Source organism: Gracilimonas sp., assembly GCF_040218225.1.
GTDB lineage: Bacteria > Bacteroidota > Rhodothermia > Balneolales > Balneolaceae > Gracilimonas.
In genome coordinates this window covers 173014-230684 of sequence record NZ_JAVJQO010000008.1, presented here as the reverse complement: position 1 = coordinate 230684, position 57671 = coordinate 173014, and the positions used below count along the sequence as shown (strand labels likewise).

Annotated in this window: 55 protein-coding genes and 1 tRNA gene (2 of these 56 only partly in view); 28 read left to right on the top strand and 28 right to left on the bottom strand. The window is 40.2% G+C overall.

Going from position 1 to position 57671, the window contains the following annotated elements; translation table 11 throughout:
• Window positions 1–1108, top strand: the 3' portion of a protein-coding gene (locus tag RIB15_RS12290; RefSeq protein ID WP_350202457.1) for a PAS domain-containing sensor histidine kinase. The gene continues 398 nt to the left of window position 1, outside the view; the window shows 1108 of its 1506 coding nt (coding positions 399–1506); the start codon falls outside the window, past its left edge; it ends in the stop codon at window positions 1106–1108.
• 9 nt (window positions 1109–1117) lie between these two features.
• Here RIB15_RS12290 and RIB15_RS12285 read toward each other — a convergent pair whose 3' ends face one another.
• Both RIB15_RS12285 and RIB15_RS12280 read right to left on the bottom strand, forming a co-directional pair.
• Window positions 1118–2290 carry an alkaline phosphatase gene (locus tag RIB15_RS12285; RefSeq protein WP_350202456.1) on the bottom strand — a complete coding sequence of 391 codons (1173 nt, stop codon included), beginning with the start codon at window positions 2288–2290 and terminating at the stop codon, window positions 1118–1120.
• A 77-nt stretch (window positions 2291–2367) separates the two neighbouring features.
• Window positions 2368–3891 (bottom strand): DEAD/DEAH box helicase, encoded by a 1524-nt coding sequence (locus RIB15_RS12280; protein ID WP_350202455.1) that lies wholly within the window; start codon window positions 3889–3891, stop codon window positions 2368–2370.
• Between the two features lie 142 nt (window positions 3892–4033).
• Between RIB15_RS12280 and RIB15_RS12275 the strand changes: the two genes are divergently transcribed.
• Window positions 4034–4753 carry an FKBP-type peptidyl-prolyl cis-trans isomerase gene (locus RIB15_RS12275; RefSeq protein WP_350202454.1) on the top strand — a complete coding sequence of 240 codons (720 nt, stop codon included), beginning with the start codon at window positions 4034–4036 and terminating at the stop codon, window positions 4751–4753.
• A gap of 76 nt (window positions 4754–4829) precedes the next feature.
• On the opposite strand, the gene RIB15_RS12270 is transcribed toward RIB15_RS12275, so the two are convergent.
• The 6 genes from RIB15_RS12270 to RIB15_RS12245 form a co-directional block, all read right to left on the bottom strand.
• Window positions 4830–6131, bottom strand: coding sequence for a hypothetical protein (locus RIB15_RS12270; RefSeq protein ID WP_350202453.1), 1302 nt, complete (start codon window positions 6129–6131; stop codon window positions 4830–4832).
• Between the two features lie 326 nt (window positions 6132–6457).
• On the bottom strand, window positions 6458–8257 hold the full coding sequence (gene recD, locus RIB15_RS12265; protein WP_350202452.1) for an exodeoxyribonuclease V subunit alpha: 1800 nt from the start codon (window positions 8255–8257) through the stop codon (window positions 6458–6460).
• Window positions 8254–11766 (bottom strand): exodeoxyribonuclease V subunit beta, encoded by a 3513-nt coding sequence (recB, locus tag RIB15_RS12260; protein ID WP_350202451.1) that lies wholly within the window; start codon window positions 11764–11766, stop codon window positions 8254–8256. Before recB ends, recD begins: the two co-directional genes overlap by 4 nt.
• On the bottom strand, window positions 11739–14819 hold the full coding sequence (locus tag RIB15_RS12255) for an exodeoxyribonuclease V subunit gamma (protein WP_350202450.1): 3081 nt from the start codon (window positions 14817–14819) through the stop codon (window positions 11739–11741). The genes recB and RIB15_RS12255 overlap by 28 nt, the downstream gene beginning before the upstream one ends.
• A 56-nt stretch (window positions 14820–14875) precedes the next feature.
• On the bottom strand, window positions 14876–15163 hold the full coding sequence (locus RIB15_RS12250) for a hypothetical protein (protein ID WP_350202449.1): 288 nt from the start codon (window positions 15161–15163) through the stop codon (window positions 14876–14878).
• 3 nt (window positions 15164–15166) lie between these two features.
• Entirely contained in the window at window positions 15167–15925 is a 759-nt protein-coding gene (locus tag RIB15_RS12245) for a ParA family protein (protein ID WP_350202448.1), read from the bottom strand.
• Window positions 15926–16108: 183 nt separating this feature from the next.
• Between RIB15_RS12245 and RIB15_RS12240 the strand changes: the two genes are divergently transcribed.
• From RIB15_RS12240 to RIB15_RS12175, 14 genes are all read left to right on the top strand, one after another.
• Window positions 16109–16480 (top strand): acyl-CoA thioesterase, encoded by a 372-nt coding sequence (locus RIB15_RS12240; protein ID WP_350202447.1) that lies wholly within the window; start codon window positions 16109–16111, stop codon window positions 16478–16480.
• An 8-nt stretch (window positions 16481–16488) separates the two neighbouring features.
• A complete protein-coding gene (locus tag RIB15_RS12235) occupies window positions 16489–16836 on the top strand; it encodes a taurine dioxygenase (RefSeq protein WP_350202446.1) in 348 nt (115 codons plus the stop codon).
• Window positions 16837–16846: 10 nt separating this feature from the next.
• Window positions 16847–17857 (top strand): UDP-glucose 4-epimerase GalE, encoded by a 1011-nt coding sequence (galE, locus tag RIB15_RS12230; protein WP_350202445.1) that lies wholly within the window; start codon window positions 16847–16849, stop codon window positions 17855–17857.
• Between the two features lie 60 nt (window positions 17858–17917).
• Window positions 17918–17999, top strand: a tRNA-Leu gene (locus RIB15_RS12225).
• A 287-nt stretch (window positions 18000–18286) separates the two neighbouring features.
• Window positions 18287–18871, top strand: coding sequence for a hypothetical protein (locus RIB15_RS12220; RefSeq protein ID WP_350202444.1), 585 nt, complete (start codon window positions 18287–18289; stop codon window positions 18869–18871).
• Window positions 18872–18981: 110 nt separating this feature from the next.
• Window positions 18982–19215, top strand: a complete 234-nt coding sequence (locus RIB15_RS12215; RefSeq protein WP_350202443.1) for a cold-shock protein — start codon at window positions 18982–18984, stop codon at window positions 19213–19215.
• 6 nt (window positions 19216–19221) lie between these two features.
• Window positions 19222–19548 (top strand): hypothetical protein, encoded by a 327-nt coding sequence (locus RIB15_RS12210; protein ID WP_350202442.1) that lies wholly within the window; start codon window positions 19222–19224, stop codon window positions 19546–19548.
• Window positions 19549–19599: 51 nt separating this feature from the next.
• Window positions 19600–20172: an acyloxyacyl hydrolase gene (locus tag RIB15_RS12205; RefSeq protein WP_350202441.1), complete on the top strand. Its 573-nt coding sequence runs from the start codon at window positions 19600–19602 to the stop codon at window positions 20170–20172.
• A 4-nt stretch (window positions 20173–20176) separates the two neighbouring features.
• Window positions 20177–20707 (top strand): peptidylprolyl isomerase, encoded by a 531-nt coding sequence (locus RIB15_RS12200; protein WP_350202440.1) that lies wholly within the window; start codon window positions 20177–20179, stop codon window positions 20705–20707.
• Window positions 20708–20780: 73 nt separating this feature from the next.
• The gene (locus RIB15_RS12195) at window positions 20781–22262 is read left to right on the top strand and encodes a hypothetical protein (RefSeq protein WP_350202439.1); all 1482 of its coding nucleotides are present in this window, start codon (window positions 20781–20783) and stop codon (window positions 22260–22262) included.
• 127 nt (window positions 22263–22389) lie between these two features.
• Window positions 22390–22956 (top strand): peptide-methionine (R)-S-oxide reductase MsrB, encoded by a 567-nt coding sequence (gene msrB, locus RIB15_RS12190; RefSeq protein WP_350202438.1) that lies wholly within the window; start codon window positions 22390–22392, stop codon window positions 22954–22956.
• 98 nt (window positions 22957–23054) lie between these two features.
• Window positions 23055–23588, top strand: a complete 534-nt coding sequence (locus RIB15_RS12185; protein ID WP_350202437.1) for a PH domain-containing protein — start codon at window positions 23055–23057, stop codon at window positions 23586–23588.
• A gap of 24 nt (window positions 23589–23612) precedes the next feature.
• Window positions 23613–24002 carry a VOC family protein gene (locus RIB15_RS12180; RefSeq protein WP_350202436.1) on the top strand — a complete coding sequence of 130 codons (390 nt, stop codon included), beginning with the start codon at window positions 23613–23615 and terminating at the stop codon, window positions 24000–24002.
• A 15-nt stretch (window positions 24003–24017) separates the two neighbouring features.
• Complete coding sequence (locus RIB15_RS12175) at window positions 24018–25490, top strand: phytoene desaturase family protein (RefSeq protein ID WP_350202435.1); 1473 nt, start codon at window positions 24018–24020, stop codon at window positions 25488–25490.
• Window positions 25491–25505: 15 nt separating this feature from the next.
• Here RIB15_RS12175 and RIB15_RS12170 read toward each other — a convergent pair whose 3' ends face one another.
• Window positions 25506–26018 carry a metallophosphoesterase family protein gene (locus tag RIB15_RS12170; RefSeq protein WP_350202434.1) on the bottom strand — a complete coding sequence of 171 codons (513 nt, stop codon included), beginning with the start codon at window positions 26016–26018 and terminating at the stop codon, window positions 25506–25508.
• 103 nt (window positions 26019–26121) lie between these two features.
• On the opposite strand from RIB15_RS12170, the gene RIB15_RS12165 reads away from it, so the two are divergent.
• Entirely contained in the window at window positions 26122–27138 is a 1017-nt protein-coding gene (locus RIB15_RS12165) for a glycosyltransferase family 2 protein (protein WP_350202433.1), read from the top strand.
• A 259-nt stretch (window positions 27139–27397) separates the two neighbouring features.
• Here RIB15_RS12165 and RIB15_RS12160 read toward each other — a convergent pair whose 3' ends face one another.
• Window positions 27398–29359: an aconitate hydratase gene (locus RIB15_RS12160; protein WP_350202432.1), complete on the bottom strand. Its 1962-nt coding sequence runs from the start codon at window positions 29357–29359 to the stop codon at window positions 27398–27400.
• Window positions 29360–29435: 76 nt separating this feature from the next.
• On the opposite strand from RIB15_RS12160, the gene RIB15_RS12155 reads away from it, so the two are divergent.
• Window positions 29436–30053 carry a hypothetical protein gene (locus tag RIB15_RS12155; RefSeq protein ID WP_350202431.1) on the top strand — a complete coding sequence of 206 codons (618 nt, stop codon included), beginning with the start codon at window positions 29436–29438 and terminating at the stop codon, window positions 30051–30053.
• Window positions 30054–30215: 162 nt separating this feature from the next.
• The gene (locus RIB15_RS12150; RefSeq protein ID WP_350202430.1) at window positions 30216–31091 is read left to right on the top strand and encodes a DUF58 domain-containing protein; all 876 of its coding nucleotides are present in this window, start codon (window positions 30216–30218) and stop codon (window positions 31089–31091) included.
• A gap of 2 nt (window positions 31092–31093) precedes the next feature.
• On the opposite strand, the gene RIB15_RS12145 is transcribed toward RIB15_RS12150, so the two are convergent.
• On the bottom strand, window positions 31094–32383 hold the full coding sequence (locus RIB15_RS12145) for a peptidoglycan DD-metalloendopeptidase family protein (RefSeq protein ID WP_502881357.1): 1290 nt from the start codon (window positions 32381–32383) through the stop codon (window positions 31094–31096).
• Between the two features lie 156 nt (window positions 32384–32539).
• Here RIB15_RS12145 and RIB15_RS12140 point away from each other — a divergent pair, with 156 nt between their 5' ends.
• From RIB15_RS12140 to RIB15_RS12125, 4 genes are all read left to right on the top strand, one after another.
• Window positions 32540–33538, top strand: coding sequence for a hypothetical protein (locus tag RIB15_RS12140; protein WP_350202428.1), 999 nt, complete (start codon window positions 32540–32542; stop codon window positions 33536–33538).
• Window positions 33538–34533: a vWA domain-containing protein gene (locus RIB15_RS12135; protein ID WP_350202427.1), complete on the top strand. Its 996-nt coding sequence runs from the start codon at window positions 33538–33540 to the stop codon at window positions 34531–34533. Before RIB15_RS12140 ends, RIB15_RS12135 begins: the two co-directional genes overlap by 1 nt.
• Before the next feature lie 111 nt (window positions 34534–34644).
• Complete coding sequence (gene mfd, locus RIB15_RS12130) at window positions 34645–37989, top strand: transcription-repair coupling factor (RefSeq protein WP_350202426.1); 3345 nt, start codon at window positions 34645–34647, stop codon at window positions 37987–37989.
• The gene (locus RIB15_RS12125) at window positions 37982–38932 is read left to right on the top strand and encodes an L-threonylcarbamoyladenylate synthase (protein WP_350202425.1); all 951 of its coding nucleotides are present in this window, start codon (window positions 37982–37984) and stop codon (window positions 38930–38932) included. Before mfd ends, RIB15_RS12125 begins: the two co-directional genes overlap by 8 nt.
• Here RIB15_RS12125 and RIB15_RS12120 read toward each other — a convergent pair.
• Window positions 38905–39987, bottom strand: a complete 1083-nt coding sequence (locus RIB15_RS12120; RefSeq protein WP_350202424.1) for a M42 family metallopeptidase — start codon at window positions 39985–39987, stop codon at window positions 38905–38907. The genes RIB15_RS12125 and RIB15_RS12120 overlap by 28 nt on opposite strands.
• A 123-nt stretch (window positions 39988–40110) precedes the next feature.
• On the opposite strand from RIB15_RS12120, the gene RIB15_RS12115 reads away from it, so the two are divergent.
• Together RIB15_RS12115 and RIB15_RS12110 are read left to right on the top strand one after the other, a co-directional pair.
• Window positions 40111–40545 carry an acyl-CoA thioesterase gene (locus RIB15_RS12115; protein ID WP_350202423.1) on the top strand — a complete coding sequence of 145 codons (435 nt, stop codon included), beginning with the start codon at window positions 40111–40113 and terminating at the stop codon, window positions 40543–40545.
• A 107-nt stretch (window positions 40546–40652) separates the two neighbouring features.
• The gene (locus RIB15_RS12110; protein ID WP_350202422.1) at window positions 40653–41903 is read left to right on the top strand and encodes an HD domain-containing protein; all 1251 of its coding nucleotides are present in this window, start codon (window positions 40653–40655) and stop codon (window positions 41901–41903) included.
• On the opposite strand, the gene RIB15_RS12105 is transcribed toward RIB15_RS12110, so the two are convergent.
• From RIB15_RS12105 to pfkA, 16 genes are all read right to left on the bottom strand, one after another.
• Window positions 41900–42328, bottom strand: coding sequence for a response regulator (locus tag RIB15_RS12105; protein ID WP_350202421.1), 429 nt, complete (start codon window positions 42326–42328; stop codon window positions 41900–41902). The two genes, RIB15_RS12110 and RIB15_RS12105, sit on opposite strands and share 4 nt — an antisense overlap.
• A 111-nt stretch (window positions 42329–42439) precedes the next feature.
• Window positions 42440–42907 (bottom strand): dihydrofolate reductase, encoded by a 468-nt coding sequence (locus RIB15_RS12100; protein ID WP_350202420.1) that lies wholly within the window; start codon window positions 42905–42907, stop codon window positions 42440–42442.
• Window positions 42904–43752 (bottom strand): thymidylate synthase, encoded by an 849-nt coding sequence (locus tag RIB15_RS12095; RefSeq protein WP_350202419.1) that lies wholly within the window; start codon window positions 43750–43752, stop codon window positions 42904–42906. The genes RIB15_RS12100 and RIB15_RS12095 overlap by 4 nt, the downstream gene beginning before the upstream one ends.
• A 16-nt stretch (window positions 43753–43768) precedes the next feature.
• Entirely contained in the window at window positions 43769–45151 is a 1383-nt protein-coding gene (gene mgtE / locus RIB15_RS12090) for a magnesium transporter (protein ID WP_350202418.1), read from the bottom strand.
• 112 nt (window positions 45152–45263) lie between these two features.
• The gene (rnc, locus tag RIB15_RS12085; RefSeq protein ID WP_350202417.1) at window positions 45264–46010 is read right to left on the bottom strand and encodes a ribonuclease III; all 747 of its coding nucleotides are present in this window, start codon (window positions 46008–46010) and stop codon (window positions 45264–45266) included.
• 6 nt (window positions 46011–46016) lie between these two features.
• Window positions 46017–47261, bottom strand: coding sequence for a beta-ketoacyl-ACP synthase II (gene fabF, locus RIB15_RS12080; protein ID WP_350202416.1), 1245 nt, complete (start codon window positions 47259–47261; stop codon window positions 46017–46019).
• Window positions 47262–47296: 35 nt separating this feature from the next.
• On the bottom strand, window positions 47297–47536 hold the full coding sequence (locus tag RIB15_RS12075; RefSeq protein ID WP_350202415.1) for an acyl carrier protein: 240 nt from the start codon (window positions 47534–47536) through the stop codon (window positions 47297–47299).
• 100 nt (window positions 47537–47636) lie between these two features.
• Window positions 47637–48386, bottom strand: a complete 750-nt coding sequence (gene fabG, locus RIB15_RS12070; RefSeq protein ID WP_350202414.1) for a 3-oxoacyl-[acyl-carrier-protein] reductase — start codon at window positions 48384–48386, stop codon at window positions 47637–47639.
• Between the two features lie 7 nt (window positions 48387–48393).
• Window positions 48394–49281 (bottom strand): ACP S-malonyltransferase, encoded by an 888-nt coding sequence (fabD, locus tag RIB15_RS12065; protein ID WP_350202413.1) that lies wholly within the window; start codon window positions 49279–49281, stop codon window positions 48394–48396.
• Window position 49282: 1 nt separating this feature from the next.
• A complete protein-coding gene (locus tag RIB15_RS12060; RefSeq protein WP_350202412.1) occupies window positions 49283–50275 on the bottom strand; it encodes a beta-ketoacyl-ACP synthase III in 993 nt (330 codons plus the stop codon).
• A gap of 13 nt (window positions 50276–50288) precedes the next feature.
• A complete protein-coding gene (gene plsX, locus RIB15_RS12055) occupies window positions 50289–51272 on the bottom strand; it encodes a phosphate acyltransferase PlsX (RefSeq protein WP_350202411.1) in 984 nt (327 codons plus the stop codon).
• Window positions 51273–51283: 11 nt separating this feature from the next.
• A complete protein-coding gene (rpmF, locus tag RIB15_RS12050) occupies window positions 51284–51463 on the bottom strand; it encodes a 50S ribosomal protein L32 (RefSeq protein ID WP_350202410.1) in 180 nt (59 codons plus the stop codon).
• Between the two features lie 18 nt (window positions 51464–51481).
• Entirely contained in the window at window positions 51482–51985 is a 504-nt protein-coding gene (locus RIB15_RS12045; protein WP_350202409.1) for a YceD family protein, read from the bottom strand.
• Window positions 51986–52038: 53 nt separating this feature from the next.
• Window positions 52039–52674: a deoxynucleoside kinase gene (locus RIB15_RS12040; RefSeq protein ID WP_255135787.1), complete on the bottom strand. Its 636-nt coding sequence runs from the start codon at window positions 52672–52674 to the stop codon at window positions 52039–52041.
• A gap of 12 nt (window positions 52675–52686) precedes the next feature.
• Window positions 52687–53973 carry a glucose-6-phosphate isomerase gene (locus RIB15_RS12035; RefSeq protein WP_350202408.1) on the bottom strand — a complete coding sequence of 429 codons (1287 nt, stop codon included), beginning with the start codon at window positions 53971–53973 and terminating at the stop codon, window positions 52687–52689.
• Window positions 53974–53975: 2 nt separating this feature from the next.
• Window positions 53976–54965: a 6-phosphofructokinase gene (gene pfkA / locus RIB15_RS12030; RefSeq protein WP_350202407.1), complete on the bottom strand. Its 990-nt coding sequence runs from the start codon at window positions 54963–54965 to the stop codon at window positions 53976–53978.
• A 98-nt stretch (window positions 54966–55063) separates the two neighbouring features.
• On the opposite strand from pfkA, the gene RIB15_RS12025 reads away from it, so the two are divergent.
• The 3 genes in view from RIB15_RS12025 to RIB15_RS12015 are tightly spaced (at most 5 nt apart) and all read left to right on the top strand, a layout consistent with a single transcriptional unit that may run on beyond the window.
• On the top strand, window positions 55064–56083 hold the full coding sequence (locus RIB15_RS12025) for a polyprenyl synthetase family protein (RefSeq protein ID WP_350202406.1): 1020 nt from the start codon (window positions 55064–55066) through the stop codon (window positions 56081–56083).
• 5 nt (window positions 56084–56088) lie between these two features.
• Window positions 56089–56859, top strand: a complete 771-nt coding sequence (locus tag RIB15_RS12020) for a UDP-2,3-diacylglucosamine diphosphatase (protein ID WP_350202405.1) — start codon at window positions 56089–56091, stop codon at window positions 56857–56859.
• Window positions 56860–56864: 5 nt separating this feature from the next.
• Window positions 56865–57671: the 5' portion of a penicillin-binding protein 1A gene (locus RIB15_RS12015; protein WP_350202404.1), read on the top strand. 1515 nt of this gene lie beyond the right edge of the window; 807 of the gene's 2322 nt are visible here — the first part of the coding sequence; the start codon lies at window positions 56865–56867; its stop codon lies off the right edge, out of view.

The following is a 57671-nucleotide window of genomic DNA, read 5'->3' as shown; positions in this document are numbered from 1 at the left end:
GGAACAGGCTCTTCAAAAAAGTGAAGAAAAGTATCGCAGTTTCGTACAAAACAGTACAGAGGGTATCTATCTTTTTGAGTTTACTCAACCCTTCGATATTCACCTTCCTGTTGATCAGCAAATTAAAAAATTCTATGAACATGGATATGTTTCTGCCTGCAACGATGCACTGGCAAAAATGTACGGTTTTTCTAGTTCGAATGATCTTATTGGGAAAAAGCTAATTGATTTCCATGGTTCTGATAAGGATCCAAGGAATTTAAATTTTCTTACCAAGTTGATCCAGTCTGGGTATAATATTAAAGATGAGATTTCAGTTGAAAAGGATAAAAATGGAGATACAAAATACTTCCTTGAAAACATTAATGGTGTTGTTCAGGATGGAGTTTTAGTGAGAATTTGGGCAAGTCAACGGGATGTTACAGAGCAAAAGATATCCGAACAAAAGCTTAAAACTTCATTGTCTGAAAAAAAGATTCTGCTTTCCGAAATTCATCATCGTGTGAAAAATAATCTGGCCGTAGTTTCCGGCATGATGCAGCTTCAGGCCTTTGATGAGAAAGATGAAACCTTGAGAAATAAACTATACGATAGTGTGGTCAGGATAAAAACCATGGCTACGGTTCATGAACTTCTATATCAATCTCAAAGTTTTTCGAACCTTGAATTTTCAGATACTTTGAAAAATTTAGTACAGAATGTTTCTGAAACCTTACAAACCAGTTCAAATATTTGTGTAGAGATCGATTGTGAACCAATTCGATTAAATATCAACCAGGCTATTCCTGCTTCACTTATTGTCAATGAAGTTTTGACAAATGCTTATAAACACGCCTTTCCGGATGCCATGAGTGGCACCATTATGTTTACCCTATCGGAAAAGAATAATTGGATCAGCATAGAAATTACTGATGATGGAGTTGGCTTCAATCCTGATTTAACATTGGATGAACTTAAGTCACTCGGTACCCACCTGATTAAAGTTCTAAGCGAACAAATCAATGCTACCTACAAATATGAAAATCGCAAAGATAGCAAAGGGACTTGTTTTCATCTTAGCTTTGAAAGAACCGACACCCCTGGAATCGGAAGTGCTAAAATTCAGTAACTAAGAAACTCATTGGTGAAGTTGTGGAAGTGTCCCAACTCCCAATAATTCTGAAAGCTTCTGTCCAACATATGTGTTATCTCTCCATCCCATAAATTCGGTGGCTTGTGGACCATAAGCCATTAGAGGTACCGGTATTCCGGTATGATAACCGGTAGTCCAGTAAATTTCTAAGGAATCGCCATCAGCTTTCTGACGCTGTAAAGTCATTCCTCCCGTTTCATGATCAGCAGTGAGTATTACTAATGTTTCACCGCCTTTTTGGGCAAACTCAAGAGCTGTTTTCACAGCATTATCAAAATCTTCAACCTCCCGAATCACATATCCTGAATTATTTCCATGTCCTCCCCAATCAATCTGACTTCCCTCTATCATTAGAAAAAAACCATCCTCGTCTTTACTTAATACTTCCAGCGCTTTTGAGGTCATTTCTGATGTGGAAGGCTCACTTTCTACTCTTTCAAGCCCATCATCCGCAAATAGACCTAACAGTTTTTGGGCAGAGCTATTATTTAATTCATCACTAGTGCGAAGCAATTCATAACCAGCTTGTTCAGCTTTTGAGATAAGGTCTGCAGAATCACTTCGATATCCTGATGAAAAATACTCAAAACCGCCACCCAACATAACATCTGCTCCAGAGTTTAAAAGCTGAACAGCAATTTCATCTTCCATATTTCTGCTTTCTACATGCGAAGCAAAACTTGCGGGAGTTGCGTGTGTAATTGAAGATGTTGCCACCAGACCTGTACTTAATCCTTTTTCTATAGCTAGCTCCAGAATGGTTTTACAAGGAGTTTTATCCGGATTAACACCTATAGCCCCATTGTATGTTTTAAGGCCACAGGAATAGGCTGTAGCACCTGAAGCCGAATCTGTTATTAAATTGTCAGAGGAGTGTGTTTTGACAATTCCCGTAACTGGCATGGTTTGCATATGCAGTAAACCGTCGGGACCAACCAAAGCATATTGTCCCGAAGTTATTTGAGCAAGTCCGGTACCGTCACCAATCATCAAAATTACATTTTTCACTGTCTTGCCATCAACCAAAGGCAAGTGTCCTGCTTTTTCTGAGCCTGAATTCACAACCGGAATAACTTCAGTGTTATCCTCTCTGTCTTCAGAATTCTGACAAGATGTAGAAATGAATAAAAGAACGGATAGAAATAGTAATTTTTTCATAAGATAATTTTTTACAGAAAGTAATAGTAATTATTAAGCTTTGAATTAAGGGATTGTAAAGAATAATAATGGCTAAATCAGGAGAACAAAGCTTTTATCAAGCCCCAAAGTCCTTTGGCCGGCTTCGGTGAATTCTGGTTTCTTTTGGTTGCCTTAGTAATTCGTTCAGCTGGTATAACCGGTTCCTGCTTACCATTATCAGAGCGTTTTGGTTTTTCAGGTTTCGTTTTCTCAGACTTCTTATTTGAATTATCTTTAGAACTACCTTTTAACACAACATCTACTGAACCAAGATTTTGAACTTTTTTGTTGGCTTCAGCTATCTCTTTCTTTGTCATCTTTTTAGCTGGCTTCTTTTCCTGCTTGGGCTTACTGGTATTTTTCTTGTCGTTGCTATCGGATTTTTTCTTTTTAGTTGATTCCTGAGGTTTCTGACTTCTCTTTTCGTCTTGCTTGCCAGATTGTTTTTTATCCTGAGGCTCTGTTTTTTTTGCAGATGGCAGGTCAAGAATCTCAAGCTGATCCCCTACTTTATCCTGAATGGCTTTGAATGCGCGTTTGTCCTTTTTGTTTACGAAGGTAACGGCTACTCCTGTTTTGTCATACCGTCCAGTCCTTCCAATGCGATGAACGTAATCATCTACTGCTCTTGGTACATCATAGTTTATGATCAGGGACACATCGGCAATATCAATACCTCGAGCCAAAACATCAGTAGCAACAATAACCGGGACTTGTCCGCTCTTGAACTCATGCAGCGACTTATTCCTTTCGTCCTGATCACGGTCTCCATGAATACTACCCGCCTTAATTCCCTTTTTAATAAGGAGCCGTTCGAGTTCATCAGTTCCTCTTTTCGTAGCACAGAAAATGATACAGGAATCCCATTTCAAACCGTCAAGTACAGACTGAATAAGGCTCAATTTCTGTTTCTGATCTACAAAATAGGCCTGCTGTTTAATACTTCCTGAAGGCTTTTCAATGGCTAGCTCAACTTTCTCCGGATTATTCATAAACTGATTTGCCAAATCTGTAATTTCTTTTGGCATAGTTGCGGAGAATAACAGTGTTTGTCGCTCTTTAGGAAGCTTTTTAATGATCTTTGTTACATCAGGCAGAAAACCCATATCGAGCATTCGGTCTGCTTCATCCAATACCAAAAATTTAATATGGCTAAAATCAATATCCAGTACTTTAGTCTGATCTATAAGTCTTCCCGGAGTAGCCACAATAATATCGACCCCTGATCGAATGGCTTTAGCTTGTTGGGAAAAATCTTCTCCCCCAATAATATTAGCGGAAGAAATTCCGGTATGATATCCAAGTGCAAAAATTTGTTCATCTATTTGCTGTGCCAGCTCCCTTGTCGGAGATAGAATCAGAGCTTGTGTGTGCTCGGATGGATTCTCTAAAATTTGCTGAAGTATGGGAATTACAAATGCTCCGGTTTTTCCTGTACCTGTTTGGGCTGCGCCTATTATATCCTTTTTCTGAAGGATGATAGGTATTGTTTGTTCTTGAATGGGAGTAGGTTCAGTGTAGCCAATATCTCTTAAGCCTGCTTTCAGCTCGTCTTTGAAATCAAATTCGTTAAATGTCAATGGATTCGTCTGTTATGAAATTTCTTATGATGCTTTAATATACACAGATGATGGATTATTTATTCCACTTTGCTGTGATTTGCCCTATTTTATAATGATTAAAGAAATAGAACTTTATAATTCTAATCATCAAAACCTAACTATGAGATTTAATAAACTATTTTTCAGTTCTCTTTTGAGCGCCATGCTGTTCGTTTCAGCTTGTAACCAGTCAAAAATGGGGTCAGGATCTTCCGAAGCTGACCTGAGCACTAAACTTGACAGTGTCAGTTACGCACTCGGTTATCAGAATGGGATGTTTTTAAGCCGCGAAGGTATCGACGAACTGGAAATGAATAATTACAATGCCGGTATCAATGCCGGACTTTCATCAGAAGACGGACTGCTGACTCAGGAACAAATTCGTTCCGTTACGAACAGCTACCTTCAAGAACTTACTGAAATGAGAAGCCAGGAAAACCTGGAAGCTGGAAAAGCATATCTTGAAGAAAACCTTACCAAAGAAGGTGTTCAAGAAACCGAGTCAGGGCTGCAGTATAAAGTACTTGAAGAAGGTGATGGAGACTCTCCTACAGCACAAAGCACCGTTCGGGTTCATTATGAAGGGAAGTTACTGGATGGAGAAGTGTTTGACAGTTCTTATGACAGAGGTCAGCCTGCTGAGTTCCCGCTTAATCGTGTAATCCCTGGCTGGACCGAAGGTGTCCAACTCATGAAAGAAGGTGCTACCTATGAGTTTTGCATCCCTGCAGAACTCGCCTATGGAAACAGGCCACCTCAGGGAAGTCCAATAGGACCAAACGAAACTTTGTTATTCAAGGTAGAACTGCTTGAAGTTAAACAACCGGCCAACTCTAATTAACGCACAACCTTTTTAAAAAAAGAAAAACCCGACACACTTCTGTGCCGGGTTTTTTTATTAAGCGAATTAGTTAAAATTATGAAGCTAGATTAATAAGAATCATAATTCGAGTTACAGCTTCTATTTCGGAATCGCTGCTTCCTTCCAGGTTACTTTCTACGGTTCCCTGAATATTAGTGAAGAATGTTTCATACACATCAAATACTGCACTTGCATTTAGAATACCAGAAATGGAACTGCTAAATGTTGATTTGGCGCCATTGTTAGAATTGATTTCGCCATCAATATCTATTATGACTGTAGCTTCAAATGCTGTATCGCTCTCCATGGTATTTCTCACATCGTCACGATAAGCTTCAAAAGCAGCTTCTATTTCACTTGCTACTCCCGTACTTGCTTCAATGTCAGACCTCAGTTCAACACCGGCATCTATAATTGCCTGCCTGGAATTTTGTGACATTTCAGTTGCTTCAGCTTCTGCCTGAACTGCTAAATCAATAGCTGTTGCAACAAGCAAAGAAGCTTGTGCTCTAACATCATTTTCGATCTCAGAAGAAACCGTAGTCATGCTGTTTACAGTAATACGACCCCACATTTCCAGAGCTTCAGCAGTAGCTGATGCATCTAATCCTGCATCTAAATAGGCATTTATAGATGATTCTATGAATACATCATATGCTTCTGAACGAGCTTCCTCACTTGAAGAAGAAGCTAACTCAGATTCTAACCGGAATTGAGCCTCTGCTAAAAGATTATAAGTCTGTTCGAGTGATTCTTCGGAGCTCTCCTGTAGCATCTCGCTGTAAAATTCTACACGAGCTTTAGCTGAGTTTGAAAGAGCTGCAGCTATTTGTGTTGAAGAAGTAAGTCCGGACTCAATCTCTGAGGCCACATTACTGGTTATAACAGCTTCGATATCTGACTTCTGAACGATTTCAGCATTACCAGATGATACCACTTCAGCAAAAACTGAAGATTCTGCTGTAGATTCCATATTAATAGGTTTCAAAGTAAAGGAACTTCCGTTTTCGACATGACTGGAAAGAAAACCCCTCCATTCATTTCCCTCTTTCTCTGCTACTATTATGATATTTTCAGCAGATTCTACATCTACCTCCAACATAAAATTACCTGAAGCATTAGTCTCAGTTTCGGTACCATCAATAGTTTCTATTGAACCCTCTGATGTTACCCGTGCAGCAGTTACTACTGCGCCTTCTACTAAAGTATTAGATGCTTTCTGTTTTGCAGATTCAGCTTCGACTGAACCTTCGATAGTGGCACTTTGGTTATTTGATGAGTTGGTAGAACAACCCAAAGCCACTAGTGCTGTAGTTAATATTATTAATGATAGTTTTATCGACTTTGTCGTAAACATTTTAAATTCTCTTGATTAACGTTCACAATCTTAAATACATAGCTGAATACATTGTTCCATTAATTAATTCTAAACACCTGAAAGGGTTAATAAATCGTAGGTACGTCAATATTAAGAATTCTTTAATCCCGATTAAGAATCTCTAAGGGTATTTAAACAAATCTATTCAGATATTGAGGAAAGAAATAAGGGGAAACGGCTATCAACCGCTCCCCCCTGATACGTTGGCTTTTTGGGGTACAAAACATTGAAGGCTACTATGCTTAATTGCATTGTAGCTTTTTTACTGTGGATATGTTCCGAGATTTAACGAAGTAAATTTAAGGCTAACCCCAAATTTTTTGTTTTATACCACTTTTTCTTGAAACGGAACGTCCTATTATCTTTCTAAGAATGTTTTCTTTAACAATGATAAGAGTGCTCAGCCTTGCTCTTGTTACAGCTGTATAAAGAATCTCTTTCGAAAGTATTGTATTTATTTGATTTGGAAATATTATTGCCACTTCATTGAACTCAGAACCCTGGCTTTTATGAATAGTTATAGCATAAGCGGGTTCATAATCTTTCAGTCGGGCTTTAGATACTTCAGCCGTTTGCTCCCCTTCAAATTGCACAATCTCTTTTTTATCTTGGTAGATACCAATCTCACCATTCCTGATTTTTAGTATTGAATCGTTTTTTGTAGCCATCACAATTCGCCCTTCATACCATTCCTGAGATCCCAATATACCCTGATCTCTCCGTATTAAAAGCTCAGCTCTCTCATTAACATATTCTACTCCAAAAGGCCCTCTCCTGAGCGCACAGAGGATTTTTTTCTTGTTTGATGCATCTAATCTTTTTTGCTCTGACTGCTTACTATATTCCTGGTAATGCAGCAGAGCGTAATTTTTTAGTACCTCTTCAATTCTTTCACTGTCCGGTTCAACCCAATAAAGTCCTTTTAGCTCCGGATTCTTCAGAACTGATATTGCCTTATCAGCATTTGACTCATTTACAGCTTCAGCGAACTTCTGAATACCACTATTACTCCCGAAACGAAAACTTTTGGTTAAAAATATTATACAGTCGTTAATCAGTGGCAGGGAATCACTAACAGGGATATCTACCCCCTGTATCTTTTGAATGGATTTTGCGACAGAACCAGAAAAGGAATTATCACCACCGCATACATCTCCAAGAATTGACCCCGCTTCAACTGAAGCAAGCTGATCTTTATCTCCGAGAACTATCAATTTTGTTTTTGGCCCTATAGCTCTTGTCAGCCTTACCCACATATTGATATCCAGCATTGAAGCTTCATCTACTACTATCAAGTCATAAGGAAGGTGGTTTTCTTCATTAAATTTAAAAGTACTTCCTCTGAAATCAGAACCGAGTAATTTGTGAACAGTCATAGCTGTATCGGGGATATCGATATCCGAAAGAACCTCTTGACTTAGATTTTTCTTTCCACTTTCTATCGATTCGGCCAACCTGCGAGCAGCCTTCCCAGTCGGGGCTGAAAGTGCTATCCGAAGTTCTTGCTTTGAATGGACCTTTACATGAGCTAAAATAATATTCAAAACAGTGAATGTCTTACCTGTCCCCGGCCCACCGGAAATGACAATCAAATCTTTTAAGAAACTGAGTTGAACCGCAACGTGCTGCCAGTTTATCTCGAAAAGATCTTTAGCGGGTGGTAACACCGATTGAATAGCCTCAACCTGATCTTCTTTAAGTTCGTAACTTGGTGATGACTTCTGCTTAAGCCAGTTGCATAACTCTTCCTCATACTTCCAAAAGCGGTGCAGATATAGCCTATCACCTTCCAATACCAGTGGCTGTAACTCTTCCCCTGGACTTACCAAACTGCTTTTTTCTAACTCTTTTCGCCATGTATCTTTTAAAGAGTCTGTTAATTGAATCTCTGATTTTGAGTCTCCAAACAAATACTCGTCATTCCATTCACTAAAGTCTAAACACACATGCCCGTTTTGCTGAGCAAAAATACAGGCCGCTGCCGCCAGAAGTACCTGATCATTTTCTTCACTGCTTATGTTTTTTAAAAAGCGAACGAATTCTAATTCCAGGATCGATATGATCTCTTCTGATAAAAGCTTTTCTAGGTAATCAAGTACATTCATGGCCGACCACCTCCCTGATTAAAATAGTCATCCAGCTGGTTTATCAACCCAAAGTCTGGTTTATCAAAGAAAACTCCGCTTCCTGGTTTATTCTGTTCAACTCCTCGTAAAAAGAGATATAGAACTCCTCCGAAGTTTTCATTGTACTCGTAACCCTTTATCCTTTTTTGCAGAAACCGGTGAAGAGCCACTGTATAAATATGATACTGGAGATCGTAGCCAGCATCCTTCATAGCCTGATCAAGTTTATCTGGTGAATAATCAGCCTGAGTATCTCCGAGATAGTTTGATTTATAATCCAGAATAAAATATTGATCCCCAACGCGAAAAATCAGATCTATAAATCCCTTCAGAAATCCTGAGGCCTGTTCAATATTAGAAGTTTCTATTCCTTCACCTCTGATTAGCTTCCATAATTCCTCAGGCTTAAGATTATCTACAGGAAAAAAGAATTCCATCTCTTTAAGAACATCAGAATCCTTAATAGATGACAGACTGAGGCGGGGTTTTCCTAAATCCATATTAAGGGTGTCTCTGATCCACTTTTGAACAGGCTTATTCCACAATTCTTCAAATCCATAATAATCCAGATTTTCATCTACTGCCTGCTCCAGGTTTTGAGGAGACTCGAATGAGATATCTTCAAAAATATTATGTAAACAGGTTCCTGCATTTGCTCCCCGTGGAAACCCATACTTATCGATAGTAAGTGGCGCTTTATTCTCAGCATTGTATATCTCGTCATAATCATGGGCTGTACCTGGATGCTTTCCTCCCTCTGCAAGTGATGAGTAACTCAACATTCTTGGGAACTGAAATATGTCTTTTCTTTGAAAATCAGCAGCTTTAAGATTTGACATATTTCCTGATTCAGTATCTCTTTTACTGCTACGAGCTCCAACTGACGGCCTGACTTCTATTTGATTGCACTTTTCCAGAATAGACTTCATAGTGATAAAATCAGCTGAATTACCTCCCAAGCCTTGCAATATGGAAGATAAAGGTGATGTCTCAATCTTATTATAATTGGGCACAAATACGAAGCTGGCTGCTACAGCACGAGTTAAAGCTACATAGGTAAGCCTGACTTCTTCAGCCATTTCTTGTTTTCTGGTCAACTGTTCATAGTCTTCCCGATCAGGGTGAGGAATTGCCTGGCTAATATCTATGTAATTAATCCCGTTCTGATGAAACTTCAGAATGTCACTTTTTTTAATATCAGCTCCGGAATCCCACAAAAAAGGACAGATAACGATTGGATATTGAAGTCCTTTTGAAGCATGTATTGTTGAAATCTGAATTAAATCTTCATCACTCTCCAGCCGTAATTGTTCAGCATCAGAATCGGCGGTGTCATCCTGTTGTTTTTGGTAATACCATTTGAGTAAAGACTTTCCTTGTACGTGTTGATCTCTTTGAGCATTACCCAATAACTCCGACAGGTGAACCAGGTTTGTAATTCTTCTTTCTGCATCGGTATAAGCCGAAAGTCTTTCTTGTATATCAAACATACGGAAAAGCTTTTCAATAGCAGGTTCAATGCCCTGATTTTCCCAAAGTTCTCTCAGGTTTACAAATTTTTGGATAATAACTGACCAGGATTGTTCATCATCCAGCAGTTCTTGAATATCCACTGCTGTAAAGCCTAAGAGTTCTGTTGCTAAAGCAGCCCTGACTCCCGCTTCATTACTTACCTTTTGTATCGATTTGAGTACGAGGAATAGTTCATCCGCTTCACGGGTTGAAAAAACACTGCTACGAGACTTTAACACGCTCTTTAGTCCCTTTTCACGTAATTTTTGCTGTATTTCTTCTCCCTGATATCCCTTCCTGATAAGAATGGCTATATCCCTTTCCTGAACCTTCCCACCATCAATAGTATAGTCGCCCGACAATAATTCGATAACTTCATTACAAACTGAAGCATATATATCGTCACTAAGCTTATTCTTGGAAGTATATTCCTCATTATCTAAAACGATTGCCTGAAGTGGTGTTCTGACTTCACCATTTTTTATCCTCAAATAAGATTTGTCTTCTTTTTCGGAAGGAAACTGAGCTGATTGAAACGAGAGGCCTTCAATTAGAAAAGGAGAAGATGATTGTTCAAATAACTCATTAACACCCTTTATCATCAAGCTGTTAGAACGATAATTTTCGCTTAACGTGTATGATTGTGATTCATCGGAATCATCTTTCGCTGTCAGATAAGTAAATATATCAGCCCCCCGAAAGCCATAGATTGCCTGCTTGGGATCTCCAATCATAAACAGAGCTGTATTTTGTCTCCCATGATAAATCTGACGGAAGATTCCATACTGAGTAGGGTCCGTATCCTGGAACTCATCTACCAAAGCAAGCGGATACTTTTGACTCAGTCGTTCTGCTATTTTACCCGATGCATCATTCCTAAGACCTTCTTCCACTGATTCCAGTAAATCATTGTATGATAGTAGATTATCTTTTTCTTTTTGGAATTTTAACTTTTGTCTTATTTGATCTATTGATTCCTGTACAAATACAATTTTAAGTCTCTTCAGTTCATCGGCAAGAGACATATACTCATCAATAGCCTGTAATATGTTTAATTCCTGGATTTCGGGTGCTGACTTCTTCCCAGATTTACTCAGTTTTGTACCAAACTTTTCAAGACGATCAGAATACCAGATCTTTGCTTTATCATTATTTAGCCAATCCTGAAAAATAGCCCAGTCACTTTCTTCTGAACTCTTCCTATAAACACCCCTGTTTAAGTCATCACCCCTATAAATTGCTTCAAGCTCTTCTCCTTCCTGCTCCCAATATCCAAGCACGTCCTCGAATTTAGATTGAAATTGATCAAGAAGCTTATATAACCTTTTTTGATCATAATTGTCAGGTATAACCTTTGATCCAGGGTGGCTAAGTATTTCATTTACAACAGACTTTAACTCATCCGGACCAAAACCTTCATCTGTAAGATAATCCAGCAAAAGGTGATTGTATTCATCCGAATCTGCAGACCTTATAAAAGAACGCCAGTACTCATCTACACAATCCTGCAGTAATTCTGATTGATCGGTAAGCAGTTCAAAATTGGGAGAAACACCAAACTGAAGGCTGTATTCGGAGAGCATGCGACTACAAAAACCATGAATTGTAAATACCGCTGCTTCATCAAAATGATCTATTGCAGCTTTTAACTTATCCGCTGCATTGTCATAATTCTGATTTATAAGCGTTTGGAGGAAGTTATCATCCGCTTTATCCGTGTTAATTATTGCCTGTAAGGATTCCTTAAGCCTGTTCCGCAACCTAAACTTCAATTCTGCTGTCGCAGCTTCCGTATAAGTCATAACCAAGATCTGAGACGGATCAAGCCCTTTTTCCAAGATGGCCCGCACATATAATGAGGTAATGTTATATGTTTTACCTGTACCGGCACTGGCTTCTACCAGGCTAATACCACTCAAAGGAACTTCAAACACGTTCAAAGGCTGACTCATCCCTGATCCTTTTTTTGCGTCCATAGAAAGGGCTCCCAAAATCTCATGGCATTTTCTTTAAAAGCGGCGCTTTCAATAGGGTTACAGCCTCGCCAAACAAGAGCGTTATTATAGTCAGTTTCTTCAGCGAATGATTTATGTGGGGTTATTTCCCATTTTGAATTTGCTTTCTTTATAGCCTCTTCCACTTCTTTTCCTTCAAAAATAGCCTCTGCATATGCTTTTGAAGATTGAGGAAAGAAGGCCACTTTCTCCATTACTGAATTATCATCCAGGAACCAATTCATATATTTTGTAATAGTATCTTTAGGTATATCTGAAGATGAGATTTCAAATACATCTATTTCTGAACCCTCTTTTGAGAGATAAAGGCTTTTCTGGATATCATATCCGCTTTCTAACAATAAAAGATGCTTAAGCCAATGCCCAACCTCATGGTCAGCCCTTCGTCGCCCTACCCGATAAGTGACAAGCAAGTTATCATATAATCCATGAATAGTACCATATAATTGAATACCAGCTACTTCAATAGAAATCTCTTCACTATGCTCCTCTGCTTTTGTATAGGTTTTCAGTAACTCAACAAAAGCCGAAATACTTTCTTTCTCCTTGACAAAGGCTTTACTTCCTTGCAAGGATTCAGGTATCATTGCAGAAGCAGTCGCATATTTCATGACTTTATCAGCAGATTCTTCTTTTCGCAAGGCCTCAAAAAGCAAGTCGTCTAATTTATACCGATCTAAACTATCAAGCTTGAACGATTCCCGGTCAACAATCTCTTTAAAACTACTATAGTTTGAAATACTAAACCCATTCTGTAATATGTATTTAGATGGATGAGTGAAAAAATATATTAAGTCTGAAATATGTATCTGGTCAAGTTTTTCACTTTTAATGGATGTTAGTTTAGAATCAATAAATCCAGATTGTTTAGTACCTTTGCCACTTAGCATTCTTTCAGAAAGCTGGCTGTTTACACCAGAGTACGACCGAATATCATCATTTTTGAAATATCGCTTATTAAATGGGTGCAAGCTATGTTTAAGTATGCCCTTTTCGGGTGAATCATAAAACGCATCCAAAAGTTGCTGCACAAGAATAGATGGCAGGCGAATGGAATCAGAATGTTGGTCCTGCCCCCTGTAACTGATATGAAGATGATCCTTTGCTGCCTGAATAGTCTCCAGAAACAAGAACGTATCATCTTCTTTCATAATCCGGTCCCCGGGCTTGGGCTCAGCATAAATAAGATCAAATTCGGGTCTTATAGCTTTCCTTGGGAAAACACTCTCATTCATTCCCAACATGGCTATGAAACGGAAAGGAACCGACCGGTAAGGAATGTATGAACTGACGGTAATTCCTTGTCCGAATCGTCCGGATGATGAATCCTGAGCAGACAACTGTCCGATAAGCCACTCCTTTATTAATCCAAAAGAAACCTTTCTATCAGAAACTGTGAATGATATCTGTTCTCTAAGTTTTTTAAATAATATTCGGATTTTTCGAACCTGAGTATCATTGCTGTCTTCATTACCCAGAAAATCACTGATCAGTTGAACGGAAAATTCTATCCACTCTAAAGGTTTCTTTTCTTCTGAAATCTCTTCAGCAGCTGTTTTTAGAGTGTGTATGAAATGTGAAAACCGGGCAGTTAATAAAGCCTCCTCAGAAGATGAAATCCGGCCATAAGGCACTAAATCCTTGTAAAGATCCAGAGATTCTGGATCCAGGCTAAAACCTGACAGAATCTGATTTAAACCTTTCTGCCAACTATATTTTGTATTAAAATCATCCCCAATTCCCCTGTAAATTCGATTTTCGAGCACCCAATCTTCCAATAAGTCCAAATCGGAATCAGAAAAAGAAAACTTTGTCCTTATAGATTCATGATTCAGGAATTGCAGTACCGCACTTGTCTTAAAAGCGGATGACAGCAATTCGAGCAGCTCGGTCAATGTATGCTCAGCAGAGTGATAATTTTGTACTGAGGTCCGTGATACCGGTAATGAAGGCTCACCTTCCTCTTCGCTAAACGTGGTCTCTAAGATACCTGAATAAGCTTCTGCATCCGGAACCATAACCAAAATATCACTGGCCTTGCTTTCCGGGTTATGATCCAGATATCTGAGTATTTCATCCTTAAGCACCTGCACCTCGCGGCGAGGGTTATGGCAAGAGTGAACCTTGAAATCAGGAAATGCCTGTTCAGAATTTGGTTCGAGTTTCTGTAATTCGAAAGGAATTTCCTTTTGTTCTAAAGTTTCTCTCAAGAGCAAATCCTGATCTTTTCTAGGTTTACTCCAGTCCTCAATGAGCTTTGATAATCGTTCATTTACTCCAAAATCAGGCTTTTCAAGCGTGAATAAATGCACATTATTCCTCTCTCCAATAAGGCTTACAAGTTTTAAGAAAGGATCTGAGAGGTGAGATAAACCAAATACATACAGATTCTGAGGTATCTCAGACCAAATGGGGTGACTTGGGTCATTTACCCACCCTATAAGTTCAGAATAAGACTTAGACCGGCTTGGTAATTCTTTAGATATTTTATGTTTTACCCAATATTCATTCAGTTGATTCCAAATTAAAAGCTGCCAGCGTTCATTTGGATCTTTTGTAACAAATTTTCTTTGAAGCCAGCTTTCCATCATTTCTGGCCGGTAAACCTGGTATTGATCGAAGTTATCTGCTAGCTGACCACATAACTGAAATCTCTTTTTTGGATTATCGTTTTCAGGGCTATAGAAAGGGATTTGTTTAAGGAGCTCCGGATTAGATGAAAACACTTCGAAGAGTAACCAGTGCATGGAATTTAGGTCGCTGGGAAGCACCTGCGGTATCTCATCTTTAAACAGCCGATAAAGTGTCCATTGAAACTCAGATGGAAAAATAAACCTAAAGTTACCCGCTATTCCATGTTCTTCTGAAATCCGGAGAGATAACCACTCTTTGATTTCATTGTTCTGAACAATAATCCACGGTTTTACCAGAGGATCATCATTATCCGGTTTTAAAACCCTGGAAAAATGATTTGCCAGTTTTTGTAATGAATTTGACTGATAAGTATTAAACATAGTGCCTTATATCTGGGGCACATAATAAGAAAACCGAAGAGGATTTAAAGCTGAAATTATCTATTGATAAGATCTCTAATTGAACTTTTAAGAATAGCATTTACCACTGCTGAGTAAGAGGTCTCTTTTTCATCTGCTATCATCTTTACACTTTCTACTACAGGCTCTTCCAAGTAATAGCTGGCAGTAATTTTATTCACCCTGGAGGCTGAGGAATCCTCTCTTTGAGAAACTTCTTCCTTATCCTGTTCCTGAGGTTCAGAAGGAGTAATAAAGTCAAAAGAAGCATGCCTCCGCGTGCTGTAAGCAAGCGGATTGTGCCCAAGGCTCTTTTTCTTACTCATTGTTTAGTGGCCGTTTTTTATTTCTTTGGCTAATGCAAAGTAGTCTTGTGCCCCTGCACTATTACCATCGTATTCAAATATCGTTTTATGGTGACTTGGAGCTTCAGCAAGAGCAACATTATCTCTAATAATGGTCTTAAACACCTTCGGACCAAAATAGTCCTTAATATGCCCCACTACTTCTTTATTAAGATTTTTTCGGCTATCGTACAGTGTACAAATAATACCACCAACCTCAAGCTTGTTATTCAATCTTTGCTGTACAACTTTCACTAAGTCAAGCAATTTGGAAAGACCATGCAATGCCAGATATTCTGACTGAAGCACGATGAAAATATCTTTAACTGCCGTAAATGCGTTTAAAGTTAATAACCCGAGATTTGGAGGGCAGTCGATCAACACATAATCGTAGTCATAATCTTCTTCAAGCTGCTTCATAACATCCTTGAGTAAACTCTCCCTGGCTGGCTCACTCGCTAATTCCAGTTCTGCACCAGATAACTCTAATGAAGAGGGAATGAAGTCAAACCCGTTATGTTCAATAATGATATCATCCACATTAACGCCTCCACGCAGAGCGTGATAAATCGTTTTTTCAAGCCGGTGTGAATGTGTTCTTAAGGAATAGGTTAAATTAGCCTGAGGGTCAAGGTCTATGAGGAGTACCTTTTTGCCTAATTTTGCAAGCCCTGCCCCAAGATTAATTGTTGTGGTTGTTTTACCAACTCCGCCCTTCTGATTTGTTAATGCGATTGTTTTCATGGTGTTTCTAAGCCGTAATCAATTCTTTTTACTTAGAGAGTAATCTTGTGCCCTTTTGTTACAATAATATTAGTTCTGCGGATTGTCCAATAGAACTTTTTAATTCTTGAAAGTACAAAAGAGACTATTTCATTTATTCAATATCCTGTATCTTTAAATGTAGTAATAAAGAACGAAGATATAATGAGATTTTTTAGCCGAAAGTTAATTAAGCCCCAAGACCTGAATGCCCATGGTACGCTTTTTGGGGGTTCCGTTTTGAGTTGGGTTGATGAAGAAGCCGCCATTTATGTTCTGTGCCAGCTGGGTAAAAGCAATATTGTTACCAAGTATATGTCTGAAATTAATTTCGTGAATTCAGCCAAACTGGGTGAGGTTATTGAGATTGGCATGGAAACTGTTAAATTCGGACGTACTTCCATTACCGTAAAGTGCGTTGTAAGAAATAAATTTAGTAAAGACACCATCATCAGTATCGATAAAATTGTATTCGTTCACCTGGATGAATTTGGAAAACCTACGCCTCACCATATTAAAGAACCCGTTAACGAATAGTTTATATCTTGAGTAAAAATAATAAATTGGTAGATTTTTCGGGCCTCTCAGAAATGCTCTATGGAGAGGAAAAGTATATAAAAGAGTTCGCGGAAGCAGCTATTTCTTCATTTAGTGAGTTTTCAGATCACTATAAGAAGTTTTTGCTTAATCGTGATGAAACTAATTTCAGGAAAGCAGGGCATAAAATTAAACCTGTAACCCAAATGCTTGGACTGGGGCAAATCCTCGAGGAATACGAGTATGCCAAAACACTTATCTGGGATGAGAAACCGCAAGAAGAATTAGAAGCTTCAGCAAACAAAGTACAGCAAATCTGTTCAGAAGTAATCACAGAATTAGAAGAAAAAATTTAGGCTGTTTCAAATGAATGTATTAGTAACAGGCGGGGCCGGCTACATTGGAAGTCACACGGTCTTGGAATTATTGAATGAAGGCCATCAAGTAATAGTAATCGATAACCTCTCGAATAGCAGTGAGGAATCTCTGAAAAGGGTAAAAAAAATCACTGGTAAAGATCTCACTTTTTATAAAGAGGATCTGTTGAATAAAAATGCTCTGGAGGATATTTTCTCTCAGCATAATATTGATTCAGTGATACATTTTGCTGGCTATAAAGCAGTAGGTGAGTCAGTACAAAAACCCTTGCAGTACTACGATAACAATATCACCAGTACTCTTTATCTGTGCGAGTTAATGAAAAAGTACGAGGTGAGAAATATTGTGTTTTCATCTTCCGCTACCGTATATGGAGATCCCCATAAAGTCCCTATTACAGAGGACTTTCCCCTCTCTGCCACTAACCCTTACGGGCGAACAAAACTATTCATTGAATATATTCTGAAAGATCTATACAAAGCTGACAATTCCTGGAATATTGCTCTTCTCCGTTATTTTAACCCTGTTGGTGCACATAAAAGTGGATTGATTGGAGAAGATCCCAATGACATACCCAATAACTTGATGCCCTTTGTCTCACAGGTTGCGGTGGGTAAATTAAAGGAACTCTCTATTTTCGGAGACGACTACCCTACCTCAGACGGAACCGGAGTCAGGGATTATATTCATGTGGTAGATTTGGCCATTGGTCATTTAAAAGCTCTGGAAAAACTAAACTCAAGTCCCGGACTGGTAATTTATAACCTCGGTACAGGCAAAGGAACCAGTGTTCTAGAAATGGTAAATGCCTTCGAAAAAGCCTCAGGCAAAGAAGTTCCCTATAAAATCACCGCACGCAGGCCAGGAGACATTGCTGCTTGTTATGCCGATCCTTCCAAAGCGGAACAAGAGCTTGGATGGACAGCAAAACGCGGGATTGAAGAAATGTGCAGAGATTCCTGGAAATGGCAATCAGAGAATCCAGATGGCTACAAATAATTATTAAAACTGCTTTGTTATTTAGTCGTTACTACCCTTATCTTGAAAACCTTCGAAATTGCCAAAGTGGCGGAATTGGTAGACGCGCGCGACTCAAAATCGCGTTCCTTCGGGAGTGAGGGTTCGAGTCCCTCCTTTGGTACTTCATAAAGCCTTGCAGAATTCTGTAAGGCTTTTTTATAGCCCCCCTTTTTACATATCCGGCCTCCAGTCAATAAGGCTAGTGCTTTTTAAATTTTGAACTATAATTTAGATATATAAACTAAATAGATCAGGAACTAAGTTTTTAATCGCTGTTACCTTAGGCTTACACCATATTTCTTTATCCCACTCTCCAATCTGTTTAAATATTAATCATTTATAATAAATCTGTAACACAGATGGGTTACGTATACTCTTGTAAACAAAAAGAATTAAGGAAGGAGCAGCATGGTCAAGTATTTAGTTTTCTGTGTTTTTGTAGCAGCAGGCTACATAGTGTATACCAATTTCCCTGTAAATCATGGACCTGGTATTACCGCAAATAATGAGCCTGAAATTAAGCGGCTGACATGGCAGGAACCCTTTTCATTCAAAGGAGCTACCCTGGTACCCAAAAAGGTAATAGAAGCAGAAGTTCGAGTCATAAAAAGAAAGCGATATTTCTTTGACAGTTTTTCTCGCTATTCCCCTGTAGATGCTGTTGTGGGTTGGAATCAGCTTTCTGATGAACGTAATCTCGACTACATATTCTTTACGTTAGATGACCGAAACTATGACGTAGATCTGACACGCCCTCCATTGGAGTTATCTACTATATACAGGGAGAGTGACTTGTGGCATTATATTCCATCTACTGCCTCTATAGAAGAACAATTAAAGCAACTCCGCGATGGACACATTATCAAGCTTAAAGGTCTGTTAGTTGATATTGAACATGACGAAGGTTTTAATTATCAAACTTCAACAGCGACCTCCGAAAGGTATAATGATACTGGTTTTGCAATTTGGGTTGAGGAATTTCACATCCGATAACTTAAATTCAAGTTCCTATTGATTGTATTATCCTCAAAAATTATTTTCAGGTTCGATCATAGGGAGCATAACTCCTTGTGAGTTAAATATTAAAGTTAATCGGGTATTATATGTCTGACAAGCAAAAGGGTACGGTGAAGTGGTTCCACAACACTAAAGGTTATGGGTTTATTAGTACGGAATCCGGAGAAGATGCATTTGTTCACTATTCTGAAATCCAGGCTGATGGCTTCAAGAAGTTACGGCGAGGTGAAGAAGTAGAATTTCTTTTAGATGAAGGCGATAAAGGATTGCACGCCAAAGAAGTAGTATCCCTTAATCCTATTGAAGATCAGGTGGAATAAGTATATATGGCCTGGCTTAAAGATGCCTATTTAGATGTTATTGTTTTATTGCTGATAGCAGTTTTTGCTGTATATACAAATAATATACTGGAAGTAGTTTTATGGGTATACACTGGTCTCTTACTATTGAGCAAAGTGCTGACTTTTTTTATGCCATCTCTTCAGAAGAAAGCAAATCAAACGGATGCACCTCCCCTATTCTATCACGGAATTTACGCGCTCACAATTGGGATATTTCTTTATATTGGTAAATACTACTTAGTTATTGCCTGGCTTATAATTTGGATAGCCTCTTATATTGGTTCAGGAAAGAGTAAGAAAAAGAAATCTTAATTTTACCCACTGCCTTTTTTGAAGTTCCAGGTTCTATCTCTCTTACTTTTTTTGCTTCTATTTTTTTGCGTCCCTACTCATAAAGGTTTTTCTCAGACTCCAAATGTAAGCAACACAAGTCTTTCTTTTTGGGGTGGATACTCTTTTTCATCTGTAAGGTTTCTGGGCAAAACAGAGAATTCGCAAACTCAGATTTTAGGTATTGGTATCCAAAAACCATTAAAAAAATACTATGGTAATAAGCTTCTTTGGTATACAGCAGATCTTATTCCATACATTCATTTCACTTATCCTAAAAGAGATGAGAACAATCGGATCGTTTCAAGAAAAGGATTTGGTTTGTCACCCATAGGATTTACACTTATGAATTCATCCCAAAAACTTTTTACGACATTTGTAAGAACTACAGGTGGAATGATTTTCATGGAAAGTAATTTTCCTACCGATGATGCTAGAAAGTTGAATTTTACTTTCGATATAACCCTGGGTGCGAATTTCAGGTTCAATTCTTTTGGAATGATATCCTTTGGATATAAATTTCATCATATTTCAAATGCAGAAACCGGAACCGAAAACCCCGGACTCGATTCGAACTTTCTTTTTCTAAAACTTTCAATACAATAAATACATGGCACTTAAGGCAACCATCAAAACAAACAAAGGAACCATTAACGTTAACCTTTTCTCAAAAAGAGCTCCAAGAACTGTTGCTAATTTTGTTAATCTGGCTTCCCGGGGTTTTTACGACAATCTAAAGTTTCACCGGGTGATTAATGATTTTATGATACAGGGTGGCTGCCCGAATGGCGACGGGCGCGGAGGCCCCGGTTACCGCTTCGAAGATGAGTTTCATGATGAACTTATTCATGATGAACCGGGCAAGTTATCAATGGCTAATGCCGGACCTGACACAAATGGCAGCCAGTTTTTTATAACACATGTTCCAACTCCATGGCTAGACGGTAAACATGCAGTTTTTGGAGAAGTTGAAACAGATGAAGATCAAAAAATTATTAACGCAATTTCATCAGGAGATGAAATAGAATCCATAAATATTGAAGGCGAATATGAGGAACTACTTCGAAAAATAGATGAGGTACATTACTGGAATGAAACTCTGGATGAACAATTTAAAAATTTAAAACCTGCTGCCGTTTAATTTTAAAAAGCAGTAAACTTTTTAAGTGCTGTTTCGTAGTAGTTCCAAAATTAAATCCTTCTACACGATCATTATGATACAGCGACTTTTATTGTTCTCAATTTTTTGTTTAGGCCTGTTATTTTCCACGAATCAATCTTTTGCTCAGGACAATACTGATTATGATAGGCTAAAGTATCGAAAGTGGAGAGTTACCCTCTTCCCTCCTTTAAGTACAAACTGGACCAATGCTCCGGACTATACAGCCCGTTATTCAATTAAAATCCTTGGTGGGTATCATGGCGGGCTAGACGGCGGTGAAATCGGCGGCCTCATTAACTACAACAAATATTATGCTCATGGTTTTCAGTTAGCTGGTCTGGTTAATGCCACCGGTGGTGACATGGCAGGTATTAATATTGCAGGTGGTATAAACTTATCAAAAGATGAAATGTCCGGCATGCAATTTTCCGGGCTTGCAAATATTTCAGGTAATGATCTTGAAGGAATTCAGGGATCAGGCTTATTCAATATCGCTGGAGACAACTCAAGCGGACTGCAATTTGCCGGAATTGGTAATATCGCCCGGGGAGATATTGAAGGTTTACAAGGTTCTGGGATTATTAATGCAGCATGGGGAGATATTTCAGGACTGCAAGCTGCTGGTGTAGCTAACATTGCCCGCGAAGATGTTGAAGGACTTCAAGCCGCAGGCGTTCTGAACTTTGCAGGATCTGATATTTCAGGTTTGCAGGCTGCTGGTGCTGCCAACATAGCCTTTGGTGATATTGAAGGTTTAATGGCTGCCGGAGGTGTAAACATAGCAAGACAGAATGCTAGCGGCTTATTTGCTGCCGGTCTATTAAACATAGCCAATGATGTTGAAGGATTAGTTTTCTCTGGCGGTGCTAACATCGCCAAAAATTTAGAGGGTGTTCAATTTGCAAGCTTATTAAACTTTTCAGAAAAAGCCACGGGTGTACAGATTGGATTAATTAATATTGCGAAAGAGTTTGAAGGGGTTCCAATCGGTTTTGTAAGCCTTTATGGTAATGGTAGAAAAAATATGGATGTGAGGTTTTCTGATGGCGGGTTTACCGATATTGGCTTAACGCTCGGTACCTATCGTGTTTATAATTCCGCTATTTTTGGGTACAACACCCTTTTAGACCGTGATGTTTATCGAATTGGACTTGCAGTCGGATTAGAGAAAAACATAAATGATTCATTCCAGAACTGGAAAAATGAATCTATGTATGTAAACCAGGAATTTTCTGTTACTCATCAGTTTGAGGAAGAATGGACTCGTAAATTAAATCTGATTTACTCTTATAAATTCCTTCTTGGTAAGCGTTTTGGTAGTGGCTTTTCATTATATGGAGGGCCAACATTTAACGCTCAAATTTCAAGGGTAAGCGGTTCGGAGGATTATGCTTGGTATAGTTTATGGTCGCCCGAATGGAAAGGTCGTGATTATCGATTTTGGGTTGGATTTACAGCTGGAATAAGACTATTCAAACAAAAAGCTATTCCTAAATTTAAAGATGAGTTTGACAACTGGGATATTGATTGGTAAGGCCTAACCTATCCTGTGGTATTTTAAATTATTTAGTAAGATAAATTAGTTTCATCAAATCTAAACTAAAAATAAGTTCGTACTGTTTTAAAGCTTAACACAGACAAACCAATTAATGTTAGATTTTATGAAATACGCAGTTTATGTAGCAGCTTTGGCAGCTATCTTCGTTGTTACTCTTTTTATAGTAAATACTGAAAACCCCAAAGCCAGCCATGCTCACGTGGATATTGGAAAAGTGGAAATGATAGCTGTTTCTCAGGATACCATGCCTGAAGATGATTACCCCTACAAGAAAACAGAGGCTGAATGGAAAGAAATTTTGACCTCCAAAGAATATCGAATCCTCCGTGATCGCGGTACAGAGCTTCCATACGTAAATGAATATGACGATAATAAGCAGGAAGGCGTATATGTTTGTGCAGGATGCGGTCAAAAACTGTATAGTTCTGAACATAAGTATGATAGCGGAACGGGGTGGCCGAGTTTCTGGAAGCCCCTGGCAGATTCTCTTGTAGGTGAACGTGAGGATAATAGCCTCTTCATGACACGCACTGAAATTGTATGTTCAAATTGTGGCGGCCATCTTGGGCATGTTTTTGATGATGGCCCCCAACCTACCGGTTTAAGGTATTGCATGAATTCTGCTGCCATGGATTTCATCCCAAAAGATGAAATAACAGCGAATGAATAAAAAGTTCATGCTTTAGGTTGGAAATCATATCTACAATTTAGATTATAGGGTGCCTTAGGGCACCTTTTTTTGTTGAAACTTAAACCAAGATCCTTAGCATGAGTGCAAAAGCTACCATACTTCATGAAGCAACTTTCAATCCAAAAATAAAGAACTATATACTTTGGTATGGGGTCCTTATTTGTCTCATAAGTATCTTCATGATTCCACTGATCCCTATTTGGCTGCTTATCGCTTCAATTTATTTAAAAAGATATTTTGAGCGTCTCGAGTGTGAGCTCACTACCCGTTCACTTCGATTTAAGAAAGGGTATATTTTTCACACCGAACGAACCATCCCGTTAGATAAAATACAGGATCTCACCTTTAAAGAAGGACCGCTTTTAAAGTATTTCGGGTTGAGCATATTGAGAATTGAAACAGCCGGAAGTTCAGCTCAGGGCGGGCCCGACTTATCCCTGATTGGCGTTGTAGATGCCTTTGACTTCCGAAGCCTTGTATTAGATCAACGAGATAAAGTAACCGACAACCAGAGTTCCGTATCTTCAACCCATGAAAATGAATCAACCACTGAAATTCTTAAAGAAATCAGAGATTCCCTGAAGCGTATTGAAGATAAAATCCTGAAATAGAATCTTTTAAAATTCATCAAAGTGATGAAACCGATGCAGAATCTGCAATTTGACCATTACACCATTAAAGTAACTGATCTTGAAGTAAGTGCGGAGTTTTATACATCCGTATTGGGTTTGCAGGAAATAACAAATCGAACCAAAAAAACCCATATTCGCTGGTTTTCTTTAGGACAAGGAGAACTTCATATCGTTGAAGGAAAAGTGCCTGAAATCCAGACAAATATTGGAGTTCATCTTGCTTTAAAATTAAAAGATTTTGATCAGTTCCTCTCCCATCTCGACGAAAACTCAGTGATTGCACATGATTCAAAAGCAAATCCACAAAAAATCACTACCCGGGCTGATGGAGTCCGGCAGGTTTACTTCAAAGATCCTGATGATTATTGGATAGAGGTAAATGATGCTTCATAAAATGCCTTATACGTTATGAAAGTATCAGTTATAGGTGCCGGCTTAGGAGGACTATCTGCAGCTTGTCTGCTAGCCGCACAAGGACATCAGGTATCTGTATTCGAAAAGAATAGAAATACAGGTGGTAAGATGAATGTTTTCGAATCGGAAGGTTTTCGGTTTGATACAGGGCCCAGCCTTTTGACCATGCCATTCATCATCGAGAAGTTGTTTAAAGAGTGCGGAGCAGATATGGATGAGTATCTCTCGCTTACCCCCCTGGATCCTATCTGTAAGTATTTTTACCCTGATGGAACCATTTTTAACAATTACGAGGACAAACAAGCTACTAAAGCTGAAATTGAATCCATTGCACCGGAAGACGCGGATTCCTATTCCTCCTTTTTAAATTATGCAGAGTCACTTTATCAAAAAACAGCCGATGCATTTATATTTAACCCATTATTTGGCTTCAAAGATCTGAAAGAACTTGACCTGCTTAGTTTTTTCGGGATAGATGCTTTCACGACCGTAAGTAAACGGGTCGATTCTACCTTTAAGTCATCGTACCTGAAAAAATTTTTTAAACGATTTACCACCTATAATGGCTCTTCTCCCTATCTGGCTCCTGCAACATTAAACGTAATCCCTCATGTAGAAATAAATCAGGGTGGGTTTTATGTACAAGGTGGTTTGTATAAAGTTGCAGAGGCTTTTACTTCGCTAGCTGAGACTTTAGGAGTTGAATTTCATTTTAATGCAGAAATCAAACAAATAGTAGTAGAAAATGCGAAGGCTGTCGGGATAGAACTTAAGTCAGGTAAAAGAATAAAATCTGAGATAGTGATTTCAAATAGTGATGCAACAGAGACAATTGCTAATCTATTGCCCAACTTCTCTATATCATCACGGAGAAAAGAAAAAGCAAAATCTATCGAACCGTCTTGCTCTGGTTTTGTTTTAATGCTTGGAGTAGATAAAAAATACGAACAATTGGTTCATCACAATATTTTCTTTTCAGAAAACTATGAAAGAGAATTTCATCAGATTTTTAATAAAAAAGTGATGCCTGACGAGCCTACAATTTATATTGCAAATACATCCTATTCAGATCCGCATCATGCTCCTGAGAATAGTTCCAACCTCTTTATTTTGGTGAACGCACCTTATCTCTCTGAACAGTATAACTGGGATGAGCAAGAAACCGCATATGGTAACAAGATTATAAAAAAGCTGGAGCACCATGGTTTAGGAAACCTTTCCGAACACATTCGGGTGCGGAAATCTATCACTCCAAAGGATTTCTACACAAAATACCTTTCTAACAAAGGCAGTATCTACGGGACTTCATCAAATAGTAAGTTCTCTGCTTTTCTTCGCCCAAGAAATAAATCCCGGGAAATTGATAAGTTGTATTTTGTAGGTGGCTCAACACACCCCGGTGGCGGTATTCCTTTGGTTGTGCAGTCTGCCTTTAATGCCCTTGAGCTAATTGCCCGGTATAAATAAAGAAAAAATGCTTAATTACTCTGCCGCTTCCTTGTCAACATCTAGGTTGATTACTTCTACGTTATGGAGCTTTCCTTCTATAATTTGAAACCGGACAACCGTCCGCTGTGATTGAAATCCTTGTTTACCCGCAGCCCCCGGATTCATGTAGAGCATTTTATTCAAATCCTGGTCACGGGAAATGCGAAGAATGTGAGAGTGGCCGCACACAAAAAGTTCAGGGGGATTTGTTTCCATTTCTTGACGTATAGGCAAACAATAACGCCCCGGAATACCTCCAATATGCGTCATCCATATTTTGAGGCCTTCCCTTTCAAAACGCTGATGAAGCGGATACTCTTGCCGAATGTCGTCACCATCAATATTACCATAAACTCCAATTACCGGAGCAACTTTCTTAAGTTCTTCAGCAATAGATATACTGCCAAAATCACCTGCATGCCAGATTTCGTCGCAGCCTTCAAAGTATTCGAATACCTGAGGATCGAGGTAATTATGTGTATCTGAAATTAGCCCTATTTTGATCATACTTTTTGTATCATCTTAGTACTCCAACAAAGCGGAACAAGAAACTACATTTTTTATTCTTGTTCCACCAATTTCGAAACAATAGCAAAATTTTATTCATTCATTGAAGAGTTTCAGCATTATTATCGTTACCTGGAATGCCCTTGAGCATCTCAAGAATTATCTGCCATCGGTAACTGAAACAGACTATCCTGATTTTGAAATCATCATTGCCGACAACGCCTCAACCGACGGTTCCAAAGATTGGGTTAAGTCAACGTATCCTGAAATTAAAATTGCCAGCTTTGACCAAAACTACGGCTATTGCGGAGGAAATAACAGAGCCGTTCCCTTTGCTGAAAAAGATATTTTACTATTCCTGAATAACGACGTTAAAGTAGAGAAAAATTGGCTCAAGGGAATCAATGATATATTTGAGAAAGACGAGAAAATGGCGGCCGTACAACCCAAGATGAGAGCAGTCGAACAACCGGAATATTTTGAGTACGCCGGGGCTGCCGGGGGATTCATGGATAAATACGGATACACCTTTTGCCGGGGACGTATTTTTGATGAAGTAGAACGGGATGAAGGACAGTACGATGATTCGCCTAACCTCTTCTGGGCATCGGGAGCGGCACTCGCCATCCGAAAGGATCTATTTATAGAATCCGGTGGATTTGACGAGGATTTCGAGTTCCACATGGAAGAGATTGATCTATGCTGGCGACTTCAGAACCAGGGATACAAAATCGGTTATGCTCCGGAGAGTTTGGTCTATCATCTTGGTGGTGGTTCATTACCGATGGGCTCACCCCGAAAAGTCTATTATAACTTCCGCAACAGCCTCTTCATGCTTTGGAAGAATTACAGTTCGGCCAGCTTGCGAAAGAGGTTTCTGCTTCGGTTGATATTGGATGTAATAGCTGCTTACAAAGCGCTCCTGTCCGGAAAATCAAAAGAATGGTGGGCGGTAACAAGAGCTCATATTCACTTTGCAAAAGGATTTTTAAGTGTGAACCACAAGCGAAAAGAGCTTCAAGCCAAGCGAACTATCTCGCATGATCCGAATACCATGATGAATATAAGTCTTATTTGGCAACATTTTGCCAAGGGTGTTAAACGCTTTCGTGAATTGTAATTTTAAGGGAGGTTTTCGCTAAAGTTATTCCATTGCTACCAATAAAAGTGATACTTAGCTCACCACTTCCGACCTCTTCTGTCTTCTCCTTCAACAAGGAGAAGGACGCTTTCACAAAATCATAAATTAATTTCTACACACTATTTAAAATGGGCATGACTAAGTCCTAAGGAGAGGATTTAGGTGAGGTCGGATTACAAGCTTGGACGTTTGAACAAAACACCAGCATACTATCAAATAAATCACCTTTATTTTACCATTAAGAAGCTTTTCTCTTCTTGAATGAATTGATCACTCCTCCATCCAGTACCGCTTGTCGCTGTCGGTCACTTAGCGTATGTTTCACTTTGTATTCATTACCTTTGGTCACATTGATCACTTTAGCAAAATTTCCGCTTTCAATACTGGCACGAATATTTTCCACCTTAAGGGTATCTCCCTGATCGATGTCATTATAATCTTCGTCATTGGTAAATTCAAAAGGTGGAATTCCAAAGTTGACCAGATTCTGCCAGCCAATACGTGCATAACTCTTGGCAATAACTGCTCTTTGGCCAAGATACCGCGGAGCAATTGCCGCATGCTCCCTACTGGAGCCCTGTGCGTAATTCTCTCCGGCGATAACTACATGACCGCCATGTTCTTCTTTGGCTTTCATTGCCCGGTCGTGGAAATTTTTATCTACCACATCCAGCGTAAATTTACTGATCTCAGGGATATTACTTCGATAAGGCAGCACTTCTGTACCTGCACGCAGTATTTCATCAGTCGAAATATCATCACCCATTTTCAGCAGTACCGGTACTTCAAAGTCTTCCAGTTCACCAAAATTTGGCATGCTTGAGATATTTGGCCCTTTCTTAATTTCGCCCCGCTCCTCTTTAGGCTTGGGCGGAGTCAGCATATCAGTATTTACAATCACTTTTTTGAGCGGAGTGTATTTCGGATACTCCATATTAAACAGCTTCTCAAGATCTCTCGGATCGGTTATTTTACCCGTCAAAGCGGAAGCTGCGGCCGTTTCCGGGCTCACAAGAAAAACAGAATCTTCAGGAGTACCTGAGCGGTCCGGGAAGTTGCGAGGCACGGTTCTCAGGCTATTTTGACCGGTTGCAGGGGCCTGTCCCATTCCAATACATCCGTTACAACCCGCCTGATGAATTCGTGCACCGGATTGCACCAAGTTAAACATTACATCATTCTTAACCATATTTTCAATAATCTGGCGTGAAGTCGGGTTGATATCAAATGAGACGTTATCATTCACCGTTTTTCCTTTAACGATTTCAGAGGAAATCCAAAAGTCGCGATAACCCGGGTTTGCCGAAGAGCCAATGTAGGATTGATAGATATCTTTACCCTCTACTTCTCGCACGGGCACAACATTACCCGGTGAACTAGGCAGGGCAATCAGCGGCTCCACATCATCAAGAATGAGTTCTTCATATTTATCGTATTCTGCTCCTTCATCGGCGAGGAGTTCAACGTATTCATCACCCCGTTTCTGGGTCTCCATAAATCGACGGATTTCCCCGTCGGCCGGAAAAACCGTTGTTGTAGCCCCCATTTCGGTACCCATATTGGCAATCACATGACGGTCCATGGTATCCAGATTCTTCAATCCTTCCCCGAAGTATTCAATCACGTAGCCTGAAGCCCCATCCACATCATAACGCCGAAGCATTTCAAGCACCACATCTTTGGCACTGACCCAATCTTTTAATTCACCTTTCAACTCAACACCCAGCACTTTGGGCATTTTTATAAAAAGTGGTTCGCCTGCAATCGCAAAGGCCACATCCAACCCTCCAGAACCGATGGCCAACATTCCCATACATCCTGATGCCGGTGTATGGCTATCAGAACCTGCCAATGTCTTACCGGGGATTGCAAAACGTTCGGTCTCTATAGGATGACTCACTCCATTTCCCGGACGGCTGAACCACATTCCAAATCGTTCAGCTGCTGATTTCAGAAATACATGATCATCAGGATTCTTAAAATCAGACTGTATCAAATTGTGATCTACATATTGACAGGAGAGCTCAGTCTTGGCTTCATCCAGTTCCATGGCTTCCAATTCCAACATTACCATGGTGCCGGTTGCATCCTGCGTCAGGGTTTGATCGATCTTAAGCCCGATTTCTTGTCCGGGCACCATCTCCCCTTCCACCAAATGACTTTGGATTAATTTCTGCGTTACGTTAAGTGGCTTGCTCATATCTATTTACCGATTGTTGAAATTGTGAATTATCGCTACTATCACAACTTCATGAGACGCAAAAAGATTCAGATTCGTGAACATTGATTTTGAACATTACTTTGAGAAAGCCTTACCGGTCATAAAAAAATGGTGGTTTTCGGTGGTTTGCATTCCATTTTGCTGGGTGTTGGCCGAGCAGTTTTGGATGGCTCTGAAGTGGGAAATCTCCTTTTCCTGGAACTATCCCTATCCCTTCTTTCTGTCGCCCTTTTTCTTTTTCATCGATAACTTTCTGTTGATTGTCCATGAGGCCGGCCATACAATATTTGGTTTTATCGGCGGCAGGTTTCTCACTATCCTTGGGGGAACACTTTTTGAAATACTTCTTCCTTTCGCCATCTTCGCCTATGGGTGGTACAATCATAAACGATTTGTAGCTCAAACAGGGTTACTTCTCACCGCTTTTGCCTGGATAGAGTCGGCGGCTTATGCAGCCGATGCCATGGACAGAAGGATGCCATTGATCGGAAACCTTCCAAAATCCTCTCACGATTTTTATAACCTATTCTCGATGAAAGGAGTCCTGACTGAACACATGACCTACGCGTGGATTATGTATTGGATAGGAATCCTGACGCTGATCCTGTTTTTTATATGGCCACTAATTGAGCGCAAACAATATGAATATGTGGATATAGAGATGGATGTATGACAGGTAGATGTATCCATTAATCAACCCTTTCAGGGTTACAGCAATTTTTTTGAATCAAGTTACAGGGGTTTAACCCTGGAAGGGTTTAAATACAAATTTCTCTCTATTACATTAATCGCCTCAATTATTATCTTCAAAACAGACTAATCAAATTATTTGCCCATGATCCCCAAGGAAATCCTCAAAAAGATTCGAAAGCTTGAAATCCAGACTAAAGGTATTGTCAATACTTTATTTGGTGGAGAATATCAGTCTGCATTTAAAGGCCGTGGAATGGAGTTTTCGGAAGTGCGGGCTTACACCTACGGGGATGATATCCGGCAAATTGACTGGAACGTGACGGCACGTACAGGTGACCCGTTCATCAAAGTTTTTGAAGAAGAACGCGAACAAACCCTGATGCTTTGTATTGACATTTCTCAAAGCGGCACCTTTGGTAGTCAGAGCCAAAGCAAAATGGATTTGGCAATTGAATTGGCTGCTGTCTTAGCTTTTAGTGCTATCAAAAACAGTGATAAAGTAGGATTAGTCTTATTTAGCGATCATATTGAAAAGGTTGTTCCTCCCAAAAAAGGTCGTACGCATGTCCTACGGCTAATAAGAGAGCTCTACACTACCAAACCCACCGGAACCGGAACTGATATTGCCGATGCGCTCTCCTATATAAACAGATTATTAGACCGAAGAGCGATTGTTGTATTAACCTCTGATTTTCAGGATAAGGATTTTGAAAAACAGCTTCGTATTACCAACCAAAAGCATGATTTGGTTAGTATTATCATCAACGATCACCTGGAAGATGAACTACCTGACATTGGCTTGGTCAAGATCAGAGATGCCGAGACCGGGGCTGAAAAAATAGTGGATACATCAAGCAAAAAAGTCCGTGACGCCTATAAAATCAGGCGTATGGAACAGAAGGCTTACATCCACGACAAGATGCTTAAAATGAAGATTGACGCCGTAGAGGTTCAAACCAACGAATCATATGTACAACCTCTTATGAATTTCTTCAAGCGAAGGGGAAGTCGCTACTGATCTCAGGGAGCTACAGCTGCAACTGTTGATTCTGTTTCACTACTAATTTGGCCAAGCTCAGACTTCAGGTCTTCAATATGATTTGAAAACCGACTTAGTTCAGATTCTTCAATTGCTTTTGATGGAGGTAGTTTGACTTTTAGTGGATTCACAGGCTGTCCATTTTTATAGATTCGATAATCCAGATGTACGCCGGTTACTCTTCCGGTTTTACCTACATATCCAATTACCTGCCCTTGTTTTACTCTCTGCCCTGCCCTTATGCCTGTTGCAAATCCATTCAGATGTAAATAAGCGGTAGTATAGGTTCCATTATGCCGGATTTTCACAATATTTCCGTTCGGCCCTCTGTACTGTGCTTCAATGACCTCGCCATCACCCACCGAGAGTACTGGTGTTCCCAATGGAGCAGCATAGTCAACACCATAGTGTGGAATTCTTCTTTTTAAAACCGGGTGAAAACGGTTGTGCGAGAAATTAGAACTGACCCTTTGAGAATATTTAAAAGGGGCCTTCATTAATGCTTTTTGAACTCCATTCCCTTCACTATCGTAATAACCGGCTCTATCTTTGGTTTCGAAATAGAAAGCATCAAATGTTTCATTCTTATTTGTGAATTCAGCCGCCAGAATTCGGCCTATCCCGAAAGGTTCGCCATCCACAAACTCTTCTTCATAAATAACTTTAAAACTATCGCCGGGATATAGACGGAAGAAATCAATTTGCCATGCAAATATCTCACTTAGCCGATAGCCAAGCAAAGTGCTCGTCTCTTGGTCAACAAGTGTTTCATATAAAGAGGACTCAATAACACCACTTGCCTCAGCAATCCGGGTTGTAACTTCTTTTTGTCCTGTACTAACTGCTATCTCATTACCCCATTCAAAAACCACATAGTCGAGCGCGTTGGTATGAAGGATAAGCCTTTGAGCGGCCCTGGATTCTTTATCGAGGTACGTAATATACCGTTGCCCCGGTTTAATTCGGTTACTCTGAAATACATCTTTCGACTTCTTATTAATTTCGTAGATGGTCTGAGGAGAAACATCTAAGTCACTAAGAATCAAATACAGGCTTTCATTCCTTTTGACCTTCCCCTCCTGAACTTCAAGATTATTTCGGTCGAAGCCGTATGAATCAAGCTGTACCTCTTCTGCAATTTCAACCATATTTTCGGATGAAATAACCAGTTCAGGCAATTCTGAATTATTATTTGAAAAGAGTATATAAGAAAGTGCCCCGACCAAACATAGCACACCAACTCCCATACCCAACTTCATACCTTTACTCACCATGTATCAACTGTAGATTTAATAATTTCGAAAATAATAAGAATTAATAGCCTACTTTCATAAAAATGAGATGCACCTTACTTTTGCAAAATATTTACAACTCATTGTTATATTTTCAAGCTGTTAAGTTCAACTAAGATTTTATTCTCAATTTTAATGAAAATCACCCTGCTGAGGCTCCGCGCTTTACGACTGCTTTTTTTGTTGGTTTCAAGTTTTTTATCAGTGCATGTCTTCGCTCAAAGTGTGAATACCCGGGTTAATACTGATTCTCTTACCGTGGGTGAAGTATTTGAATATTCCATTGCCATACAATTGGATAAAGAATATCAAAGCGTACAATACCCTGACACAAATTCTTTTCCTACCTCTTTAGAACTTATTGGACGACAGCAATATCGAGTTTCTGAATTCTCAGACAGTCTGGTTTATACACTGCAGTATTTTGACAATCAGGATTTACAAATCTCCTCCCTGCCAATCCGGCTTTTTGGGGTAAGCGATTCATCCACTATTTATACTGCTCCCGTTGCCCTCTATTTTAAAACGGTTGTAGCTAAAGGAGATACCACCTTCAAACCTATGAAACCTAATTTTGATTTCCCAAGACCATGGTGGCCATGGGTGTTAGCAGGTTTGGCCATTGCAGGATTCTTACTTTGGTGGTTTAGGTTCCGAGAGCAAAAAGAAGGCACACAGGTTGAAGAAAAGACTAAGGTCGAACCTTTTTATAATCCCCTTGATGAACTTGAAAAGCAGCTATTGGCTATTAAAAGAGACTCTAAGGTTGCTGAAACCAAAAACTTCAAGCTTTTCTATAGTGAAGTTGGAGATGCAATTCGGGCCTACTTCGAAGATTTATATAATATTCCCGCCCTTGAATGTACATCTGGCGAACTTCTCAGGTATCTGGATGCTTATGGCGTTGATGACACCCTTACTGAAAAAACCCGTCAGATTTTAAGAAAAGCTGACTTGGTTAAATTTGCCAAGTATACTCCCACTCTGGAAGACGCATGGCAGACACATGATTATGCTCTTGAGTTTCTGGAACGAGCCAAACTTGCCGATTCCGCACGTATTGCCCGGCTTAGAGCCAAATACAATCAGCAATTCGTCATTACAACAACACAAAAAGAGAACGAGGAAGTCTGATGGAGTTTGCTAATCCACAATGGTTTTGGGCATTACTGGTTCTGCCGGTTATTATAGGATTATACCTTTACCGGTATTTTGCACATAAACAGGCTACACTTTCTTTTTCTTCTCTCGAATTACTGGAAGACTTACCCGGAAACTGGAAATCACATCTGCACTGGGTACAGGCACTTTTTTTATGGACAGGAATTGGATTTTTAATCATTGCGATTGCACGCCCCCAGGAACGACTTACAACCGTTGAGCGTAATGCTGAAGGAATTGATATTGTTTTGGTGCTGGATATGTCTACCTCCATGCGTGCTGAAGACTTAAAACCCAATCGCTTTGAAGCAGCACGCAATGTAGCCAAAAGCTTCGTTGATAAACGGAATTCAGACCGTATTGGTCTGGTAACTTTTGCCATGAAAAGCTTTACGGTGGTTCCGCCTACACTTGATTACCGGCTACTCAAAAGCTTACTTGACGATCTGGAAATGGGAGTTATAGAAGATGGAACGGCTATTGGAATGGGAATTGCCACAGCTATCAACAGGCTCAAAGAAAGTGAGGCTGAGAGTAAAGTCATTATTCTCCTTACCGATGGTCAGAATAATGCTGGTGAGATAGATCCCGTTACCGCTGCAGACCTGGCTGTCACTTATGGAATAAAAATATATACGATTGGTGCCGGAACACGGGGAACGGCTCCCTACCCCATTCAAGACCCGATTTTCGGACGAAGATACCAAAATATACAAGTGAATATAGATGAGGAGATGCTAACTCAGGTCGCAAATTTAACGGATGGAAAATACTTCCGGGCAACCGACTCCGAACAACTTGAAAACATCTATGCCGAAATTGACGAACTTGAGAAATCTGAGGTTGAAGAACTCATTTATACAGATTATGAAGATCTATATGCCCATTATCTAGCGCTCTCGTTGGGATTCATATTCGTCAGCTTTATTTTGAGCAAGACCATATTAAATGGAATTGAAAACTCCTGAACGTTTTCGGACTAACTTCCCTTTGCCTCTTTCCTTGATACTATTTCGATTGCCAATCGGGCCGGAAAGAGCGTATCTTTAACAAAAAATTTCAGGCAGCAAAAGCTATTCATGAGCATATCTTTAATTAAAGATCAACTTCAGAAAAACGGGATTTTTGACCGGGTTAATGAGGAAATTTCCAACCAAAAAAAGCTCACTTTAAAAAAGAGTATTGGTGCCCTGAATAGCTTTCTGTTAAATGCTCTTTCTTCCAGAAATAAAAGCATACTTGTAATCTCAGAAACAGATGAAGGGGCCCGCTTCCTTAAAGCCGATCTGGATGTAATAAGTAATGAACATCCGATTATTCTCTTCCCCTCTTCAAACAGAAAACCATATGATAGACAACAACTTAAAGACACCAGCTTATTAGTTCAAAGGTCTGAAGCATTACAGGCAATCTCTGACCGTAAATCAAAAATAGTCATTACTTCCATCGAAGCTATTGGAGAGAAAATCGCTCCGCCTTCCACCTTAAATGAAGTTAGCCTGGTATTGGAAAAAGGGCAGGAAGTGGACCTGGAAAAGTTTAGGGAGCAGTTAGTTGATCAGGGGTATAGCCCCGTTAAGTTTGTGGACGAACCTGGTGAATTTGCCGTACGCGGAGGTATTTTAGATGTATTTCCTTATTCCGGGGAATATCCTCTCCGGCTTGAATTTTTCGGGGATGAACTTGATACCATCCGGGAGTTTGATGCAGACTCGCAACGCTCTATAGCTTTTCTCAATCAGGCTCGCATCATACCGGATCTTACTAATCTTCCTGAAACTGAAAAATCAAGCTTTCTCTCCTATTTTGATGAAGAAACTCTGCTGGTTACTTCCAACAGGGATTTGATTGTATCCGAAGTCGGGAAAAACTTTGAGTCAGCCGTTGAAGCTTATGACAGTCATGAAGCTGAAGAGGATTTATCACTACCGGAAGAGCTTTTCCTATCGGAAGAAGTGTTTGATGAAGAGCTTGGGAAGTTCAACCATCAGTTGTTTGTCGCTAATGTAGGAGCCTCTGAAAAGGGTGACAAAACACTTACCCTTGAAACAAAGCCCCAACCCGATTTTCACGGCAACTTCAAATTATTGCGTGAAAATATTTCCAAAAACTCTTCTGATGGGCTTAACACCATTATTCTATGTGATAATGATGGGCAAAGAGACCGTTTTGAAGAACTGCTCGGGGAAGCCAGCCAGGAATTTAAATACCTGCTTGTTGTTGAAACTCTACATGAAGGTTTCATTTATGAGCCAGCTAAATTAGCCGTTTATACAGATCATCAGATCTTTAACCGTTATCACCGTCCAAAAACCAAACGGCGACGATTTCATGGCGGCATCTCCTTCAAAGAGCTAAAAGATTTAAGCCTGGGGGACTTCGTAGTTCACGTTGATTATGGTATTGGGAAGTTTATGGGCTTCAAAAAGATCAACGTAAAAAATACCGAACAGGAAGTCGTCGTCCTGCAGTATAAGGACGACTCCACTCTATATGTGAACGTAACCAGCCTTCACAAACTCCAAAAATATTCCGGGAAAGAAGGAACCGCCCCACGGATTACCAAGCTTGGCTCTGGAGCCTGGGCTCGTAAAAAGGAGCAAACCAAGAAGAAGGTGAAAGATATAGCTCGTGAGCTTATCCAATTGTACGCCAAAAGAAAAGCAGAAACAGCTTATGACTTTTCACCTGATAATGAATGGCAAACAGAACTGGAAGCCAACTTTGAATTTGAGGAAACGCCCGATCAATACGATGCTATTGAAGCGGTGAAAAAAGACATGGAAAGTAAACACCCCATGGACCGTTTGATTTGCGGAGATGTTGGCTTTGGGAAAACAGAAGTAGCTGTACGAGCAGCATTTAAAGCTGTCCTGGATCATAAGCAGGTTGCAGTTCTTGTTCCTACAACCATTTTAGCCGAGCAGCATGCTAAAACTTTTATGCGACGCATGGAGAAGTTTCCGGTTAAAATTGAAGCCCTTTCCCGCTTTCGGACCCCAAAGCAGCAAAAAGAGTCTATTAAAAAATTGCAAGATGGCGAATTGGATATTGTCATCGGTACACACAGACTGCTTTCCAAAGACGTTAAGTTCAAAGACCTTGGCCTAATTATCGTAGATGAAGAACAACGATTCGGGGTTTCAGCAAAGGAGAAACTCAAGAGCTTTCGTGCATCTGTTGATGTTCTTACCCTTACTGCTACTCCAATACCCAGAACACTTCAATTCTCATTGATGGGAGCACGTGACCTGAGTGTCATCAACACTCCTCCCCCGAACCGTCAGCCCGTTTACACCGAAATTCACAGCTTTGATGAGGAACTGATACGAGATGCTATCCTGCAGGAAATATCCCGGGGCGGACAAGTCTTTTTTATTCACAACAGGGTGAAGAATATTGAAGAAATAGCCGAGATGGTCCGACGACTCGTTCCAAACATCAGGGTTCGATTTGGTCATGGACAAATGACTGGATCCCAATTAGATAAGATAATCACCGATTTCTATCAACATAAGTTTGATGTACTCGTTTCAACCAATATTGTTGAGAACGGAATTGATATAGCGAATGCCAATACTATCATTATTAACCAAGCTAATAATTTCGGGCTTGCAGAGCTACACCAGCTTCGTGGACGTGTCGGCCGATCTAACCGTAAAGCTTTTTGCTATCTCATTACCAATCCAATTCAAACCTTGAGCACAGAAGCAAGAAAACGTTTATTGGCTCTTGAAGAATTCTCTGACCTGGGCTCTGGATTTAATATCGCCATGCGCGACCTTGATATCCGTGGAGCAGGTGATATACTGGGAGCAGAACAAAGCGGCTTTATCAACGACATCGGTTTTGATCTTTACACGAAGATCCTGAATGATGCTGTGAAAGAGCTGAAGCAGTCAGAATTCAGTGATATGTTTGATGATGTGGAGATTGAAGTTGAACTACCGGAAACGACTGTTGAGTTCGACGAAACCGCCCTTCTGCCCCAGAACTATGTGTCTGATAACGTAGAGCGACTGAATCTGTATCGTAAACTATCTCAGGCCAAAACTGAAAAAGAGATTGAAGAATGGAAAGATGAGATTGTCGATCGTTTTGGTCCTGCACCAAAAGAAGCTGAATATCTGATACTAGCTAGCAAAATCAGGTTATTTGCATCCAGAAACTTTTTTACCAAAGTGACCATCAGGGCCGACCGGATGTGGCTTGTCTGCCCAAAACAGGAAACAGAAATGGGAGCAAGTTTCTTCGATTCCGGAAAGTTTCAGGATATTCTTGAGAAGCTTGAAGCTACTAAAAAAGATAATTTCCAAGTCGTTCAAAAGAAAGATACCGTTCGTTTTGTAATACAGGAAATCCCTGATATACCTACTGCATATGAATATCTTAAAGAATTGGCTTTAAGCGAGTTGCATGCCTGACCTAACAAAATATATAGATCTTATTAAAAATGGAGATGTAGTTGCATTCCCTACCGAAACGGTGTACGGTCTCGGAGCCGATGCCTGGAATCCCGCAGCTATTCAAAAGATTTTTACCATTAAAAACCGGCCTTCTGATAACCCTCTGATCGTACATGTTTCTTCGAAAGATCAGGTTCGGGATTTTTCAGAAAAAATTCCTGATTCAGCCGATTTATTAATCACAGAATTCTGGCCAGGCCCTCTTTCACTCGTACTTCAAAAAAAGAGTAAAGTATTGGATGCTGTTACTGCTGGCTTGGATACCGTAGCCATCCGGATGCCTGATCATGAAATTGCATTGGAGTTCATTTCTAAAACCGGTCCACTTGTTGCTCCCAGTGCCAACAGATCAGGACGCCCGAGCCCTACCAGAGCTGAACATGTTAAAGCAGATTTTGGGGATCATTTCCCGGTTATCGATGGAAAAGCTACCAAAGTCGGGTTGGAATCGACGGTATTAGATTTAACAGGAGATCAGCCTGAAATACTGCGTCCCGGAAGCATCAGCCGTAAAGAGATAGAAGATGTGCTCGGATTTTCAGTGCATGAATCGTTCTTTGAACATATGGACCGACCCAAGAGTCCGGGGCAAAAATATTCTCATTACAAGCCTGAAGCTGAAGTCCGGTGGCTAAAAGCTAAAGAAGTTCCAGATAATCAAGAGTATTTATACTTATTATTGGATTCTTCCTATCCAGTTTCACCAAATATCATTGCCTATGATAATGATCTGGACCAAATGGCACGTGAATTATACGACCGATTTCGTCAAGCTGACATTGAAGGATATCATTCGGTTATCATTGAGGATTTCAGTGAAATGAATCACCCATTGGTCTCTGCCCTCCTGAACAGGGTCCGAAAAGCTATTGGCTATTCTTCAAATACCCCAAATGTTTGATCTGGACGCATCGCCAGTACAGCTTTGACCATCACGTCAACTAAAGCATCCACGTCCTTCATAGAGCAAATTTCAACGGGAGAATGCATATATCTGAGCGGAAGCGAGATCAAGGCACTCGGAATACCGGTTTGCTGATAAAAGATACTGTCGGTATCGGTACCGGTTCTCACGCTGGTAGCTTCATGTTGTATTTCAATTTTGTTCTTCTCACATACTTCTTCCAGAAACTCCACAACTTTGGGATGATTAGCTCCACCATGTTGTACGGTTGGACCTTTACCTAATTCCACGGTTCCATGTTCTTTCTGATCTATTCCCGGCGTGTCGGTAGCATGGGTTACATCAGTAACAAGTGCCACATCGGGCATAAACCGATAGCTCATCATGCGAGCGCCAAATCCACCTACCTCCTCCTGAATAGAGTTTAGGGCGATTACATTTACTTTAAGGTCTTTCTTCTGCTCACTGATTTTTCGCATGGCTTCAGCAATCACGTACCCACCAATGCGGTTATCCAAAGCGCGGGCTGTTAAACGGTCATCACTTAAAAATTCAGTATCAGAAGCATAGGTAATAGGATCTCCAATTTGCACCAACTCCAGGGCTTCCTCTTTGGATGAAACCCCGATATCCACATAGATATCTTTCCAGGCAGGTTGCTTACCCCCACCGTTTTTATTGTCCTGAAGGTGAATAGCTGTATTTCCGGTCACACCCACTACGCGTCCTCTTTTATTGTGAATGAAAACCTTTTTTGCACGGGCTATAGTAGAATCACTTCCTCCCAGTTTATTTACATAAATGTATCCCTGGTCTGTTATATGCTGCACCACCATTCCAATTTCATCACAATGGGCTTCCAGCATCACTGTAGCTACATCTCCACTCATGTTTATTTTAGCAGCGGCAGAACCGTAAGCATCCGTAACTACTTCATCAGCGAATTGCTCTACATACTTCTTCCAGACTTTCACACCTTCTTTTTCATACCCTGTTGGGCTTGGGGTAATGAGTAGTTCTTCTAAAAAATCACGTTCGTTCTGCTTAGCCATCTTAGTGTTTGATTGATTTTAAATTTATTCGGGTTGAATATAATAAATATAGCTTCCAGAATAAGCCTTTTGTACTTGTCATTGGTTGTTATGACCTGCATCTTCTGACAAAAATTTTTACCTATGTTTCGACCTGAATACAATCCTGACACCTTTTATCATTGGACGGAAATTCCCGTTCGTTTTAGGGATTTAGACCCTCTTAACCACGTGAACAATGCGCTGTTCAATACTTACCTTGAAGAGGCTCGAATTCAGTTTTTAGGAGAAGTCGGGCAGATGCAAAGTGAATTCACCGAAGGAAAAACCTTTGTATTGGTGAAAATCACCATAGAATACCTTAAACAAATTACCTTCCCATCAACCTTACTGGTAGGTACCGGTGTAGGCAAAGTAGGTAACTCGAGTATAGAGGCTGTTCAGGGGATTTTTGATAAGAAATCAAAAGATTTGATGGGGATAGCAAGGTCAACCGGTGTTTGGTATGATATCAACAAAAAGAGGCCTACCCGATTGCCTGAAATTGAAAATTTAGATGAGATGGTGGTTCAGAGTTGAAAGTTGATAGGTTGATCTCGTTTAAATCAAATTCATCACCCTATCAACTCTCACTCTATCAACTTTTTTATATCTTCAGCCTGTTCAATCTAACTTGTAAATAAAGCATGGATAAAAGCACCCGGTATAAAATTTTCAATGATCCGATTCATGGATTTATCACCGTTCCAAAGGGTCCTATTCTCAGGTTGATAGATCACCCTTATGTGCAGAGATTACGAAGAATCCGGCAGTTAGGACTTGGGTATCTGGTTTTCCCAGCTGCTGAACATTCCCGCTTCTCCCATGCATTAGGCGCACTTGAATTGGGACAGCGAGTGCTTAACAATCTTCGTGAAAAAGATACAACCATTAGCCAGCCAGAATATGAAGGTACCCTGATGGCCATTCTTCTTCATGATGTTGGGCACGGCCCTCTTTCTCATACTTTAGAACATTCACTTATTACGGACTTTAATCATGAAATGATGAGTCTGGCCATTATGAAAGAGCTCAACAAAGAGTTTAATGGAGCACTGGATGTGGCTATTGATATTTTCACCAATCAGCACAAAAAGAAGTTTTTGCATCAGCTGATATCCTCTCAGCTCGACTTAGACCGATTAGATTACCTGAGGCGAGACAGCTTTTTTACCGGTGTTTCAGAAGGTACGGTAGGCATTAACCGAATTCTCAAAACCATGCGGGTTTTCAAGGGTAATATTGTAATTGAAAAGAAAGGGATTTATGCTGTTGAGAACTACATTATTGCCCGCCGTTTGATGTATATGCAAGTGTACCAGCATAAAACAGTGCTTAGTGCAGACTTTCTCCTGCGGAGCATCTTCAAGCGAGTCCACCAATTGATTGAACAAGGAAAGGAATTAAGTTTCGCTTCACCTGCCCTTGAGTATTTCTTGCACGAACAGCCTTCAGCAAAAAAAATGATCTCCAAACAGATGATTGACCGTTATGCTGAAATGGATGATCATGACGTATATTTAAGCATTAAGCTTTGGGAAAAGTCGGGGGATAAAATCTTAAGTAACCTTTGTCATCGGTTCCTGAACCGCGATTTATTCAGAACTACTTTTTTAGATAAAAAACCGACTAAAGCACAGATATCAGAAATCACTCAAAAAACGCAAAAAGCACTTAAAAAGCTTCGTCTTCCCCAGGATGAAATAGCTGTTGGTCACTACCTTGGCTTTGAAAACAGCTATTCCGAGGCCTACAAATATAAAAATGAGAGTATTTGGATTCTGGAGGATGAAAAAGCTATTGAGTTTTCAAAAGCTGCTGAGACAAAAAATATTATTGCTTTAACTGAGCCGGTAGTTAAACACTATTGCGTGCATTTGAAAGATATCAGCTTTTAGGAAGCTATATTTTGAATAGGAAGGAATAGAGAAATCTTATCAAATAGCTCTTTCTCTTTAAATGGTTTTTTAATGTATTCTGAAAATCCCTTTTCCATTAAATCAGATTTTGATTCTTTATGCTCACCTGAAGTAAAAGCGATTATTGGAATACTGGAAAATTTCTGATTTAACTTCCTGATTTGCTTCATTGCTTCAATACCACCCATTACAGGCATACAGATATCCATTAAAACAACATCAGGCTTTTGCCTGCCAAAGAAATGAAGAGCCTCTTCCCCATTTTCTGCTTCCATGATCTCGAAATTATTACGCTCAAGCATAATCCGGGCCAGACTTCTGTTAATCTTCAGATCATCTACGATCAGAGCTTTCAGTGCCTTCGTATCTTTTTTGGCCGGTATTTGTTCTAAAACTGGGCTCATTCTTTAATTTTAAGACGGTGTTAAGCCTCTCTCGAATAACACATCAAAATTATTAAAAGAGCCTGCAGAATACAGGTTAATCTTTCTTAATTAATAGTTGTAAAACCGGTTTTAAATTCTCTTATAGGTGACGAAGCTAAGCTCTTCGTAATCTTCTCTTGATTCTTCCTTCCATATTGTTCCTATATCATCTCTGTATTCAGGAAAATATGTATCTCCATCGTATTCCTCGTGGATTTCAGTAATGATAAGCTTATCAGAAACATCAATGGCTTGCCTGTACAAAACCCCTCCTCCAATAATAAAAACCTCTTTATCATTAGAAGATTTTAACGCCTCATCCAGAGATGTATAGGTGTCTGCATTCTCATAAGTTTGAGTGGTAGAAAGCACGATATTTTTTCTTTCAGGAAGTGGAATCTCGTTTAATTCTTCAAATACTCCCCTACCCATGATTATGGTGCCACCAACGGTAGTTCTCTTGAAATGCTTTAAATCTTCCGGGTATCGCCATGGAAGTCCACCATCTTTACCTATTACCAAATTGGGATCGTGAGCAGCAACAAGAGTAATAATCATACTGCGACCTCAAATTTAATCACCGGATCCGGATCATAGTTCTCCAAAATGAAATCATCGAATGTGAGTTCATCAACCGGCTTCTTTGATATCTTAAGTGTTGGAAGAGGTTTAGGTTTTCTGGTCAGTTGTTCTTTCAATCCATCCACATGATTTACATAGATATGAGCATCCACAATAGAATGAGCAAAAGTGCCCGGTTCCAGCCCCACTTCCTGAGCAATTGCCATAGTTAAGGCAGAATAACAGGCCAGATTAAATGGTATTCCAAGAGCAACGTCTCCGGAGCGCTGAGTCAGATGACAATTCAATTTTCCATCTGCTACATTGAAAATATACATGAGGTGACATGGCGGAAGTCCCATTTGATCCAATAACCCGGGATGCCAGGCGCTCACAACTATCCTTCGGCTGTTTGGGTTGTTTTTCAACATATCAATAGCCCGTTGTACCTGATCGAATTCTTTACGAACCCATACTTCTTTATCGAGTGCTGAGCCATTTCCCTCAAAGCGTACCGACTCCTTTTCAAAGTATGGAAATCTTCTCCAAAGCACGGGGTAAATGGGGCCAACATGTCCATCGTCATCAGCCCAGGCATCCCAAATGTGGCAATCGTTTTCATCGCGAAGCCAACGGATGTGATCTTCTCCCCTTAAATACCAAAGCATCTCCAAAATGACTGACCTGAAGTAGACTTTTTTAGTCGTCAATAAAGGGAAGCCTTCGGAGAGATCTACTTTATAAAATTCAGCAAAATTTGAGATCGTATCCGTACCGGTTCGGTTTTCTTTTCTGACTCCATTCTCGAGTACACTTTTTACAAGATCATGATATGCTTTCATCGAAATATTTTGGGCTTTAAAGTAAGGTTCCGCTTAAAAGTACAATTGCTATGGTAAAATAAATAATGATTCCGCTTACGTCCACAATAGTTGCTACAAAAGGAGCAGAAGAAACAGCCGGATCAAGATTCATTTTGGAAAGGAAAAAAGGCAGCATAGCTCCGGTAAAATTTCCAAATAACACAATTGAAAAAAGGCTCAACCCTATAACACCTGCGGTAAGAAATACAGTCTTTGTCAATTCTGCCCCGCCTATCAAATCCCATCCAATTAGTGTGAAAAAGCCTAATAGTCCTATTAAACCTCCCAGCATAAGACCTGAAGTAAATTCACGCCTGAAAACTTTTTTCCAATCTTCGGGTTTAAGATCATCGGTTGCCAAGGCTCGTATCACCAAGGTCGCTGCCTGTGAACCTGAATTACCGCCACTTGAAATGATTAGCGGAACAAAGAATGACAGTGCTACAACTTTCTGAAGTACTTCTTCATAGCCTCCCATCGCAATGGCCGTTAAAATCTGCCCAACAAAAAGAACGATCAACCACCAGAGACGCTTTTTAACAATGTCGAAAATGGACGATTGGGAATAGTAGTCATCCAAAGCATCCATACCGGCCATTTTCTGCATATCCTCGGTGGTCTCTTCTTCAGCTACATCAATAACATCATCAGCTGTCACAATTCCTACAAGTACACCATCAGAGTCTACAACTGGTAAGGCAACACGGTCATATTTAGCCAGCATTTTAACCGCTTCTTCCTGATCATCATATACTGAAAGAGCTTCAAAAGAACGATCCATCAACACTTCAATATGGTCTTCCTGATTTGCGAGGATCAGATGAGTGATCCGCAGGTCATCAATAAGATGCTCTTTATCATCAACCACATAAATAACGTTGATGGTTTCTGCAGTTTCTCCATATTTACGGATATGGGCCATACTCCGTTCTATCGACCAATCAGATTTCACCCGAACATAGCGAGGGGTCATCAAACGACCTACACTTTCTTCCGGATAGCCAAGGAGTTTCTTTAATTGCTTTTGATCTTCCCGGTTGATGGAATTCATCACCCGTTGGGTTAAGTGGCCGGGAAGTTCTTCCAAAATAGAGACCTGCTCATCCGGTTCCAGGTTACCCATCACATCACTCAACTGCTGCTTACTGAACAGCTCCAGCAACTCTACTCCTTTCGAAGATGGGAGCTCTGCAAAAACATCTGCTGCCACCGGTTTCTTGAGCAAACGGAAAACAACCACAGCGATATCACCCGGAAGCTCGAGTAAAAGATCAGAGATGTCTACGGCTGGCACATCATTCAAAACCTCTTTCAGGGCAACCCAATCTTTGGAAGCGATAAGCTCTTCGAATTCCGGTTTTATGAGTTGAACAAACATGGTTATTCCTTTTGAATCAGCCTGAGGTGGACGGGCTAAGAATCGGGCTTAATCCATCAAAAAACAAGTTTAGAAGTGTTGATTTCTACAAATGAAAAGAGAAACTTTCTAATCAGTCTTTAATACTCTTCAGTGCTTCTCTGGCAGCTTTCTGTTCTGCCTTTTTCTTGCTCTTACCAATACCAGTTCCAAGCTGGTTCTCGCCTATTAATACTTTAACCTCAAACGTTCGGTTATGCCCCGGCCCGCTTTCACTGACAAGCTCATATCGGGGTATAGGCATTTTCTCAGCCTGAGCATGTTCGAGCAAAGCACTTTTGTAGTTGTCGAGAGTGTTGATAAGCTCTTTTATCACCAGATTTTTCTGAATAACATTATCTACAAACTGGTAAGCATGTTGATATCCTTTGGTGATATAAATTGCTGCTATTATTGATTCGAATGCATCAGCAAGGATACTCTTGGAAACTTTTGTGCCACCGTTTCTCTCTCCCAATTCCATCAAGTCTTCGATTCCTAGTTTTTTAGAAAAGTCGGATAGCGTTTCTCCCCGAACTAATTTTGCCCTTACCTTAGTGAGAAAGCCTTCGTCTTTCTCCGGATATTGGTTAAACAGGATTTCAGCTGCAATTAAGTCAAGTACAGCATCCCCTAAAAACTCGAGGCGTTCATAAGAATCATAGGTTTCATACTGCTCCTGGGAAAGCGTGGAGCGATGACGTAAAGCCTTCAAAAAAAGAGAAGGATCGTCGATTTCAAAACCAACGATCCTTTCTAATTTCTTAATTCTGCTTTTAAGTTCAGGGCTAAGATCTGATTTCTTCTTTTTTGTAAAAAGAGACCTGAACCAATCGGGCATAAATGTTTAGTCCTTGTACTTTTTGAATACGAGGGTTGAATTATGGCCACCGAACCCAAATGCATTGTTAAGTGCATATTCAATATCTCGAACTACAGCTTCATTTGCTGTGTAGTTAAGATCACATTCCGGATCCTGATTCTCGATATTAACGGTAGGTGGAACCATACCATGGTAAATAGCTAATAAAGCTGCGATAGATTCAATAGCCCCTGCCGCTCCCAAAGTATGACCGTGCATACTCTTAGTCGAGTTCAGGTTTATTTTCTTCGCATGATCACCAAATACTTTCTTAATGGTATTTGTCTCAGCTATATCTCCTAACGGTGTGGAAGTTCCATGCATGTTGATATGATCAACGTCTTCTGGCTTAATGCCTGCAGCTTTCATGGCTTTAGTCATCGACAGTATTACTCCATTTCCATCAGGATCTGGAGCAGTGATGTGATGTGCATCAGCAGAAAAGCCGTACCCTTTGATTTCTCCATAAATACGGGCTCCGCGATCAAGTGCAGAATCCAGGCTTTCGAGAATAAAAATACCTGCACCCTCACCCAATACAAATCCATCACGATCTTTGTCGAATGGACGTGAAGCTGTTTCGGGAGAATCATTTCTGGTAGACATTGCCTTCATGCTGTTGAAGCCGGAAATACCAATTCGGGTAACCGGAGCTTCAGTACCACCAGCAACGGCATAATCTGCCTGTCCATATTTAATGGTATCATAAGCCAGCCCGATGTTATGAGAACCCGTAGCGCATGCAGAAACGGCACAGTAATTCGGACCTCTGAATCCATATCGTATAGATATCTGGCCAGATACGATATCCGGGATGAGCATAGGAATAAAAAATGGGGAAACCCCTCTTGGTCCATGCTCATGAAAAGATATCGACTGCTCATAGAAAGTTTCCATGCCACCGATACCGGTTCCCACCAATACAGCAACCTCGTCCTTATTTATCTTTTCCAGATCAAGTTTACTGTCTTCGAGTGCTTCACCAGAGGCGATAAGGGCATACTGAGCTACTTTATCTAACCTGCGGGCTTCTTTGCGATCGAAGTAATTGGAGTAATCGTAGTCCTCAATCTGAGCAGCAAATTTTGTGGCGAAGTCGGTTGTATCAAAATGTTCTACAGGCCGGACTCCGTTTTTACCTGAAACTAAACCGTTCCAGAAGTCCGGTGCACTTTTACCGATAGGGGTAAAGGCACCGATACCTGTTACTACAACTCTGCGAGTGCTCATAGGAATGTATTATATGTAGTACGTATTAAACTAATTTAAGAAAGTTTTCCTGAAAGATAGCTAACGGCATCTCCTACAGTGGCGATGTTTTCAGCGTCTTCGTCAGGAATACTGAGATCGAATTCTTTTTCGAATTCCATGATCAATTCTACCGTATCCAGAGAATCGGCTCCAAGATCATTAGTGAAGTTTGCATCAGCTGCTACTTCTGATTCATCTACACCAAGTTTATCTACAATGATAGCTTTTACTTTTGATTCTACGTCTTGTGACATTTTGTGTCCTTTTTCAGTGATTAGTTGGTAGTTATAATTTTTATAAAATAAGTGTTTTCAACTTAAAAATTCAGCTTGGCATCTGCAATATACATTACGGTTACATTGCCATACCGCCATCCACACGAATTACTTCTCCTGTAATGTATGAACTCATGTCTGATGACAGAAATACTACGGCATCAGCTACTTCATCAGCTTCGCCGGCTCTTCCCAGCGGAGTTTCAGCTTTGATGCCTTCTAAAACTTTTTCGTCAAGCTCACCAGTCATGTCGGTGAGAATATATCCCGGAGCAATAACATTTGCACGAATATTTCGGGATGCCAGTTCTTTAGCATAAGATTTTGTGAACCCAATAATACCTGCTTTTGATGCAGCATAATTACTTTGCCCGGCGTTTCCTGAGATCCCTACTACAGAACTTATATTGATAATTGATCCGCCACGATTCCTCATCATGGGTTTGGCCGCCGCTTTTGAGTAGTTAAAAATACTCTTCAGGTTTGTAGTAATTACATCATCCCACTGCTCTTCGCTCATGCGAAGAATGAGATTATCTTTAGTGATGCCGGCATTGTTTACAATTACATCCAGCTTTTCCCAGTCATTCACAATTTCATTAATCACTTCTTCAGCACGTTCAAAATTTACGGCATCTGCCTGAAGTGCTTTTGCTTTTCTTCCTTTTGCCTCAATTTCTGCTTTTACTTCTTCTGCCGCATCAGCTGAGCGTGCATAAGTTATAGCTACATCGGCTCCGAAATCAGCCAGTTTAAGCGCAATGGCTCTTCCTATTCCCCGGCTTCCTCCGGTTACCAAACAGGTTTTTCCTTCTAATGATAAACTCATAGGTCTTTTATTGATGTCCTGAAATTTCTACGTCTTTCAATGTTCTTTTTACCAAGCCCTGAAGAACTTTTCCAGGACCAACTTCTACAAAAGAATCTGCTCCGTTAGAACTCATGTTGTTCAGGGTTTGAGTCCAGCGAACCGGATTCAACAACTGGTTCAACAAATTTAATCTTATTTCTTCGGGATCAGTGGTGGCCTCAGCTGTGTAATTACTGTAAATCGGACAATTTGTTTCGCTGATGGCCAATTTCTCCAGTTGATCTTTTAAACCGTCGTAAGCCGGCTGCATTAAAGAGGAATGAAAGGCTCCACTTACAGGTAACAATTTTGCCATTCTTGCTCCATTTTCTTTAGCAAGCTCTACCGCTTTTTCTACTGCTTCCTGATATCCCGAAATCACCAACTGACCGGGACAGTTATAATTTGCAGCAATAACTTCCTTTCCTGATTCTTCCGTAGCTTGCATACATACTTTTTCTACTACTTCATCGTCCATTCCAATAACAGCTGCCATCGTCCCCGGATTATCCGTTCCGGCTTTTTGCATCAGCTCGCCTCTGCGACGGACTATTTTAAGCGCGTCTTCAAATGAAACGGCTCCACAAGCTACCAATGCAGAAAACTCACCCAGGCTATGCCCGGCAACCATGTCTGGATTTGCACCCAATGTCTTAAACAACGCTACAGAATGAAGAAAAATGGCGGGTTGAGTAAACTCAGTTTGAGTCAACTTTTCCTGTGGCCCTTCAAACATAATACTTTTAAGGTCGATGCCTAAAATATCGTTAGCGTTATCGAAATATTTTGCTGCATGCGGGTTTGAGTCAAACAACTCTTCTCCCATTCCAACAAACTGTGACCCTTGTCCCGGAAATAAATAGGCGGTACTCATCTTACTTCATCCCCCAGGTTAAATAAATAGCGCCCCACGTAAATCCTCCACCAAAAGCGGCCAGAACGATATTGTCGCCATGATTCAATTTATCTTTCCAATCATACAAACAAAGCGGAATTGTAGCCGCTGTTGTATTTCCATATTTATTAATATTGATCATTACTTTCTCATTCGAAAGTCCCATTCGGCGGGCTGTAGCATCAATAATCCTCATGTTGGCCTGATGTGGAACCAACCAGGCTACGTCTTCTGGATCAAGATTATTGCGCTCCATGATTTCGAGGGAAACATCAGCCATCCCCATCGTTGCTTTTTTGAAAACAGCACGACCATCTTGCTGCAGATAGTGCATTCCACTTTTTACAGTTTCTTCGGAAGCAGGATTTCTGCTACCCCCTGCTGGCTGGTAAAGGCTGCATTCAGAATCGCCTTCTGTATAATGTTTTTGATCTATGATTCCCGTTCCATCTTCAGACTCTTCCAACAGAACAGCACCTGCTCCATCGCCAAATAAAATACACGTTGTGCGATCAGTAAAGTCGAGGATCGAACTCATTTTATCTGTTCCAATCACCAATACTTTTTTGGCACGGCCAGATTCAATATACATGGCACCCGTACTTAAAGCGTAAAGGAAACCCGAACAAGCAGCCGATAAGTCAAAAGCGAAAGCATTTTTTGCACCAATTTTCTCCTGAACCAAACAAGCAGTTGCAGGAAATAAATAATCAGGAGTTACCGTGGCAACGATAATAAGATCAATCTCATCCGCTGAGATTCCCCGATTTTCTAAGACTTCTTTAGCTGCCTCAGCCCCCATAAAAGCCGTTGCTTTATCAGGGTCTTTTAAAATTCGGCGTTCTTCAATTCCTGTTCGTGTCCTAATCCATTCATCATTGGTATCTACCAGTTTTTCAAGATCTTTGTTAGTCATTCGATCTTCAGGCAGATAATGTCCTACCGATGTAATTTTTGCTCGTTTTACTTCCATGAAGAGTTTTAGCTCAGTTTAGAGATGCTACGATTTTGCCATTCACATCATGTTCAACGGTTTGAACAGCACTTTTGATCATATTTTTAATAGCGAGGGGCGAGCTTCCTCCGTGTCCGACAATGCTCACTCCATTTACGCCTAAGAAAGGGATACCGCCCACATTTTCATAATTAAATGATGATAAAGCAGTATGTAATACTTTTTGAATTTGTCCGATTTCTTCTTTGGAAAGTCCCATTTCCTGTACTGCTCCACCGATCATTTGCTGAACGATTTCCGGGATCGACTCTCCAAATTTCAGAATAATATTACCAACCAAGCCATCACATAAAAATACGTCGGCTTTGCCGGGAAGAATATCCTTGCCTTCTACATTACCAATAAAGTTTTTATGATTTTTCAGCTCAGTGTGAATTTCTTTGAGGAGATCGGTGCCTTTCCCCTCTTCTTCCCCAACATTGAGAAGACCAACTTTAGGGTTGTCAATCTTCAGAATTTGCTGGCAGTAGATTTGTCCCATTTTAGCAAACTGAACAGCTGCTTCAGGCTTTATTTCAAGATTTGCACCGGCATCAACCAACAGGCGAAAACCTTTAATAGTTGGGAAATAGGCAGCGATGGTTGGACGGAGCACTCCCTCCAGCTTCCCCAGCCCAAACATGGATGCCGCAAGTAAAGCACCGGTATTACCAGCACTTACAAATGCATCACACTTTCCGGTTTTATGAAGGCCAACACCAACTACAATAGAGGATTGTTGCTTTGTTTTTACAGCCTGCGCTGGAGATTCTTCCATCCCAATAACCTGAGGAGCATCATGAACAAGAACCCGCTTTTCATCATAATCATGGTTAGCGAGTTCCTTATCTATCTGAGCTTTCGGACCAACAAGAAGAACAGTGAGGTCACTATTTTCTTTAACGGCCTGAAGCGCCCCTTCTACAGGATTCTTAGGATAATAATCTCCACCGGCTGCATCTACTGCAACAATCATATATCAGTTTTTTAGTTAGCTGCTTTCATTACCTGACGGCCGCGATAATAACCACACTCTGCACATGCATGGTGGTAGCGATGGAGAGCTCCGCAGTTAGAACATTTAGCTAGATTTACATCAGAAATTGCGTGGTGTGCACGACGCTTATTTCTGCGGGCTTTTGACGTTCTTCGTTTTGGATGTGCCATTAAATATACCTTGTATCGTTAATCTTTTAATTCTTTCAATTTTTCCCACCGCGGATCGATTTTTTCTTCGTCTTCTTCAGGAATATCACCGAATTTCTCATTCAGAACTTCCTTTGGATTTCCGTCTTCGTCCAGAAAGCGGGGATGTAATTTCTTTGTTGGGAGATTCAGCAAAATGGTATCTCTAACATCCTGCTCTAAATCTATTTGCTTGCTTGCATGATCATAGTTTCTTACCGCTCCATTTTCATCCGCTGATTCTTCAATTTCCTCAGCTTTGAAAAGCACCTCATAGTCTTGTTTTACATTATAATCGAATGCATCAAGAGATCGGTCACATACCAGTTCTACCTTCGCATCAATGGTAAATTGAGTGCGAACAAACTGCATGGTGCGATAAAAATCAATATGTAAAGAACCACCTTTAAAAGTGATGTCTCCTAAATCCAGCTCTTCTGAGCTCAGATCGAGGTTTTTCTCACTTTGTTCTTCAGGTATTTCAAAGATCTTAAACTTAAGCATAAAATATCTCCTCAATAGCTACCTAAAATAAGCATTATACATCTGTGGTTCAATCAATTAAATAAACCAAACATTCGCTGGTCAATCAGATCAATTACCTTCCCTAAATCCTCTTCATTATTCACAAAATCGAGGTCATCGGTGTCAATAATGAGTTTTTCATGGGGATAACGTCCTATCCAGTCTTCGTAAAGATTATTCAATCGCTCTAAATATTCAATCCGTATCGTGTTCTCATAATCCCTTCCCCGCTGCTGAATTTGCTTCACCAAAGTGGGAACCTGCGCACGTAAATAGATCAATAAGTCTGGCGGACGCAGGTAATAACTCATTTCATTAAAGAGCGCTTCATAGTTGGCAAAATCCCGGTCACTCATCAGATTCATGTTGTGAAGATTCTTGGCAAAAATCTCCACGTCTTCATAAATAGTCCTGTCCTGAATTAAGTTGACATCATCATTCAGCATTTCTTTCTGGTGACGAAACCGGCTTGACAAAAAGTAAATCTGAAGATTAAAACTCCAGCGTCGCATGTCTTCATAAAAATCCTGGAGATAAGGGTTATCATCCACCGATTCGTAAAATGCTTCCCAATTAAAATGCTTTGCCAGCAATCCAGTTAATGATGACTTCCCGGCACCAATATTCCCGGCTACCGCTACATATTTTGATTTATTTTCCTGATCCATAGATTGATTTTGTTATTTACCAAGCAGACGGTACATCGCTTTTTTATAGTCTTCCACGCCTGGCTGGTTGAATGGATTAACCCCTAAACTATACACAAATATTCCGGTTAAAAGCTCGAAGAAATAAATCAGCTTTCCAATGTTTTCAGCATTTAAAGCTGACATTGAAATCTTCACAATGGGGACATCACCTTCGAAATGTGCTTCTGTTGTTCCTTCCCTGGCTTTAGTATTAATTTCATGAAATGACTTGCCAGCCAAATAATTCAGCTCATCGTCGTTGCCTTCCAGCTCATTTACTTCAAGTTTAGAAAAAGGCTTTTCAACAATGATAAATGTTTCCATCAGGCTTCGTTTACCCTGCTGAATAAACTGACCAAGGCTATGCAAATCAGTAGAAAAAGTAGCAACTGTCGGGAAAATACCTTTACCCTGTTTCCCTTCACTTTCTCCCAGAAGCTGCTGTATCCATCCGCCCAATGAGGTTAATTCAGGCTCAAACGTTGCAAAAACATCGATCGTTTTTCCAGACTCGTGAATAGCATTTCTGAGCGCAGCATATTCCAGAAGATCTTCAGCATTATCTTCGTAGGCATTATAAGCTGATACAGCTCCATAAAACAGAGTACGTATATCAATTCCTGAAACAGCAATAGGTAGCAAGCCTACTGGTGTGAGTACCGAGTACCTTCCTCCCACATCTTCAGGAATTATAAACTTCCGGTATCCTTTTTTATCAATCAGCTTATTTAGAAGTCCACCTGTTTTACTGGTAGTGCAAATGATACGTTTCGAAGAATCCTCTCCATACATTTCTTCTAAAAGCTCGCGGAGCATTCTAAAAGCAAGAGCGGTCTCAAGGGTTGAGCCGGATTTTGAAATTACATTCAAGTAGATGTTTTTAGGTTCGCCATTCTCCTTTGGGGTCTTCAAATATTTCAGAAGCTGTTCAAGATATTTCCCTCCCATATGATGACCAGCATATATTATCTCTGGCCCTTTGCTGCCAAAATGTGGAGACAGCGCATCGATCACAGCCTTTGCACCCAAATAAGAACCGCCAATTCCACATACAATAAAAATGTCTGCTTTAGAACGTATTTCATCACCCAAAGAACCCAGATGTTCAATTTCTGCATCATTTGGATCTGCTAGTAAGTCACGCCAACCCAACCACTCTGAGCCAGGTCCGGTCTTATTCTTCAGTTGTTCCAGTGCTGTATCTGCTTTTTTCCGAGCCTTTAAATACGCATCATCCTGAATGAATTTTCGGGCAAAACTTATATCACAATTGATCATTACTACCTTAGTATTTTTGCTAGTTCAATTAATGTGTGGTCTAATTCTTTCTTTTTGGAAATTGCAACTCGCATAGGTGTAATCTTCAATGAGTTATTGACTATCCCTACCATCACTTCGCTGTGACCTTCAAGTAACACTTTTACGGCTGCTGCCCCCAATCGGCTGGCCAAAACACGATCACGCGCTGTTGGAGCACCACCTCGTTGTATGTGGCCCAAGATACAAACACGCATATCATATTGTGAGAAATCGTCTTTAATTTTTTCAGCAAGCTTAATCGCCCCTCCAGTTTCATCGCCCTCTGCAACAACTATGAGGCTGCTTCGGCGTTGCTCTTTCAGCATATTATTAAGTTGACGCTTTACCTCCTCTACATTTGTAAGTTCTTCAGGAAGAAGGGCAATTTCAGCGCCACTGGCAATACTTGTTTCAAGAGCAATAAATCCGGTATCACGTCCCATCACCTCAACCAGAAACATCCGCTCATGGGCATCAGCAGTATCCCGGATTTTATCAATAGCTTCAAGAGCTGTATTCAGTGCAGAGTCGTATCCAATCGTTTCGTCTGTTCCAATGATATCATTATCAATAGTAGCAGGAACTCCAACTACGTTAATTCCGTGCTCTTTACTGAGTTTATTAGCACCGGTAAATGTTCCATCTCCTCCGATTACCACGAGCGCATCAATACCGTAATTTTTTAAGTTTTCAGCAGCTTTAGCTCTGCCCTCTTCTGTACGGAATTCTTCAGAGCGCGCTGATTTCAAAATGGTTCCACCGCGCTGAATAATATTTGACACAGAATGGGTGTCCATTTTTACAAATTCATCGTGAATCAAACCATAGTAGCCGTGCTTAACTCCATATACATTAATTTCAGATTGTGCGGCAGCTCTGACCACAGCCCGAACAGCTGCGTTCATTCCGGGAGAGTCCCCTCCACTTGTCAAAACTGCAATAGTTTTAACTTTAATTAAATCTTCGGACATAAATTTTCAATGAGAGTGAGTGATTGAGAGTAAATAATTGTTTCGTATTATGAGTAAATTATCACACCGACAAGTTTAAGAAAATTTCAACACAATTGATGATTGATAACCAAGAGTTAGAACAGATAAATTCGGAGACCGTTACCCGCAAGACTTTGAAAGAAATTACAGCCCCTGTTTCCGAAAACTTGTCGGAATTCAGGAGTTTTTTTAAAGAAACCATTCAATCGGATGTTTTTTTACTCGACCAAATAATCAACTACCTGTTGCGGCAAAAGGGCAAAGAGCTTCGCCCAACTCTTGTTTTTATGAGTGCCAATTTATTCGGGGAAATCAATCAGCGAAGTTATATCGCTGCAACCATGATCGAGCTTTTGCACACCGCAACCCTGATCCATGATGACGTAGTTGATGAAGCCAATAGCCGCCGGGGATTTGTAAGTATCAATAAGATTTGGAAGAACAAGGCAGGTGTACTGTTAGGTGATTATTTACTGTCAAAAGGCTTACTGATAGCGCTCGAGAATAAAGAGCATAATCTTTTAGAGGTTCAGTCACGGGCGGTGCAAAAAATGAGTGAGGGTGAATTAAGACAGCTGAAAACAGCGGGCTTATTTAACATGACTGAAGAACGGTACTTCCAGATCATTTCCGAAAAAACCGCCAGCCTGATTTCTACTTGTTGTGAGTGCGGTGCGGTTTCTGTTACCGATGATGAAGAGGTTCACCAAAAAATGAGTGATATCGGAATGTGGATTGGAATTGCTTTTCAGATTCGGGACGATCTTTTTGATTATGGCGTATATGATGTCGGCAAGCCAACCCGAAATGATATTCAGGAAAGGAAAGTTACCCTTCCATTAATAAAGGCCTTTGAACATGCGTCGAAAAAAGACGCGGCTCACATTCGGGCACTGATGAAAAAACGAAAAAAATCATCTAAGAATGTGGATGACATAGTTGAATTTGTCCATTCAAATGGAGGAATGGAATATGCAAAACAGTCGATGTATGATTATGCCAATAAAGCCATTGATGGTTTAAAATCTCTTCCGGATTCATCAGCTAAACAAGATTTTGCTGATCTGATTCATTTTGTAATTACCCGGAAAAAATAATTCTGATGGATTTCAAGCAGCACGTTTTCATATCAGACGTACACCTGGGTGCTTTCTCTTCTGAAACGAATAAACAAATTGAGCAGGACTTAATTGCCTTAATTCAATTTTGCGAAGAAAAGCATATTAAAATTCACATTCTGGGCGACCTTTTTGATTATTGGATGGAATATCCTGAGAAAGGTTTTGTGCCTGATTTGGGCAAAAATGTGTTAGATGCTTTTGAAGACTACAACAAGAATGTTTCCCCTGCCCTCTTCATTACCGGAAATCACGATAACTGGACCTTCGGGCATTTTGAAGAACGAGGTTTTGAACTGGAATCCAATTTCCGTCTAGTTGAAATAAATGAAAAACGATTTCTGTTGATGCATGGAGATGGAGTGGCTGCTAACAAAATTGATTTCCCAAGAGCTGCTTTTCACCGGCTTCTTAGAAACCCAACTTTTGTAAGCACCTATCAGAAAATACTTTCTCCTGAAACCGGCTTGGCCACCATGAAAATGTTTTCATCGCTCACAAGAAGAAGAAACAATCATAATCCGGAGCCGCTAAACAGGCAGGCTAAGAAAATATTTGAACGCCATAATCTAGATTTTATAATAAGTGGTCATGATCATGTACCAAGAGTGGAAACATTTTCCCGTGGAGACTATATAAATCTGGGAACATTTTTTAACCATCGGACACTGGCTTTGTATAACAAAGATGGAATGCAACTCGTTAAGTGGAAGGCGGCATCAAAATTTTTTTTACCTTTCGAGGGAAATAATTGAACAACATGAGCGACGACAAGAACGAACCTATCGATCATAAGCGGTACTTCAACGATCCGGAGTACAGAAAAAAAGTATTAAAAGAGCGAAAAGAGAAAGAGAAATCAGCCCCTTCAAGCTCTTCACCATCCTATCGTAAAGCATGGATTTGGACTGGAAGCATAGCCGGAGTCTTATTCCTGCTTGTTACAGGTTATGTATTCTATCTGTTCCAGGGACTTCCTTCTGCCGATGAATTTGAGAATCCTGAAACTGCCATTGCTTCTGAGGTCAGAAGCCGTGATGGTGTTACCCTTGACAAGTATTTTACTGAAAACCGGAAATGGGTTCGTTATGAAGATATCTCGCCACATGTAATTGATGCTCTTGTTGCCACTGAGGACCACCGGTTCTATACTCACTGGGGAATTGATATGTATGCTACGCTAGCTATCCCCTGGCACCTGATAAATGGCCGCTGGCAAGGTGCTTCTACCATTAGCCAGCAGCTGGCACGAAACCTGTATAAAAAAATTGGTCAGGAATTTTCGATTGCCCGGAAGTTCAGGGAAATGATTACAGCAGCTCAGCTAGAAAAGCGCTATACCAAACGTGAAATTGCCGAGATGTACCTGAACACAGTGGAGTTTCCAAACTCGACCTTCGGCATTGAAGCAGCCGCTCAAACGCATTATGGTAAACCTGCCAAGGAATTAAATATAAATGAATCGGCTATGATGGTTGGTTCGCTACAGGCTATTTACGCCTACAATCCCCGGATTTTTCCAGAGCGATCTAAACAGAGAAGAGACATTGTTCTTTCTCAGATGCAT

Bases quoted from the DNA above. Each gene is read 5' to 3' on its own strand.
- RIB15_RS12285 (WP_350202456.1), bottom strand. From the start codon at position 2,290: ATGAAAAAATTACTATTTCTATCCGTTCTTTTATTCATTTCTACATCT.
- RIB15_RS12275 (WP_350202454.1), top strand. From the start codon at position 4,034: ATGAGATTTAATAAACTATTTTTCAGTTCTCTTTTGAGCGCCATGCTG.
- RIB15_RS12270 (WP_350202453.1), bottom strand. From the start codon at position 6,131: ATGTTTACGACAAAGTCGATAAAACTATCATTAATAATATTAACTACA.
- recD (WP_350202452.1), bottom strand. From the start codon at position 8,257: ATGAATGTACTTGATTACCTAGAAAAGCTTTTATCAGAAGAGATCATA.
- recB (WP_350202451.1), bottom strand. From the start codon at position 11,766: ATGGACGCAAAAAAAGGATCAGGGATGAGTCAGCCTTTGAACGTGTTT.
- RIB15_RS12255 (WP_350202450.1), bottom strand. From the start codon at position 14,819: ATGTTTAATACTTATCAGTCAAATTCATTACAAAAACTGGCAAATCAT.
- RIB15_RS12250 (WP_350202449.1), bottom strand. From the start codon at position 15,163: ATGAGTAAGAAAAAGAGCCTTGGGCACAATCCGCTTGCTTACAGCACG.
- RIB15_RS12245 (WP_350202448.1), bottom strand. From the start codon at position 15,925: ATGAAAACAATCGCATTAACAAATCAGAAGGGCGGAGTTGGTAAAACA.
- RIB15_RS12240 (WP_350202447.1), top strand. From the start codon at position 16,109: ATGAGATTTTTTAGCCGAAAGTTAATTAAGCCCCAAGACCTGAATGCC.
- galE (WP_350202445.1), top strand. From the start codon at position 16,847: ATGAATGTATTAGTAACAGGCGGGGCCGGCTACATTGGAAGTCACACG.
- RIB15_RS12220 (WP_350202444.1), top strand. From the start codon at position 18,287: ATGGTCAAGTATTTAGTTTTCTGTGTTTTTGTAGCAGCAGGCTACATA.
- RIB15_RS12215 (WP_350202443.1), top strand. From the start codon at position 18,982: ATGTCTGACAAGCAAAAGGGTACGGTGAAGTGGTTCCACAACACTAAA.
- RIB15_RS12210 (WP_350202442.1), top strand. From the start codon at position 19,222: ATGGCCTGGCTTAAAGATGCCTATTTAGATGTTATTGTTTTATTGCTG.
- RIB15_RS12200 (WP_350202440.1), top strand. From the start codon at position 20,177: ATGGCACTTAAGGCAACCATCAAAACAAACAAAGGAACCATTAACGTT.
- RIB15_RS12195 (WP_350202439.1), top strand. From the start codon at position 20,781: ATGATACAGCGACTTTTATTGTTCTCAATTTTTTGTTTAGGCCTGTTA.
- msrB (WP_350202438.1), top strand. From the start codon at position 22,390: ATGAAATACGCAGTTTATGTAGCAGCTTTGGCAGCTATCTTCGTTGTT.
- RIB15_RS12185 (WP_350202437.1), top strand. From the start codon at position 23,055: ATGAGTGCAAAAGCTACCATACTTCATGAAGCAACTTTCAATCCAAAA.
- RIB15_RS12180 (WP_350202436.1), top strand. From the start codon at position 23,613: ATGAAACCGATGCAGAATCTGCAATTTGACCATTACACCATTAAAGTA.
- RIB15_RS12175 (WP_350202435.1), top strand. From the start codon at position 24,018: ATGAAAGTATCAGTTATAGGTGCCGGCTTAGGAGGACTATCTGCAGCT.
- RIB15_RS12170 (WP_350202434.1), bottom strand. From the start codon at position 26,018: ATGATCAAAATAGGGCTAATTTCAGATACACATAATTACCTCGATCCT.
- RIB15_RS12160 (WP_350202432.1), bottom strand. From the start codon at position 29,359: ATGAGCAAGCCACTTAACGTAACGCAGAAATTAATCCAAAGTCATTTG.
- RIB15_RS12150 (WP_350202430.1), top strand. From the start codon at position 30,216: ATGATCCCCAAGGAAATCCTCAAAAAGATTCGAAAGCTTGAAATCCAG.
- RIB15_RS12140 (WP_350202428.1), top strand. From the start codon at position 32,540: ATGAAAATCACCCTGCTGAGGCTCCGCGCTTTACGACTGCTTTTTTTG.
- RIB15_RS12135 (WP_350202427.1), top strand. From the start codon at position 33,538: ATGGAGTTTGCTAATCCACAATGGTTTTGGGCATTACTGGTTCTGCCG.
- mfd (WP_350202426.1), top strand. From the start codon at position 34,645: ATGAGCATATCTTTAATTAAAGATCAACTTCAGAAAAACGGGATTTTT.
- RIB15_RS12125 (WP_350202425.1), top strand. From the start codon at position 37,982: ATGCCTGACCTAACAAAATATATAGATCTTATTAAAAATGGAGATGTA.
- RIB15_RS12120 (WP_350202424.1), bottom strand. From the start codon at position 39,987: ATGGCTAAGCAGAACGAACGTGATTTTTTAGAAGAACTACTCATTACC.
- RIB15_RS12115 (WP_350202423.1), top strand. From the start codon at position 40,111: ATGTTTCGACCTGAATACAATCCTGACACCTTTTATCATTGGACGGAA.
- RIB15_RS12110 (WP_350202422.1), top strand. From the start codon at position 40,653: ATGGATAAAAGCACCCGGTATAAAATTTTCAATGATCCGATTCATGGA.
- RIB15_RS12105 (WP_350202421.1), bottom strand. From the start codon at position 42,328: ATGAGCCCAGTTTTAGAACAAATACCGGCCAAAAAAGATACGAAGGCA.
- RIB15_RS12100 (WP_350202420.1), bottom strand. From the start codon at position 42,907: ATGATTATTACTCTTGTTGCTGCTCACGATCCCAATTTGGTAATAGGT.
- RIB15_RS12095 (WP_350202419.1), bottom strand. From the start codon at position 43,752: ATGAAAGCATATCATGATCTTGTAAAAAGTGTACTCGAGAATGGAGTC.
- mgtE (WP_350202418.1), bottom strand. From the start codon at position 45,151: ATGTTTGTTCAACTCATAAAACCGGAATTCGAAGAGCTTATCGCTTCC.
- rnc (WP_350202417.1), bottom strand. From the start codon at position 46,010: ATGCCCGATTGGTTCAGGTCTCTTTTTACAAAAAAGAAGAAATCAGAT.
- fabF (WP_350202416.1), bottom strand. From the start codon at position 47,261: ATGAGCACTCGCAGAGTTGTAGTAACAGGTATCGGTGCCTTTACCCCT.
- RIB15_RS12075 (WP_350202415.1), bottom strand. From the start codon at position 47,536: ATGTCACAAGACGTAGAATCAAAAGTAAAAGCTATCATTGTAGATAAA.
- fabG (WP_350202414.1), bottom strand. From the start codon at position 48,386: ATGAGTTTATCATTAGAAGGAAAAACCTGTTTGGTAACCGGAGGAAGC.
- fabD (WP_350202413.1), bottom strand. From the start codon at position 49,281: ATGAGTACCGCCTATTTATTTCCGGGACAAGGGTCACAGTTTGTTGGA.
- RIB15_RS12060 (WP_350202412.1), bottom strand. From the start codon at position 50,275: ATGGAAGTAAAACGAGCAAAAATTACATCGGTAGGACATTATCTGCCT.
- plsX (WP_350202411.1), bottom strand. From the start codon at position 51,272: ATGATTGTTGCAGTAGATGCAGCCGGTGGAGATTATTATCCTAAGAAT.
- rpmF (WP_350202410.1), bottom strand. From the start codon at position 51,463: ATGGCACATCCAAAACGAAGAACGTCAAAAGCCCGCAGAAATAAGCGT.
- RIB15_RS12045 (WP_350202409.1), bottom strand. From the start codon at position 51,985: ATGCTTAAGTTTAAGATCTTTGAAATACCTGAAGAACAAAGTGAGAAA.
- RIB15_RS12040 (WP_255135787.1), bottom strand. From the start codon at position 52,674: ATGGATCAGGAAAATAAATCAAAATATGTAGCGGTAGCCGGGAATATT.
- RIB15_RS12035 (WP_350202408.1), bottom strand. From the start codon at position 53,973: ATGATCAATTGTGATATAAGTTTTGCCCGAAAATTCATTCAGGATGAT.
- pfkA (WP_350202407.1), bottom strand. From the start codon at position 54,965: ATGTCCGAAGATTTAATTAAAGTTAAAACTATTGCAGTTTTGACAAGT.
- RIB15_RS12025 (WP_350202406.1), top strand. From the start codon at position 55,064: ATGATTGATAACCAAGAGTTAGAACAGATAAATTCGGAGACCGTTACC.
- RIB15_RS12020 (WP_350202405.1), top strand. From the start codon at position 56,089: ATGGATTTCAAGCAGCACGTTTTCATATCAGACGTACACCTGGGTGCT.